At 52.4% G+C, this 57,671-nt stretch carries 51 protein-coding genes and 8 pseudogenes (1 of these 59 running past the window's edge); 36 read left to right on the top strand and 23 right to left on the bottom strand.

What is annotated here, in order from left to right:
- From CS369_RS11380 to CS369_RS11345, 7 genes and pseudogenes are all read left to right on the top strand, one after another.
- Positions 1 to 148, top strand: partial view of a cytochrome P450 gene (locus tag CS369_RS11380; RefSeq protein ID WP_196907172.1) — the end only. The gene continues 803 nt to the left of window position 1, outside the view; the window shows 148 of its 951 coding nt (coding positions 804–951); the start codon falls outside the window, past its left edge; it ends in the stop codon at positions 146 to 148.
- Positions 149 to 373: 225 nt separating this feature from the next.
- The gene (locus CS369_RS11375; RefSeq protein WP_196907171.1) at positions 374 to 1,156 is read left to right on the top strand and encodes a hypothetical protein; all 783 of its coding nucleotides are present in this window, start codon (positions 374 to 376) and stop codon (positions 1,154 to 1,156) included.
- Positions 1,153 to 1,392: a hypothetical protein gene (locus CS369_RS11370; protein ID WP_196907170.1), complete on the top strand. Its 240-nt coding sequence runs from the start codon at positions 1,153 to 1,155 to the stop codon at positions 1,390 to 1,392. The genes CS369_RS11375 and CS369_RS11370 overlap by 4 nt, the downstream gene beginning before the upstream one ends.
- A 346-nt stretch (positions 1,393 to 1,738) precedes the next feature.
- On the top strand, positions 1,739 to 2,722 hold the full coding sequence (locus tag CS369_RS11365; protein WP_196907187.1) for an autoinducer 2 ABC transporter substrate-binding protein: 984 nt from the start codon (positions 1,739 to 1,741) through the stop codon (positions 2,720 to 2,722).
- Between the two features lie 47 nt (positions 2,723 to 2,769).
- Positions 2,770 to 4,226, top strand: a pseudogene (locus CS369_RS24610) (sugar ABC transporter ATP-binding protein).
- Positions 4,219 to 5,193, top strand: coding sequence for an ABC transporter permease (locus CS369_RS11350; protein ID WP_196907168.1), 975 nt, complete (start codon positions 4,219 to 4,221; stop codon positions 5,191 to 5,193). The pseudogene CS369_RS24610 and the gene CS369_RS11350 overlap by 8 nt, the downstream one beginning before the upstream one ends.
- Positions 5,190 to 6,047: an ABC transporter permease gene (locus tag CS369_RS11345; protein ID WP_196907167.1), complete on the top strand. Its 858-nt coding sequence runs from the start codon at positions 5,190 to 5,192 to the stop codon at positions 6,045 to 6,047. The genes CS369_RS11350 and CS369_RS11345 overlap by 4 nt, the downstream gene beginning before the upstream one ends.
- Here CS369_RS11345 and CS369_RS11340 read toward each other — a convergent pair.
- Positions 5,963 to 12,355, bottom strand: a pseudogene (locus CS369_RS11340) (GH36-type glycosyl hydrolase domain-containing protein); the annotation flags it as partial. The gene CS369_RS11345 and the pseudogene CS369_RS11340 overlap by 85 nt on opposite strands.
- 289 nt (positions 12,356 to 12,644) lie before the next feature.
- Between CS369_RS11340 and CS369_RS11335 the strand changes: the two are divergent.
- Both CS369_RS11335 and CS369_RS11330 read left to right on the top strand, forming a co-directional pair.
- A complete protein-coding gene (locus CS369_RS11335) occupies positions 12,645 to 13,859 on the top strand; it encodes a multidrug effflux MFS transporter (RefSeq protein WP_196907166.1) in 1,215 nt (404 codons plus the stop codon).
- A 16-nt stretch (positions 13,860 to 13,875) separates the two neighbouring features.
- Positions 13,876 to 14,538 carry an HAD hydrolase-like protein gene (locus CS369_RS11330; RefSeq protein ID WP_196907165.1) on the top strand — a complete coding sequence of 221 codons (663 nt, stop codon included), beginning with the start codon at positions 13,876 to 13,878 and terminating at the stop codon, positions 14,536 to 14,538.
- 263 nt (positions 14,539 to 14,801) lie between these two features.
- On the opposite strand, the gene CS369_RS24605 is transcribed toward CS369_RS11330, so the two are convergent.
- Positions 14,802 to 15,269 (bottom strand): methyl-accepting chemotaxis protein, encoded by a 468-nt coding sequence (locus CS369_RS24605; protein WP_280514773.1) that lies wholly within the window; start codon positions 15,267 to 15,269, stop codon positions 14,802 to 14,804.
- Between the two features lie 6 nt (positions 15,270 to 15,275).
- The gene (locus CS369_RS11325) at positions 15,276 to 16,379 is read right to left on the bottom strand and encodes a cache domain-containing protein (protein WP_280514770.1); all 1,104 of its coding nucleotides are present in this window, start codon (positions 16,377 to 16,379) and stop codon (positions 15,276 to 15,278) included.
- 638 nt (positions 16,380 to 17,017) lie between these two features.
- On the opposite strand from CS369_RS11325, the gene CS369_RS11320 reads away from it, so the two are divergent.
- The 12 genes from CS369_RS11320 (at position 17,018) to CS369_RS11265 (ending at position 23,996) form a co-directional block, all read left to right on the top strand.
- The gene (locus CS369_RS11320; RefSeq protein ID WP_196907164.1) at positions 17,018 to 17,377 is read left to right on the top strand and encodes a PAS domain-containing protein; all 360 of its coding nucleotides are present in this window, start codon (positions 17,018 to 17,020) and stop codon (positions 17,375 to 17,377) included.
- 1 nt (position 17,378) lies between these two features.
- Entirely contained in the window at positions 17,379 to 17,519 is a 141-nt protein-coding gene (locus CS369_RS11315; RefSeq protein ID WP_196907163.1) for a hypothetical protein, read from the top strand.
- Entirely contained in the window at positions 17,520 to 18,266 is a 747-nt protein-coding gene (locus CS369_RS11310) for a PAS domain S-box protein (RefSeq protein WP_307833691.1), read from the top strand.
- 1 nt (position 18,267) lies between these two features.
- Positions 18,268 to 19,170: a bifunctional diguanylate cyclase/phosphodiesterase gene (locus CS369_RS11305; protein WP_196907161.1), complete on the top strand. Its 903-nt coding sequence runs from the start codon at positions 18,268 to 18,270 to the stop codon at positions 19,168 to 19,170.
- Positions 19,107 to 19,676 carry an EAL domain-containing protein gene (locus tag CS369_RS11300; RefSeq protein WP_196907160.1) on the top strand — a complete coding sequence of 190 codons (570 nt, stop codon included), beginning with the start codon at positions 19,107 to 19,109 and terminating at the stop codon, positions 19,674 to 19,676. Before CS369_RS11305 ends, CS369_RS11300 begins: the two co-directional genes overlap by 64 nt.
- Entirely contained in the window at positions 19,661 to 19,882 is a 222-nt protein-coding gene (locus CS369_RS11295) for a hypothetical protein (RefSeq protein WP_196907159.1), read from the top strand. The genes CS369_RS11300 and CS369_RS11295 overlap by 16 nt, the downstream gene beginning before the upstream one ends.
- Positions 19,801 to 20,448, top strand: a complete 648-nt coding sequence (locus tag CS369_RS11290; RefSeq protein WP_196907186.1) for an autotransporter domain-containing protein — start codon at positions 19,801 to 19,803, stop codon at positions 20,446 to 20,448. The genes CS369_RS11295 and CS369_RS11290 overlap by 82 nt, the downstream gene beginning before the upstream one ends.
- Before the next feature lie 182 nt (positions 20,449 to 20,630).
- The gene (locus tag CS369_RS11285) at positions 20,631 to 20,852 is read left to right on the top strand and encodes a hypothetical protein (protein ID WP_196907158.1); all 222 of its coding nucleotides are present in this window, start codon (positions 20,631 to 20,633) and stop codon (positions 20,850 to 20,852) included.
- Between the two features lie 30 nt (positions 20,853 to 20,882).
- Positions 20,883 to 21,551, top strand: coding sequence for a glutathione S-transferase C-terminal domain-containing protein (locus CS369_RS11280; RefSeq protein ID WP_196907157.1), 669 nt, complete (start codon positions 20,883 to 20,885; stop codon positions 21,549 to 21,551).
- 108 nt (positions 21,552 to 21,659) lie between these two features.
- Positions 21,660 to 22,490, top strand: coding sequence for a transporter substrate-binding domain-containing protein (locus tag CS369_RS11275; protein WP_196907156.1), 831 nt, complete (start codon positions 21,660 to 21,662; stop codon positions 22,488 to 22,490).
- Positions 22,491 to 22,507: 17 nt separating this feature from the next.
- Complete coding sequence (locus CS369_RS11270) at positions 22,508 to 23,251, top strand: amino acid ABC transporter permease (RefSeq protein ID WP_196907155.1); 744 nt, start codon at positions 22,508 to 22,510, stop codon at positions 23,249 to 23,251.
- Positions 23,238 to 23,996: an amino acid ABC transporter ATP-binding protein gene (locus CS369_RS11265; protein ID WP_196907154.1), complete on the top strand. Its 759-nt coding sequence runs from the start codon at positions 23,238 to 23,240 to the stop codon at positions 23,994 to 23,996. Before CS369_RS11270 ends, CS369_RS11265 begins: the two co-directional genes overlap by 14 nt.
- Before the next feature lie 54 nt (positions 23,997 to 24,050).
- Here CS369_RS11265 and CS369_RS11260 read toward each other — a convergent pair whose 3' ends face one another.
- The 3 genes from CS369_RS11260 to CS369_RS11250 all read right to left on the bottom strand — a co-directional run bounded on the left by CS369_RS11260 (position 24,051) and on the right by CS369_RS11250 (position 27,066).
- The gene (locus CS369_RS11260) at positions 24,051 to 24,815 is read right to left on the bottom strand and encodes an HNH endonuclease (RefSeq protein WP_196907153.1); all 765 of its coding nucleotides are present in this window, start codon (positions 24,813 to 24,815) and stop codon (positions 24,051 to 24,053) included.
- Between the two features lie 75 nt (positions 24,816 to 24,890).
- On the bottom strand, positions 24,891 to 25,955 hold the full coding sequence (locus tag CS369_RS11255; protein WP_196907152.1) for a glutathione S-transferase: 1,065 nt from the start codon (positions 25,953 to 25,955) through the stop codon (positions 24,891 to 24,893).
- A 28-nt stretch (positions 25,956 to 25,983) separates the two neighbouring features.
- Positions 25,984 to 27,066 (bottom strand): AraC family transcriptional regulator, encoded by a 1,083-nt coding sequence (locus CS369_RS11250; RefSeq protein ID WP_196907151.1) that lies wholly within the window; start codon positions 27,064 to 27,066, stop codon positions 25,984 to 25,986.
- Positions 27,067 to 27,274: 208 nt separating this feature from the next.
- Between CS369_RS11250 and CS369_RS11245 the strand changes: the two genes are divergently transcribed.
- Complete coding sequence (locus CS369_RS11245; protein ID WP_196907150.1) at positions 27,275 to 28,111, top strand: MFS transporter; 837 nt, start codon at positions 27,275 to 27,277, stop codon at positions 28,109 to 28,111.
- 31 nt (positions 28,112 to 28,142) lie between these two features.
- Positions 28,143 to 28,571 carry a hypothetical protein gene (locus CS369_RS11240; RefSeq protein ID WP_196907149.1) on the top strand — a complete coding sequence of 143 codons (429 nt, stop codon included), beginning with the start codon at positions 28,143 to 28,145 and terminating at the stop codon, positions 28,569 to 28,571.
- A gap of 182 nt (positions 28,572 to 28,753) precedes the next feature.
- Here the strand turns inward: CS369_RS11240 and CS369_RS11235 are convergent, their stop codons facing one another.
- Both CS369_RS11235 and hisC read right to left on the bottom strand, forming a co-directional pair.
- Positions 28,754 to 29,179: a GNAT family N-acetyltransferase gene (locus tag CS369_RS11235; RefSeq protein WP_196907148.1), complete on the bottom strand. Its 426-nt coding sequence runs from the start codon at positions 29,177 to 29,179 to the stop codon at positions 28,754 to 28,756.
- Positions 29,180 to 29,190: 11 nt separating this feature from the next.
- Positions 29,191 to 30,270 carry a histidinol-phosphate transaminase gene (hisC, locus tag CS369_RS11230; RefSeq protein WP_196907147.1) on the bottom strand — a complete coding sequence of 360 codons (1,080 nt, stop codon included), beginning with the start codon at positions 30,268 to 30,270 and terminating at the stop codon, positions 29,191 to 29,193.
- 264 nt (positions 30,271 to 30,534) lie between these two features.
- On the opposite strand from hisC, the gene CS369_RS11225 reads away from it, so the two are divergent.
- Together CS369_RS11225 and CS369_RS11220 are read left to right on the top strand one after the other, a co-directional pair.
- Positions 30,535 to 30,978 carry an acetyltransferase gene (locus tag CS369_RS11225; protein WP_196907146.1) on the top strand — a complete coding sequence of 148 codons (444 nt, stop codon included), beginning with the start codon at positions 30,535 to 30,537 and terminating at the stop codon, positions 30,976 to 30,978.
- Between the two features lie 235 nt (positions 30,979 to 31,213).
- Positions 31,214 to 33,110: pseudogene (locus CS369_RS11220) on the top strand (methyl-accepting chemotaxis protein).
- Between the two features lie 97 nt (positions 33,111 to 33,207).
- Here CS369_RS11220 and blc read toward each other — a convergent pair.
- From blc to CS369_RS11205, 3 genes and pseudogenes are all read right to left on the bottom strand, one after another.
- Positions 33,208 to 33,729: pseudogene (gene blc, locus CS369_RS11215) on the bottom strand (outer membrane lipoprotein Blc).
- A 178-nt stretch (positions 33,730 to 33,907) separates the two neighbouring features.
- On the bottom strand, positions 33,908 to 34,960 hold the full coding sequence (locus CS369_RS11210; protein WP_244664947.1) for a HAMP domain-containing sensor histidine kinase: 1,053 nt from the start codon (positions 34,958 to 34,960) through the stop codon (positions 33,908 to 33,910).
- A 188-nt stretch (positions 34,961 to 35,148) separates the two neighbouring features.
- On the bottom strand, positions 35,149 to 35,859 hold the full coding sequence (locus tag CS369_RS11205; protein WP_196907145.1) for a response regulator transcription factor: 711 nt from the start codon (positions 35,857 to 35,859) through the stop codon (positions 35,149 to 35,151).
- 140 nt (positions 35,860 to 35,999) lie between these two features.
- Here CS369_RS11205 and CS369_RS11200 point away from each other — a divergent pair, with 140 nt between their 5' ends.
- Positions 36,000 to 36,293 (top strand): hypothetical protein, encoded by a 294-nt coding sequence (locus CS369_RS11200; protein WP_196907144.1) that lies wholly within the window; start codon positions 36,000 to 36,002, stop codon positions 36,291 to 36,293.
- A gap of 34 nt (positions 36,294 to 36,327) precedes the next feature.
- Here the strand turns inward: CS369_RS11200 and gap are convergent, their stop codons facing one another.
- The 5 genes and pseudogenes from gap to CS369_RS11175 form a co-directional block, all read right to left on the bottom strand.
- On the bottom strand, positions 36,328 to 37,341 hold the full coding sequence (gene gap, locus CS369_RS11195) for a type I glyceraldehyde-3-phosphate dehydrogenase (RefSeq protein WP_196907143.1): 1,014 nt from the start codon (positions 37,339 to 37,341) through the stop codon (positions 36,328 to 36,330).
- 78 nt (positions 37,342 to 37,419) lie between these two features.
- Positions 37,420 to 38,397: pseudogene (locus tag CS369_RS11190) on the bottom strand (GlxA family transcriptional regulator).
- A gap of 102 nt (positions 38,398 to 38,499) precedes the next feature.
- Positions 38,500 to 39,072 (bottom strand): GNAT family N-acetyltransferase, encoded by a 573-nt coding sequence (locus CS369_RS11185; protein ID WP_196907142.1) that lies wholly within the window; start codon positions 39,070 to 39,072, stop codon positions 38,500 to 38,502.
- 140 nt (positions 39,073 to 39,212) lie between these two features.
- Entirely contained in the window at positions 39,213 to 39,779 is a 567-nt protein-coding gene (locus CS369_RS11180) for a hypothetical protein (RefSeq protein WP_244664946.1), read from the bottom strand.
- Positions 39,780 to 39,960: 181 nt separating this feature from the next.
- On the bottom strand, positions 39,961 to 40,800 hold the full coding sequence (locus tag CS369_RS11175) for an MBL fold metallo-hydrolase (RefSeq protein WP_196907141.1): 840 nt from the start codon (positions 40,798 to 40,800) through the stop codon (positions 39,961 to 39,963).
- A 155-nt stretch (positions 40,801 to 40,955) separates the two neighbouring features.
- Between CS369_RS11175 and CS369_RS11170 the strand changes: the two are divergent.
- Positions 40,956 to 41,842 (top strand): annotated as a pseudogene (locus CS369_RS11170) (LysR substrate-binding domain-containing protein).
- Between the two features lie 27 nt (positions 41,843 to 41,869).
- On the opposite strand, the gene CS369_RS11165 reads toward CS369_RS11170, so the two are convergent.
- Complete coding sequence (locus CS369_RS11165) at positions 41,870 to 42,766, bottom strand: LysR substrate-binding domain-containing protein (RefSeq protein ID WP_244664955.1); 897 nt, start codon at positions 42,764 to 42,766, stop codon at positions 41,870 to 41,872.
- A gap of 358 nt (positions 42,767 to 43,124) precedes the next feature.
- Between CS369_RS11165 and CS369_RS11160 the strand changes: the two are divergent.
- Positions 43,125 to 44,286: pseudogene (locus CS369_RS11160) on the top strand (methionine aminotransferase).
- A gap of 98 nt (positions 44,287 to 44,384) precedes the next feature.
- Positions 44,385 to 45,207 (top strand): annotated as a pseudogene (locus CS369_RS11155) (transporter substrate-binding domain-containing protein).
- Positions 45,208 to 45,454: 247 nt separating this feature from the next.
- Here the strand turns inward: CS369_RS11155 and ychF are convergent.
- A complete protein-coding gene (ychF, locus tag CS369_RS11150; RefSeq protein ID WP_196907139.1) occupies positions 45,455 to 46,546 on the bottom strand; it encodes a redox-regulated ATPase YchF in 1,092 nt (363 codons plus the stop codon).
- A 128-nt stretch (positions 46,547 to 46,674) separates the two neighbouring features.
- Complete coding sequence (gene pth, locus CS369_RS11145; protein WP_196907138.1) at positions 46,675 to 47,262, bottom strand: aminoacyl-tRNA hydrolase; 588 nt, start codon at positions 47,260 to 47,262, stop codon at positions 46,675 to 46,677.
- A gap of 364 nt (positions 47,263 to 47,626) precedes the next feature.
- On the opposite strand from pth, the gene ychH reads away from it, so the two are divergent.
- A complete protein-coding gene (ychH, locus tag CS369_RS11140) occupies positions 47,627 to 47,899 on the top strand; it encodes a stress-induced protein YchH (protein ID WP_196907137.1) in 273 nt (90 codons plus the stop codon).
- Positions 47,900 to 48,152: 253 nt separating this feature from the next.
- Here ychH and prs read toward each other — a convergent pair whose 3' ends face one another.
- The 3 genes from prs to lolB form a co-directional block, all read right to left on the bottom strand.
- Positions 48,153 to 49,100: a ribose-phosphate diphosphokinase gene (gene prs / locus CS369_RS11135; protein ID WP_195313487.1), complete on the bottom strand. Its 948-nt coding sequence runs from the start codon at positions 49,098 to 49,100 to the stop codon at positions 48,153 to 48,155.
- A gap of 153 nt (positions 49,101 to 49,253) precedes the next feature.
- Positions 49,254 to 50,129 (bottom strand): 4-(cytidine 5'-diphospho)-2-C-methyl-D-erythritol kinase, encoded by an 876-nt coding sequence (ispE, locus tag CS369_RS11130; protein ID WP_196907136.1) that lies wholly within the window; start codon positions 50,127 to 50,129, stop codon positions 49,254 to 49,256.
- 2 nt (positions 50,130 to 50,131) lie between these two features.
- On the bottom strand, positions 50,132 to 50,755 hold the full coding sequence (gene lolB, locus CS369_RS11125; RefSeq protein WP_196907135.1) for a lipoprotein insertase outer membrane protein LolB: 624 nt from the start codon (positions 50,753 to 50,755) through the stop codon (positions 50,132 to 50,134).
- 258 nt (positions 50,756 to 51,013) lie between these two features.
- On the opposite strand from lolB, the gene hemA reads away from it, so the two are divergent.
- The 6 genes from hemA to kdsA are packed head-to-tail and all read left to right on the top strand — an operon-like array spanning position 51,014 to position 56,343.
- Positions 51,014 to 52,270, top strand: a complete 1,257-nt coding sequence (gene hemA / locus CS369_RS11120; RefSeq protein WP_196907134.1) for a glutamyl-tRNA reductase — start codon at positions 51,014 to 51,016, stop codon at positions 52,268 to 52,270.
- A gap of 40 nt (positions 52,271 to 52,310) precedes the next feature.
- Positions 52,311 to 53,393, top strand: coding sequence for a peptide chain release factor 1 (gene prfA / locus CS369_RS11115; RefSeq protein WP_196907133.1), 1,083 nt, complete (start codon positions 52,311 to 52,313; stop codon positions 53,391 to 53,393).
- Positions 53,393 to 54,244 carry a peptide chain release factor N(5)-glutamine methyltransferase gene (prmC, locus tag CS369_RS11110; protein WP_196907132.1) on the top strand — a complete coding sequence of 284 codons (852 nt, stop codon included), beginning with the start codon at positions 53,393 to 53,395 and terminating at the stop codon, positions 54,242 to 54,244. Before prfA ends, prmC begins: the two co-directional genes overlap by 1 nt.
- On the top strand, positions 54,244 to 54,636 hold the full coding sequence (locus CS369_RS11105) for a SirB2 family protein (protein WP_196907131.1): 393 nt from the start codon (positions 54,244 to 54,246) through the stop codon (positions 54,634 to 54,636). The genes prmC and CS369_RS11105 overlap by 1 nt, the downstream gene beginning before the upstream one ends.
- A gap of 2 nt (positions 54,637 to 54,638) precedes the next feature.
- Positions 54,639 to 55,448, top strand: coding sequence for an invasion regulator SirB1 (gene sirB1 / locus CS369_RS11100; RefSeq protein WP_196907130.1), 810 nt, complete (start codon positions 54,639 to 54,641; stop codon positions 55,446 to 55,448).
- Between the two features lie 40 nt (positions 55,449 to 55,488).
- Positions 55,489 to 56,343, top strand: a complete 855-nt coding sequence (gene kdsA, locus CS369_RS11095) for a 3-deoxy-8-phosphooctulonate synthase (RefSeq protein WP_196907129.1) — start codon at positions 55,489 to 55,491, stop codon at positions 56,341 to 56,343.
- A 193-nt stretch (positions 56,344 to 56,536) separates the two neighbouring features.
- Here the strand turns inward: kdsA and ydgH are convergent, their stop codons facing one another.
- Positions 56,537 to 57,613 carry a DUF1471 family protein YdgH gene (gene ydgH / locus CS369_RS11090; protein ID WP_280514768.1) on the bottom strand — a complete coding sequence of 359 codons (1,077 nt, stop codon included), beginning with the start codon at positions 57,611 to 57,613 and terminating at the stop codon, positions 56,537 to 56,539.
- Between the last annotated feature and the right edge of the window lie 58 nt (positions 57,614 to 57,671).

Genomic DNA, 57,671 nt, shown 5'->3' with positions numbered 1-57,671 from the left:
GCAGTTGGCGACGCTGGAGATGCGGATTGTCTTTCGGGAATTGCTAAACCACATTCATGCCTTCGCATTAAACGGCCCCGTGGAGTGGGTCCGCAGCAACAAACATACCGGTATTCGGCGTATGCCTCTGCGTTACAAAGGGTTATAGCGGTAGATTGCGTCAATGCGCTCTTGTCATGAAGAGAAATAATAGCCGTTAAAAAATAACGGCCTATTTTTTGAATGAATATATTGTGTTAACGGTGTAAAAATCAGTATCTGTTCAACACGCTAAGTTACCCTCATGTCTATATTGATACCGCATCGATCGTACTCAACAATTATTCGATCACCTCCCTTATATGATTCAGAAGCGCATAGTCATCAGCTCGGCGTGCTTATTTCAGCGGCTATCGAGGGGACGCCTTTACATTGTGATAGAGGTGATGGTATTTCGGTCAAAGAACATCTTGATAGCGTATACCTCCGGGCAAAAAATAATTGTTGTGAAAGTCTTGAGTTATTACAAAATATCGCCCTTGGAAAAGGTGAAATTGCAACACTCGCCCTGGATTATCTCTGTCGTATCGTGTGCCAGGATGAAGACGGTACTGCCAACGTAGCCAAAAAGGCGCGTGCCCAGTGTCAATCGTTAATCACAGATTTCCCCCAGTGGATCAACAATACGTTTCTACAAGACCGGTTTACGTTGCTGTTCATTGCCTGCACTCGCCTCAAGGACGAAGGACTCTTTGCGGATAATATACCGGCTTTGGTGAAAGAAAAGATCATGCAACTCGATCATTTGCCCGTTAAACCGAAATGGTATACACCACACCAAGGAGAGTTTGATGCGCTAAATTACGCCACTTTCAACGACAACAACCGCCAACTGCGCTATGCATTGCCTCAAGATGGTGCCTGCCAGTTTTGGGCGGCCTTGATGCTACGAGATAGAAATGAAAATTGGTTGGAGGTCGATAAATCGATTATTTTGCAGGAAATAAAAACGACTGATTGGGAATCTAAAATACAGCTAGCGATAAAAAGTGCCATCGCTAGCATGGGCGAGATTTACGGTTATTTTCCTATCGCTGATGGGGAATGTGTTGATGCGATGATTTACAACAATACCATTGCTAACGGTTATTTTACGCTCTATTCGCCACGGGGGTGAGAGAGGCATTACCAGAAGCATTGAGGAAAATAAAATATCAGGAAAGTGGCAATGATTATTTATCTGATATGTCTTTTGAACAATGGGAAAGCTTTACCCACCTTATTTCTGAAAATCTGATTCAACAATTGAGTATCAACGCGCGTGACAGCACATTGCCCTATGCTGAGTGCAATGTCGAACAGGCGCATTACAATGTGATCGTTGCCGCAGATGACCGCTTTCCTCGAGCCTAGTTTCAACTATGCTTGAAGGATAAAAAGCGATTTTTTATGAATGATGTCATCACATTATTCTGTTGCTTATTATATTGATGTTAACAATGTGAGTTGCATCACATTCTGACGAGATGGGGTGTTTATCCATATAAATAGCAGGAAACTGCATTTCTCGTTGTCCGCCCCAAGATTACCCTTTCTTGGATTTTTTACTGAAAAATCACCCTACTTAGACAATAAACGTAAGCTGAAAAAATAACTTCCATCGGCAGATGACGCGGCAGCGTTATGTGGAATACCGCATCACGGGTAAGTCACTGTGGCGCAGTTCCTTGGCAAATGGTGAGTAACGAGGCTGAAAATGATGAAAAAACGTCTTCTCTGTGGCGTAGTGTCCTCCCTGCTGTTGGGCATGTCGCTTATCGCAACACCAGTCTATGCAGAACAAAAAACGGTCGTGAATATCGCAAAAGTGGATGGCATGCCCTGGTTCAACCGCATGGGCGAAGGTGTCGTTCAGGCAGGTAAAGATTTCAATGTCAACGCGACCCAGATGGAGCCAGCCAGTACCGATGCGCCGCAACAGGTCAAAATCATCGAGGATCTGATAGCCAGCAAAGTCAATGCTATTACAATCGTGCCGAATGATGCCAACGTGCTGGAACCCGTGTTCAAGAAAGCGCGTGATGGCGGCATCGTGGTGTTGACCAACGAATCACTGGGGCAGCCCAGTGCCAACTGGGATGTGGAAATCATTGATAACCAAAAATTCGCTGCGGAATACGTGGAGCAGATGGCGAAACGTATGAGAGAAAAAGGGGGCTACGTCATCTATGTGGGCAGCCTGACGGTGCCGCAGCATAACCTGTGGGCTGATTTGCTGGTGAAATACCAGAAAGAGCATTATCCCGACATGTTTGAAGTCACCAAGCGTATGTCGGTGGCGGAAAGCGTAGATGATTCGCGTCGCACTACGCTGGATTTGATGTGCGCCTATCTGGATATGAAAGCTGTGGTTTCCTTCGGTTCAAACGGCCCCATCGGTGCCGGGCGTGCGGTGCAGGAGAAACGCGCGAAAAATAAAGTGGCGGTGTACGGCATGATGATCCCGTCGCAAGCGGCTTCGCTGATCAAAAGCGGCGATATCACTGCGGGCATTACCTACGATCCTGCCAGTGCAGGCTATGCGTTAGCGGCGGTTGCGAGCACGCTGCTTAACGGTGAAGCGATCGCCGAGGGGTTCTCAGTTGAAAATCTCGGCAAAGCGGATGTAGATAACGAAAAACGTATCATTAGTTTCCATAAAGTGCTGCTGGTGACTAAAGAAAATATCGATACGCTTTATTGATTATGCTTATTCGGGGCGCCCCGCTTTCCTGTTTGCCAGGGGGTGTTATGGAACCATTCCTGTCCCTGAGCCATGTCAGTAAAACGTTTCATGGCACGCGTGCGCTCAATGATATTTTGCTCACCTTTATGCCGGGCGAAGTGCACTGCCTCGCCGGACAAAACGGCTACGGCAAGTCGACGCTCATCAAGATAATACCAGCCGGATGCCAAGGCGCGCATTGCGCTGGGCGGTAAAATCTGGCCTAAATTGACGCCAGGTGCATCAGTGGCGCAGGGCATCCAGGTGATTTATCAGAACTTATCACTGTTTCCTAATTTGAGCATTTGGAAAAACATCGTTATCAACCACTATCACCACGGCCTGCTGGTGAAACGCAAGGCGCTGCGCCAGATCGCAGAGCGCGCGCTGGCGAGCATCAACGTCAACTTACCGCTCGATGCGCAGGTGGAGTCGCTCTCGATTGCGCGCTGCCAACTGGTGGCGATCTGCCGGGCGTTAGCGCAGGATGCCAGGCTGATCATTATGGATGAACCCAACGCCTCCTTGACGCATCAGGAAGTGGAAGGGTTGCTGCACGTGGTGCGCCAACTGCGTGGTGTTTGTTAGCCACCGGTTGGAAGAGGTCATGGCGGTATCCGATCGTATCACTGTGCTAAAAGACGGCAATCTGGTGGGAACCTATCCCACCAACGAAATGAGTACGCGCCAGCTCGGCATGTTGATGACCGGGCAAGCTTTTGACTACAACATTCGCGAACCCTGGCAGGGTGATGCGGCTCGCAAGGTGCTGGAGGTGCGGCAGCTCAGCCGCGTGGGCGAGTACCGTGATATCTCGTTTTCGCTCGGCGCAGGGGAAATTGTTTCCATCATCGGACTGCTGGGCGCGGGGCGCACCGAGCTCTGCCTGAGTCTGTTTGGTATGACGCACCCTGACAGCGGAGAGATACGCATCGACGGTCAAACGGTGCAGTTGCGCAGCAACCGTGACGCACTGCGCTAAGGCATTGGCTATGTGTCGGAAGACCGTATGTCACGCGGGTTGGTGATGGCGCAGTCCATTGAGGACAACATTATCAGCACCATTTTCGATAAGGTGCGCAATGCTTGCGGGCTGATCCGCAAAAAACAGGTACAGGCGGTAGTGAACCGGCTGATCGCCTCGCTGAGTATCAAAGCCCCCGATCCACGCTTGCCGGTGAGCACGCTGTCGGGAGGCAACGCGCAGCGCATTTCCATTGCCAAATGGCTGGCCATCGATCCACGGGTACTGATTCTGGACAGTCCCACGGTCAGCGTCTATATCGCCAATAAAGCCGGGATTTATCACATCATCAGCGAACTTGCTGCGCAAGGGATCGCCATCCTGATGATCTGTGATGATCTGGATGAAGCCTGGTATCAAAGTCATCGTATCCTGGTGATGAAACAGGGGGAAATCCATCATACGTTCACCCCGGGCACCAGTAACCCCACGGGGATTGCCGGAGTTGTAAATGGCTGATTTAAAAAATTATCGGCATGAAGTCTGGCTGGCGTTGCTGATTCTGGTACTGTTTATCGGACTGGCCTGGCGTAGCGATGAATTTCTGACGCTGGGGAATTTGTACGATTTGGTCAACAACTACGCCATGTTGACTATTCTGGCCTGCGGACTGTTCATGGTGCTGATTTCCGGAGGGATTGATATCTCGTTTCCTGCCATGGCAATCATCGCGCAGTATGTGATGGTGCTGATACTGCGCGATATCGGTGGCAATTTTGTCGTGGCTTACCTGATTGCCGGCGGTGTGGGCATCCTGCTTGGCAGCGAGAATGCCATTCTGGTTAATCGGCTGCGGGTGCCTTCCATCATCATTACCATCTCCACGCTGAACATCTTTTACGGTCTGCTGCTGTGGTTTAGCAAAGGGGTGTGGCTGTACGACTTCCCCGCATGGTTTGAGTCAGGCTTTATGCTATTCAAGTACACTGATGCTGATGGTTACGACTATGGGCTGGGGTTGCCCATGCTCACCATGTTCGCGGTGCTGGCGTTGACCGCTTTTATCATGAATTTCACCACCGTTGGACGCAAGATTTATGCCTTGGGTGGAAATCGTGAATCGGCCAGTCGCCTTGGATTTAGCGTATTGCTGCTGCAATGGTTTGTTTATGGCTATATGGGACTGATGTCCGGTGTGGCGGGCGTAGTGCAATCCTGGACGGTGCGCACCGTCGCCCCGGACTCACTGCTGGGCTACGAATTGACGGTGCTGGCTGCGGTGGTGCTAGGCGGCACTAGCCTGGTGGGTGGGCGTGGCACGCTTATCGGTACCGTGCTCGGGGTGATCCTGCTGGCAGTGTTGCAGAATGGACTCAATTTGCTGGGCGTCTTTTCCTATTGGCAGACCTTGATCACCGGTATCATCATTGTGGTCAGCATCAGTGCCACTGCGTGGAGCCAGCACCAAAATCGGAGTCTGCTATGAAGATATCGCTGCGCGAGAACGTAGAAACCTACCTGATGGGCTTGCTGGTGCTGACAGTGATTGGGTTTAGCATCACCATGTTGGAGGTGTTTTGGTCGGTCAATAATTTTCAGTCCATCGCCTCGCAGATACCGGTTCTCGGTATATTAACGCTGGCGATGGCTGTCACCATGCTGTGCGGTGGCATCAAACTGTCGATTATTTCGACGGCGAATGCCTGCTCGTTAGTGATGGCATGGGTGGCGGTCAGCTACCCGCCGTCGCTGTTGACCATGGTTGCCACGCTGGCGGCGGGCGTTGGGGCGGCGGCGATGATTGGTCTGTGTAACGGCGTGTTGATTGCGGGCCTCAGTGTGTCGCCGATCCTGGCGACGCTTGGTATGATGACGTTGCTCAAGGGGATCAATATTTTGATTACCGGCGGCAGCGCCATTGCCAATTATCCCGAATGGGTGCTGTGGTTAAATCGCGCACAGTGGTTTGGTGTGCCGCTCCCGATGTGGCTGTTTGTGGTAGTTGCCATCGGGCTATGGCTGGTGCTGGAGCGCAGCACGCTGGGCAGGGCGATTTATCTTATCGGCTCCAATGAGCGCGCCACCGGGTATTCCGGCATCAATACGCGCCGGGTGCTGCTGTGGGTGTATGTGATTTCCGCAGTGTTGTGCGCCGTGGCGGCATTTTTAATGATGTCGAAACTCAATTCTGCCAAAGCCTCTTACGGGGAGTCTTATCTGTTGACCTCCATTCTGGCGGTGGTGCTTGGCGCTGGCCAGTCGTGGGGCAGTTCGGTGGCAATAGTGAGAACATCTCCGTGGCGTGTCACACCCAGCAGCGTTTCGACAATCAGGCGATAGGCCCAGCCCGCCGAACCGGTATACCAACTCCAGCCGCCGCGCCCGGTATGGGATTCGACGCTGTAGATATCCGCTGTCATCACATAGGGTTCGACTTTATAGCGCGCCGCAGTGTGCGGGGTCAGACTGTGGTTGATAGGATTGATCATCGACCAAAGCTCCCAGGCGCGCGCCCGATTGCCGCTGTGCGCAAACGCCATGATCGCCCAAATCGCACCGTGGGTGTACTGTCCGCCGTTTTCCCGCACGCCGGGCACGTAGCCTTGAATGTATCCCGGGTTTGGCCCGTTGCCATTAAATGGGGCGGGGCAGTAGTTGAATGAAGCCGGTGTTCTGATTGACCAGGTAGGTATCCAACGCCCTCATGGCCTGTGCACTGCGTTGCGGGTTACCTGCGCCTGACAGCACCGACCAGCTTTGGGCAATGGCATCGATCAGATTCATGCCATCGTTCCAGTCCCCGGCCCCCATCAGGGGCAAACCGTGGCGACCGGTGGCAAGCCCGTGCTTGATAGCGCGCACGCTGTGTTGCCATAGCGTTTCAGACTGCGCACTGACCACTGGCTGCTCGTAGGCTGACTCTTCACCGGGAAGCAGTTGCCGTCCTTCCAGATAGGGCACCGTCTGTTCCAGAATGGACAGATCGCCCGTGGTTTCCACGTAGTGGCATAGCGCCAGAGGCAACCACAGATAATCATCCGAGCAGCGGGTGCGCACCCCATTGCCCAAAGGTGGATGCCACCAGTGTTGTACATCCCCGTCAATAAACTGGCGTGAGGCACAGACTAAAAGTTGATCGCGTAGTCGCTCGGGGGCGGCATGGCTGAGTGCCAGCGTGTCCTGAAGCTGATCGCGAAAGCCGAAGGCACCGCCGGATTGGTAATAACCGCTGCGCGCCATGATGCGACACGCCAGCGTCTGGTACAGCAGCCAGCCGTTGGCTAACAGATTAACGGCGGCATCGGGCGTATTGACGATGACCTTATCAAGCATCTGGTACCAATAACGGTGTACGTCGGCCAACTCGCCCTGGGCGGCGGTTTTATTCAGGTAACGCGCGATCAGCGCTTCAGCTTCCTGCGGGTTGTTACCCATGCCGAGCGCGAACACTAGCGTTTGCCGATCGCCATCGATCAACGTGACAACGGACTGCACGGCGGCACAGGGATCGATCCCCGCTCCGGTTTTCTCCGACAGCGTGCCATGGGCTATGGCTGCCGGGCGATAACGCGATCCGTTGCGTCCGAGAAACTCACGCCGATCGACTGTAAAGGAACACTGCGCGCCGCTGACGGAGAAAAACGCCGTTTGCTCCGAACCGTTGCTGACGTAATGGTTAGTGGCCAGAATTCCGCAGCCTTTGTGCACGTTGGCCGGACGCGTCGCTACATGCAGCGCGCTGGAAAGACGAGAAACGCTAAGCACCCATTCAACGTAGCCAGTTTCGGAAAGCTTGCGTGTACCGCCTGAACGGTTGTGAAGGGTGAGCATAGCGAGTTTCACCGGGGCATCCAGCGTGACCAGTACGGTTAATTCGCTGTCAATACCGGTTTCGCGATGGGCAAATACACTATAGCCAAAGCCGTGACGCGATAGGTAAGCCCCCTGACCGCGTAGGGGGAGCGTGGTTGGCGACTATACAGCACTGCTCTCTTCATCACGCAAGTAAAAGGACTCCCCAGAGCGGTCGCTGATCGGATCGTTTTCCCACGGCGTTAACCCGTATTCATGGGCATTTTCATACCAGGTGTAGGCTTGTCCCGCTTCTGAAACGACGCTGCCGAACAGGGCGTTAGCCAGCACATTCGACCAGGGGGCGGGGGTCGTGTCACCCTCGTTCAACACGATGTGGTATTCCCGGCCATCCTCTGAGAATCCCCCGAGACCATTGAAAAATTGCAGGTTGTGCGTGTCGGGATGCCAGGGATGATAGTGCGCGCTATCTCCTGTCGCTCGAGCTATTCGCGTGGTTTGAGGAGCAACGGTACCGGACAGTTTTTGGGTCAACTGTGTCGATAGGTCACCAGCACGATCGTCGAGCAAAATATGCGCCACGCTCATCAACAGCAGGCGATCCTCGGCGGAGAGCTGTTCACCGTTGCGCACGAAGATGCCGCCCGACTTGTCGATTTGATTGCCTTCTGCGCAGGCGGTGATCAGGTTGATAATGCGGTGATGCAGTTCCTGCTGGTAGCCACCCTGACGGGTGTTGAGGATAACCATATCCACCTTCAGGCCTTTTAGCCGCCAGTAGTGGTGCATCTGAACCAATGTGGCGATCAACGTCATGCTTTCATCGCTGGTGACTGTCAACAGCACAATCGGCACGTCGCCAGAAATTCCCCATCCCCACAGATCCGATTGCCCTCGACGGTTACGCGTGATGACGTGCCCTTCGGCGCGTTATTTTCAACTCTGAATCCCACGCTGAGCCGGTTGGTAGTGACATTGTAGAGAAACGCAAAATCCATCTGGGCGTGTTGGTGCAGACGCTGTTCGATGTCTGCCATCAGGCTAAGCTGTGCGTGTACTGCGTGCACGGTGTCTGCGTCAGGCGTTCCCGAACCGGCAGGGCTGGCCTGAGCCAGCCAGGAGAACGACGGTAACCGGGCGTCGCCCCAGTCCACTGGCAACCAGCCAAGCAGTGTCGACCAGGCGTCGCACAGCGCACTCAACTGTTGATGAAGGCGTTCAACCCAGCGCTGAACCTGCTCCTCATTCGCATGGCACAGGTTGAGTAATCGACTGGCGAGGTCGCGCATGTGCACCAGTTCGCCAAATAAGGCCGTGGGTGAGAGTGAGGCAGCGCGAGTACAGTGGCGCAGCGTGGTTGGCGCATTCCGGCCCCAGAGCCTGACCAGAATCCGCCGCGTATCATCAAGACCGGCCACAACCTGTGCGGCATCAAAAACCGGCTGATCACGCAGTGAGCGCATGGCCGCGTGCAGCGTGAGCAGGTGACCGGCCATATTGTCACTGTCAACGCTGGAGATGTAGCGCAGGGCCAGCGGGGTTAGCGTGCGAGTGTCGTACCAGTTATACAAATGTCCGCGATAATGCTCCAGTTTGTCCAGCGTATCCAGGGTGGATGCGATGCGTGTCAGAGCGCCTTCCAGCGGCAGATAGCCGAAATCACGGGCAGTCAGCGTTGCCATCAGCGACAGACCAATGTTGGTGGGTGAAGAGCGATGACCGCGTGCGGCGTTTCCTGATAATTGTCCTGCGGCAGCCAGTTGTCGTCTGCGGTGACAGAGGTATCGAAAAATGCCCAGATTTTTCGGCTGTTTTGTCGCAGTCGTCTTTGCTGCCTGCTCGTCAGCACCGTTCGCTGGCGTTGTGGTTCGCGGCTCATCCAGCTCATCAGTAGCGGTGTGAGACACCAGAGCGCCCCAAGAGGCAGTGCCACCGCCAGCGACAGGGGCGCAAACTGTGCGCTAAGCAGCGGAAGTGCCAGTCCTGTCGCTACGTTGAGCCACATGGCGCGGTAAAAACGCCCTGGCGTCGTCTCGCGTTGCGCGTTGCACTGTGCAAAGGGGGTCCATTGATTAAGATTACGTCGGCTGACACCCAGTCGCCATAGGGTGATGGCGATGGCGTGTAGCGAATACCCTGCGCGGTGCGGCAGAGTGAGAATCTCGATGCCCATACGCAGTAAGCGTTGGCGTGCGCCGCGAATCACTAACCGCACATGCTGCTCGAACGGACGTCTCCGAGGCTTGCTGATGATGTCCTGAAACGTGGACAGCAGCGTGGGCAGCAGTACTGTCAACGTTAACGCTGACAGCCAATAGGCCTTGTTGGGCACGACTAACAGGGCGCAGAGTAACAGTGTTAAAAATGCAGGCGGTACCAGGCTGCGGCGCAAATTATCGAGCAGTTTCCAACGTGAAAGCAGGCTCAATGGGTTTTTACTGTGCGAGCCATCAGCACGCCTTACCTGGGGCTTCAGCCAGTTAAGTAATTGCCAGTCGTCCCGAATCCATCGTGTGCGGCGTGCCACATAGGTCAGATAATGGTTCGGGTACTGTTCATACAGCAGCACGTCGCTGACCAGTCCTGAACGGGCATAACAGCCTTCGAGCAGATCGTGGCTTAGCACCAAATCTTCCGGACATACCTGTTGCGTTGCGGCAATAAAGGTATCCACATCGTAGATACCTTTGCCAATAAAAGAGCCTTCGCCAAACAGATCCTGATAAATGTCGGATGACATCATGGTGTAGGGATCGTTACCCGCCGCACCGCTGAACAATGGGGCATAACGACCTTGCCCGTAACGGGGGATCTCCTCTGCCATTCCCGACTGCAAAATACCATAGCCTTCAACCACACGCTGGCAGGCAGGATCGTACTGCGGATGGTTTAGCGGATGTGCCAGCGTTGCAATCAGTTTGTGTGCGGTGTCGCGTGGCTGCACGGTATCGCAATCCAGCGTGATGACATATTTGATCGTGTTTACCGGGCCCGTTGCGTTACCGACAATGTGAGAAAATTGCCCTTCGGGATGGCGCAGCCAGTGGTTTAACAGGGCCAGTTTGCCGCGCTTTCGCTCATACCCCATCCATACCTCTTGTTTTGGATTCCAGGCGTGGGCGCGGTGCAGCAGATAAAAGGCCGGATCGCTGTCACGAGCATAGCGGCGGTTGAGTGCGTGGGTTTGTTCGTCTACCCATGCCAGGAGATCGTTGTGCTCCTGTGTGCCAGGGGTGGTACTGTCAACAAAATAAGTGAGCAGCGCAAAATAGAGGTGCGCACTGGTGTTCGCCAGATAGCACACTTCGAGTCGCTTGAGCAGTTTACGGATACTCTCGCGGTTGGTCAGCAGGCAGGGGATCACCACCATACTACTGAATGCGGCGGGTATCTCGCGGGAAAAATCCATGCGGGGCAACGGCGTAGGTGTGCAGCAACGCGTGGTTGCTTCACTCAGCAGGAAAGTGGCTAACTGACTGGCGACCAACATCAGCGGCACGGCCAACAGCCACAGCATCCAGCCCATGCCCTGTTCGTGGGTTTTAAGCAGTAAATGGGCGGTGAACGCCGTGGTGAGCAGGCTAAGACGAAAGCAGCGGGATCTGATTAAAACCGTCTCGTAATCGCGCCAGCCATGAAATGTCGGTTGCCAGCTGTTGCTCCAGCCGCGCTCTTCCATCGCCAATCAAGTAGTAGCCCACATGGTGAGCGGTGGTACTGGCATCCCCCTCGCGTGCCAGAGCAAGCACCTGCTGCGCAATCTCTCCCTCGCTGTGGCGGCTATGGCGGGCAAGCATCTCAATCACATGGCAATAGTGATCCCGAGTGTCAAAATGCATTTCGGGATAGACGCCCGCAGGGTCCTGTTGCAGCGTCCGGTCAACCAGACTCATTGCCTCAGTGAAATCGGCCCAGTGGGTTTCACTCAGTAACCGCAACCCGTTAATGCTGTTACTGACGAAAAGCTGCTGGGCGGCGAGTTGCTGACTAAAGCGCTGCGTTAGTGCATCAGCGGTAGTGCCGTTATTCGCCAGTTGCTGTTCTAACCACGTCAGCGGCAGCATCAGCAGATGGCCTAGCCCCTGCAAGCGGCGTACTAACTCGGCCACAAAGGCGCTGTCTAATGGCGGTTTGGCACGGGCCAAATCGGCAATCAACATCACCAATTCTGATTGGCGTTGTTCGGCACAGGCGACAAGCTTGCTCACCCAGCGCTCCGCTAACTGACGTGCCTGTTGGGTGTTTGGCACCTCAATGCTGACGCGGCGCAAATTTTCAATCAATGCCAGGCGTCGCATACCGGGCAATGCCCAGAGTTCTCCCAAGGTGAGTGGAGCCACCTCTTGATAGGCGACGATAAAATGACTGAGGCTCTCTTTGTCCCAACGCCCATCACCGTGGGCGATAATTTCGGTGGCAATGTCATAAATACGTGGGCGACGGTGGGGAGGGAGTAAAACAGGTAGCCCTTTGCCAAAATCCTTGGGTAAGTGGTGCCTCACCAGACGGATTTGCTCTTCAATCAGATAGTAATTATCCAGTAACCATTCCCCTGCGGGCGTAATGCTGGCTTTATCGGCGGCACTAAGCATCGAGCAATGCCGCGTGATGACTGCTTCATTCTCATCCAGACGCCGGGTTAAATGGTAAGACATTGATGTGGAAGATAGTTTATGGGATTGTGCCAGCGTTTTTCCGTACTGTGCCATCTGTGCACTTGAGAAAAGTGCTGCCTTCAGAGGGTCACCATCTGCGTCTGGCGTTGCAGACCACGCTGGGGACGGTTGCCGTTGCTTTGTGAAGGAGGAAAACCATTGCGTTAAACGTATTTTCATCAGATAGCTCATCAACATTAAAGTCTACACTGCGGCCAAATTGATTTTAGTATAGATTAAATATCGATTTATTGGTCTTTATGCGATATTAAACTCTGTTATTGTAACTTGCGTTGACTTTATTGACTGATTATTAGTTTGATGCAAAGTAATAGCGAAAGTGGTCATGAATTCAATTCATAACGCTATTGCACTTTTCAGGGATTAATCAGGCGCTACCCGTCAGGTAGGATGCGAGAGTACGCTGGCTCTTCTGATGGCCTTGGCGCTAACTGCTTAGTGAATAAACATGAATCAACTGCAACAACCCGTTACCCGCAAACGATTACAACAGGGCGGATGGGGGTTTATTGTCATCCTCAGCGCTTTGATGGCTTTCACTTCACTTTCTACCGATATCTATCTGCCTGCGATGCCAGTGATGGGCAGCGATCTGTACGGTAACGCTGAATTAACCATCACCGGATTTCTGGTGGGTTTTGCCATTGCGCAGTTAATTTGGGGCCCGATCAGCGATCGCATTGGGCGACGTCGGCCGCTGTTTATCTGCATGGTGCTGTTTGTGATTGGCTCTATCGGTTGCGCTCGTTCCAGTGCTATTGAGCAGATTGTATTCTGGCGTGTGTTTCAGGCGCTGGGGGCCTGTACCGGGCCGATGTTGGCGCGCGCGATGATCCGCGATCTGTTTGCCCGTACGCGTGCCGCCCATATGCTTTCCACGTTGGTGGTGGTGATGGCGATTGCGCCGATTGTTGGCCCGCTACTGGGCGGGCAGATTATTCGTGTCAGTACCTGGCCGATGATTTTCTGGCTGCTGGCAGTGATAGGCATTGCGATGTTTATTTCTTTGTTGTGGCTGCCGGAAACGTTGCCGGTAGACAAGCGCGTCAATGCTTCATTTACCGATGCGTTTCGCAACTATTTTTCTTTGTTGAAAAAACCAACCTATCGCCGATTTACCCTGTGCGTGACCTTTTATTATGTCTCGGCCTATGCGTTTATTGCGGGATCGCCATTGGTCTATATCCGTTATTACGGCATTGATCCGCAGCACTATGGCTGGCTTTTTGCGGTGAATATCATCGGGGTGATGGCCCTAAGTCTGGTCAATCGCAAATTGGTACAGCACCTTACGCTGGAAATATTAGTAAAATACGCCACGCGGATCGCGGCGTTGGCCATGCTGGTTATGGCGGCGGCCGTCAAGATACAGTGGGGCGGTAGTCTGGCTATCGTGGTGTTGGTGTTTATTTTCTTCTCCATGAACGGCATCGTGGCTGCAACCTCCACCGCCGCTGCACTGGACGCAGTGCCGACCATGACCGGTTCGGCCTCGGCGTTGATCGGCGCATTACAATACGGCAGCGGTATTATCTCATCGCTGTTGCTGGCGTGGTTAAGTGATGGTACGCCGTGGACTATGGCATGGATTATGGCGTTGTTTACCGCCGCCAGTGCAGCGATGGTGGTCGGCGTCGGTGCTAAACCGGTATCAGATGACTAATGCTAAGGGACGAGGGATGAATGTTATTTTCGATATGGATGGCACGCTGATTGATTCTGTGCCGGGCATACGCGCCAGTCTCGCCTACGCACTGGATCAGCAAGGGCACCGTTTGGCCGAAGAAACAGACATCACCGCCTTGATTGGGCCACCGATGGATCAGATTGTCGCGGCGCTGCTGGCGCCGTTTGGAGACGATCGCGTGGCGCAGACAGTGGCGATCTATCGTGAACATTATGGCCGCGTCGGATTACTTCAGGGATTGATGTACCCCGGCATTCAGCAGGTGCTTCAGACGCTGCACGCCGAGGGGCATCACCTGTTTATCGCCACCTCAAAACGACAACCCTTTGCGGAACGAATACTGGCGCGTATCGGCATCAGCGCGCTGTTTGACGAGATTCTAGGTACACCGTGGGATGGCAGCATAGACGATAAGCTATTGCTGGTCGCACATCTGCTCGGCAAGCAGGGGTTACTGCCTTCTTCATCGGTCATGGTAGGCGATCGTAAAGAAGATATTGTTAGCGCGCAGCATAACGACTTGTTGTCGAGTGGTGCACAGTGGGGCTATGGTTCGCAGCAAGAGTTGACCAGCAGCGGCGCAGATCGGTTGTGCCAATGGCCTGCGGATTTTCTTCCTGCTATTCATGCGTTAATGACGACGTCCACACGCTAGTATCGGAGCAAGGTCACGGTCTGAAATATAGCCTTAGGACTCCGGTTCAAAGGCGTGAATGCGGCTCAAGCCGTAGTGAATTTTGCCGAACACAAGTCCATTGTACGGTTATTATAGCGTTTGAGGCACGGCCTCTGCGATGATGGCTGCGCCGGATTCCATTACCGGCCCCTTGCTTAAGGCGGCGTTGAGTAAATAGCCTGTTCGTCATCAACTGAACGCCTGGCCCGAGATAAAACATCTCGCACCAGGCGGCTTTCGGTTTAGTTTAACCGTGCCAACGCGGGCAAGGTGTCCGTGCCATCGTCAACGCGGAACTGAGCCACGGTGCGCGACAATCCCTGAGCCTGATCGCTGAGCGATTTGGCGGCGGCCAGTGCTTCTTGTACCAGTGCGGCGTTTTGCTCTGTGCTTTGATCCATCTGCGCGACCGCCGGGTTGACCTGCTCGATACCTGAGCTTTGTTCTGCGCTGGCTGCGCTGATTTCGGCAACGGTGGCCGTTACGCGTTGCACGCTATCTACCACTTCGCTCATGGTGACACCGGCGCGTTTCACCAGTGTGGTGCCTTTGTCCACTTTGGATACCGAGTCATTGATCAGACTCTTGATCTCCTTGGCGGCTGACGCGGAGCGCTGTGCCAGCGTGCGCACTTCGGTGGCGACCACGGCAAAACCGCGCCCTTGCTCACCGGCGCGCGCTGCTTCAACGGCGGCGTTTAACGCTAGGATATTGGTCTAAAAGGCAATGCTGTCAATCACCCCGATAATGTCCACCACTTTACGTGATGAACCGTTGATAGAGTCCATGGTATTCACTACTTGTTTAACAACAGCACCGCCGCGAACAGCGACGTTGGAGGCTGACTGCGCCAACGTGTTGGCGTTGCGGGCATTCTCAGCGTTGTCATGCACTGTCGAGGTGAGTTGTTCCATCGCGGCAGCGGTTTCCTGCAACGCACTGGCTTGCGATTCGGTGCGTGATGAAAGGTCTTCGTTGCCTGAAGCAATTTGCATCGATGCGGTGGTAATGGAGTGGGTGCTGCTGCGTTCCTGGCTCACCAAATAGGCCAATTTGTCGCGCATAGCGCTGATGGCAAACAAAATGTTGCCGTCGTCGCCAGGACGCGTTTGCACTTCAACGGTTAGGTTACCGTCGGCGATTTCACGTACCACCTCGACCGCGTATTGCGGCTCGCCACCCAATTGACGCAGCAACGTGCGCAGCATGTTCCAGGCCAACAGCGTGGTGGCGAGTATCAATACGGCAACGAGCGCCGGCAGCAGCAGCGCATTGCGCCAGAACGTTTGCTGAATATCATCAATATAGTCGCCCGTGCCGATAATCCAGTCGAAGGGTTCGAAGCGCGTGATGCCGTAGAGTTTATCGACCAAGCCTTCGGTACCGGGGCGCATGCCCTTACCTGAGGTGAACGCCAGCGTTTGGCCCTGCTGGGCCGCCTGCTTAAGCGCATCACGATTACGCACGCCGGATTCCCGGCCGCCATTGGCATCAACAATACCGACGCGTTTCGCATCAGGGTGAACGTAGTTCACGTCATCGCTGTAGCCGAGTAAGAAGAAATAACGCGTATCTTTATGAAAACTGCCAATGGCACGTTTTGCTTCAGCCATTGCTTCGTCATGACTGATCAGACCCGCTTTTTCCCGGTTATACGCTTTTTGTGCGGAGGCTTGCGCTAACTCAACCAGCGTTGTCAGGTGGCTGGTGCGCTCTTTCATCAGCGAAGAATAGAGTGTATTCAACGCGACAGCAGATAAAATCAAAAGACCCAATAGTGTTGCGCCGCAAAGCAGCATAATCCGAGTGCGTAGTTTCATGGTGTAGTCTCTTCTCTCATTTTCAAGCAAATCAAGCGTCACACTAGGCGCTGGCATAGTGTTTCAATAAGGAAATGACGGCGTTGTTCAAGCGTGCAATCTGAAGATGTAGGAAGGGAGGGCTGGCTTACCAACCGCCCATCCTTGGCCGCCGCAGATAACATTTACAACGTGGTACCCTTACACCACCTGTCGTTTTATTAGGCAGATAAGTCCATATTATTTATTGGTTTTCCTTATTAATACCTCTATCGGCACGGTAACCTGCTTCTTTATAGAAAAATGGCCTTATGCCGGTTTAGTACCATACTTATACTGTCTATGGATAGCGTTGCTATGGCGTAGATGGATTTTATCATTATGAAATAATTGAATATTTAGCATTCTAATTAACGAAAAGTGGCAATGAATTTATTTATTTCATGGCTCGGGTTAATGCGCTTTATAACCGCTATTTGCTGTGAATACGTTATTTTTCCACATTACAAAAAATACACGACGTGCGCTTTATGCTGAATATTTGCGTATGAATGATATTTATATTTGTGCCTTATGTGGATTGCCTCCGGAATTAACTTTTTTGGCGTGGAGCCTCGGATAAGGCACGATCGCGGTTCATATAATGAGGAGCTAAAACAATGTTTGAAACACTTAACAGAGCCGAATCACTCTCTGCCGAGGCTATTGCACAGCAATTCAAAGCGTTGGATCAGGTTATGGCGATTGCGAAGTTTGATCTCGATGGCGGGTTATGTCACGCCAATCAAAACTATCTTTCGCTGTTTGGTTACCGTGACGATGAGATTTTGGGTTGGGATCACCGCCAATTTTGCTTTCCCACATTTGCCAATAGCCCTGTATATGCAGCGTTTTGGGACAGTTTGCGTCAAGGTGCGTCCCATTCCGATCTGGTTGAGCGTCAGCGCCGCGATGGAGCACAACTTTGGCTTGAAGCGACCTATATTCCGGTGCGGTGCGGTGCGGTGCGAGAGCGGTGAGGTGCAGCATATTCTGAAAATTGCCATGAATGTCAGCGCCAGAGTCCAGCTCGAGCATGACCAAAATGAACGGCTGAGGCGTTTATCGCTGGTGCCTGATGCAACGGATACTGCCGTGCTGATCAGCGACGCGCAATGGTAGATTATCTATGTCAACGTTGGTTTCGTGCATATGTTTGGTTGGACGGCAGACGAAGCCATAGGGCGAATGCCGATAGCGTTGATTTCGCCCCAACAAGATAGTGTGATGGTGGAGGAGTTGCGTGCCATTTTGCGCTCTGGCAAGTCGTTTGAGCGGGAAGAGGTTCTGGCCGGAAAACACGGTCAGCGTTATTGGGCAAAAGTGATCTCGAATCCGGTGATGAACGCAGAGGGAAGCCTATTGTACACCGTATCGACGCTGACCGATATTACAAGCGCCAAGATGCATGAGGTGCTACAGCATCAGGCGCTGGAAGCGCTGGTGGCAGAGCGTCCGCTGACGGAAGTGCTTAATCTGATGTGCCGCGAAGTGGAGCGCATCGCGCCAGATATCGCGGCCACCATTCTGGAGGTGGATAATTACGGCAAACTGCATCCGCTGGCAGGGCCCAGTATGCCCGATGCCTATTCTCAGGCGCTGGATGGCAGCTCCATAGGGCCAAAAGCCGGGGCCTGTGGCACCGCAGCGTTTCGCAACGACGTGGTGATTGTGGATGACATCGCCACGGATCCGCTCTGGGACGGTTATCGTCAGTTGATCCTGCCGCTCGGTTACATAGGCTGTTGGTCTACGCCGGTACGCAACAACCATGGGCAGGTTATTGCCACCTTCGCGCCTCTATTTTCGCACGCCGCGCAACACCAGGGCGAGAACGTTTCATCAGGGCCTAATCGACGCCTGTACTAATTTGTGTACACTGGCGCTGGTGCGTGAGCATGAACGCCAGCGCATGCGGCAATTGGCGTTCTATGATAGTTTGACGGGCATGCCCAACCGCAGCCTGCTCGAAGCCACCACCGATCAGGCTATTGCCGCCGCCACCAGCGACGACGACGAGATGGCATTTTTGTTTATCGATCTCGATCGCTTCAAACAAATTAACGATTCGCTGGGACATCCGGCGGGGGACGAACTGTTGCGACAGGTCGCCGCCCGCTTGCGCCATGAGTTGCGGGCGGTGGACATTGCTGGGCGACTTTCTGGTGATGAGTTTGTGGTGATTTTGCCGGGATGCGGTGTGGGCCAGGTGGGTGACAGAGTCGAGCAGATTCAGTCGATACTGGCTGAACCCATGGTGCTGCTGGGTACCAGCGTGTCGATATCCGCCAGCGTCGGGATCGCCATGTTTCCGGCTGACGGCCGAGATTTGGATACGCTGCTGCATCGCGCCGATATGGCGATCTATCAGGCCAAAAGTGGTGGACGTGGGCAATCTCGTTTCTACAGCAATGAAATGAATCAACTGGCACAAGAGCGTCTTGTGTTGGAAAACGCACTGCGCCAGCCATTAAAACTCAATCAGCTCTCCTTGCACTACCAGCCACAAATTGAGCTGGCAACCGGGAAACTGTACGGTGTGGAAGCGCTGGCGCGCTGGACGCACCCGGAGCTTGGCAGTATTCCGCCTACGCGTTTTATTCCTCTGGCAGAGGATTGCGGATTGATCGCCGATCTGGGCCGCTGGGCGCTGCGCGAAGCCTGCTGCCAACTGGCCGCCTGGCCGCCTGGCGTGACGAAGGGCTGCCGGTGCCCTCGGTTTCGGTCAACCTGTCGCCCACCAGTTTCCACAACCTCGATCTGCCGCACATGATTGCTTCTACGCTTGCCAGTCATGCGTTGTCGCCGGAGCATTTAACCCTAAAACTCACCGAAAACGCTCTGCTCGATACCAATCCCAACACCATGAAAACCATCGCTGAAGTGCGTGAGCAGGGGGTGCGCCTGTCGATGGATGATTTCGGCACTGGCTATTCCAGCCTCAGCTATCTGCGGCGCTTGCCCGTAACCGAGCTAAAACTGGATCGCAGTTTTGTCGCCGACTTAGAGGCGGATGAAGCCGCGCGGGCGTTGAGCCGTGCCATTCTGGGGATCGGCAGTAGCCTGTGCCTGACCGAGGTTGCGGAGGGAATTGAAACACATGCGCAAAATCGCTTTCTGCGCGAGCAGGGTTATCCGGTGGCACAAGGCTACCTGTTTGCCAAGCCAATGGCTCCCGAACAGATGGGGTGTTGGTTAACGGAGCGAAAACAGTGTGGTGCCGATGGCTCAGTCTCAATTGAGATGCATTACGCCCCGATCGCGTGGCACAGCGCCTGAGCGACGTTTCTCGCCTGATCTCGCGCTTACTGCTGGAAATCTCTGATACCGATCGGCTGTATTCTGCGATTTCGGCGGCCAATATGCAGCGCGCTATGGAAGACAGTGTGAAACGGCAACATCAATCGTTGGCCGATCTTCCCTGTGGCATGACGGTGGACCGCTGTGGGCTGCGGGAGATATTTCAAGCGGGCGCGCTTCAATAGATACCCGCCGCGATGTGCATATTCAGTCTGTGGGTGGGCCGGTGTTGCTGGATAATACACTGAGCGGTGAAACAGAAGCCCTGTTTGTCAGCACGCGTCTGATGAGCGGTTATGATTTCTCATTGGGCGCATGGCGCACTGGCCCGTTGGTCGAAATGGATTATACCCATTATCGTATCAACGGCTTTGATGACCGGGAATCGTTACGCACTGCCGTTCGCTATGAAAAACAGAACCTGAACTCGCTGGAAGCACGTCTTGGCTGGCGTGTGCGCGGTAATATCGATCTCGATTCCACATTCTCTCTGCAACCTTATGCGTCAGTCAGTTGGGTTAATGAGCTGGCCGATGGATTAAATGACCGCTTTACCGTTCATGCGCGCGATGGTGGCGGGGCGCGCAGCGTGCAAGTGACATCACCGGATAAGCATTTTGGTCGTGCCGCGCTGGGGTTGCAGTGGGTGACGGCAAAACACCTGAATGTCTACACCGAAGTGGGCAGTCGTTTTGCCCATGATGACGGCTATCAAACGCAATATACTTCAGACCTCCAGTGTATGTTCTAATAACCCCTCATTAACCTTTACCTGCGATAACAACGGTTGTCGCAGGTTTTTTTTGCTAAACATATCCGTTTTCCGCATTTAACTTTGCCTATTGTAACACGCATAATTCAAAAAAATATTTCAATTAAGCTTTTATTCTTTTTTAAGAATAAGAATCGGCACGGTATTGGCTAAAGGACTGAATGATGACTATCGCGACAGTGAGTAATATTGCTACGTCAGAAAATACCCATGAGATTGTGCAAAATGGCGCATTTGTCAGACAACAGAATAGATTCACCACACCTTTCGGTGATCAGGCGGGTGAACTTCCGGTAGAAAAGGATCGTTATCGCCTGCTGTGGACGCCTATTTGCCCCTGGGCGCACCGTGCGGTAATTGTGAGAAAACTTCTGGGATTATAAGATGTTATCAGTCTAGGAACAGCACACCCGGTGAGAACGACGCGTGGATGGGCATTTTCTCTGGATGAGGGGGACGTGGACCCGGTATTGGGCATTCATTATTTGCCAGAAATTTATGCCCAAAGTGATGCAAATTATACCGGGCGTGCCACGGTGCCTGCTGTGGTCGATGTAAAAAAGGGCATCGTGGTAAATAACGACTATTTTAAACTGACAAATTATTTGGAAGTTGCATTTAAAAAATTTCATAAAGCGAATGCCCCCGATCTCTATCCTGAGGATTTACGCACAGAGATTGACGCGCTGAATACGGTTATTTTTCATGACGTCAATAATGACGTTTATAAAGCCGGGTTTGCGTATGAAGCAGCATGGGACACGTTATTTAATCGACTGGATATTTTAGAGCAGCCGCTTGCCACTCAGCGCTATTTGTTTGGTGATCGCATTACGGATTCAGACGCCAGGTTATGCGTGACGTTGGCGCGGTTTGATGTGGCGTACTACAGCGTCTTTCGCACTAACCGTAATCGCGTGATCGATTTTCCTCATTTATGGGGCTATGCTCGCGATCTCTATCAGACGCCGGGTTTTGGCGACACCACCGATTTTCATGCCATCAAACAGGGTTACCAATTAGGTGATTTTAACGCCAACCCTTATCAAATTCTGGCAAAAGGGCCTGATGTCTCGCTCTGACACTTCCCACATCAGCGGGCCGCGCTGTAATACCAACATTGCGCATCAGATTGGGTCCTAGATAACAACACATTTCTTACCATCAGGATAATCACTATGAATTTACAGATGACAAAGCACGCGGTTGCATCGTTTTTTTTATTGGGTGCTGGTGTGGCTGTCGGCGGTTTTTATGGCATTGAGCTTGTCAACGCGTCTACGGCGGATAAACCGGTTAATATCGTTATCGCCACCTCGGCCGGCCCGCGGCCCTTTACCTATTTTGATAAGGATAATCAGCTGGTGGGCTATGATATTGATCTTGCCAGAGCGGTGTTCAGCCATCTGCCGCAATACAAGGTCTCTTTTACTACCACCGAATTTCCCTCAATACTGGCCTGGCTGGATTCCGATCGTTTTCAGGTTGGCGCGAATAACTTTGCTGAAAACAAACAGCGCAAAGAAAAATATATTTTTACCCAGCCGATATTTGAAAATCAGTTTGTGATTGCCATCAGCGAAAAAAATGACAGCATTCATTCCCTGAAGGATCTGTTGGGGAAATCCACGGAAGTCAATCCGGGAATCAACTTCACCACCGCGTTGGAAAAGTATAACCAGCAACACAAAGAGAATCCGGTCAATCTGAAATACACCGAAGCGGAACTGTTACCCGTATTGCAAAACGTGGAGAGTGGCAAAGCAGACTTCCAGTTGATTGATAAATCGATGTTGGAACAGTACATAGCAGAGTATCAGTTGAAACTGAAGGTGATACCGCTTAGCAAAGAAGAAAGCGGGCTTATCGGTGCACCTTACAGCTATTTCCTGGTCGCCAAAGGCGCGAAGGGAGAGATCCTGGCGAACGACATCAATGCGCAATTACAAAAATTGATTGCAGATGGTACGATAACCGCGATCAGTCAGAAATATTTCCACGGCGACTACGCACCAAAATAAAATAAGGTCTGCGCTGAATGCCTACTATTTTTGACATAAAATTGGTTTTTACGCAGATCCCGGCGTTGCTGGAGTATTTACCGGTAACGCTGTTGATCACCGCGTTTTCGATGATCGCCGGTGTTATTCTGGGGTTTGTGATTGCAATAATCAGAATCAAACGCGTCTGGTTGCTTAATTCCGGGGCAGGCGTGTTTGTCTCTTTTATTCGTGGAACGCCACTGATCGTCCAGCTCTACCTGACCTATTACGGCATACCTATTCTGTTAAAACATTATAATTATTACAACCAGATCGATTACAACGTTAATGATATTCCCTCGCTGCTGTTTGTGCTATTGGCCTTTTCGCTCAATGAAGCGGCGTATAACTCAGAAAGTATTCGGGCGGCGCTATTATCGGTGGATAAAAAGCAGATCGAAGCTGCCCAATCGTTGGGCATGACGCCTCTTCAGGTGTTAAGGCGCGTGACGATCCCCGAAGCCTTTGTGGTGGCACTGCCCACGTTAGGCAATGCCTTGATTGGTTTATTGAAGGGCACTTCATTGGCATTTGTCTGTTCGGTGATTGAATTAACCGCGCGCGGCAAGATCCTGGCGAGCAGCAACTATCGCTATTTCGAAGTGTATGTCTCTCTGGCGCTGATTTACTGGGCACTCACCATTATTATTGAGGCGCTGATTAAAGTGATTGAAGCCCGAATTCGGATACCTGATCAGCCACAGGTAAATAAGAGTGTGATAGCAAATGATAGACATTAAACATTTATCGAAAATCTTTCAGAACGACACCATCCTGAATGATATCTCGTTCCACCTGGAGAAAGGGGACGTGATGGCGATTATTGGTTCTTCAGGCGCAGGGAAATCAACATTGCTGCGCTGTATCAATCGCCTTGAACAGCCAGAACAAGGTGAAGTGGCCATCGCTGGCGAGGTTTTCAATCTTGCGACGTTATCGCGTCGTGAACTGGTGCATCTGCGGCAGAGCACAGCGATGGTGTTTCAGCAATTCAGCCTGTTTCAGCAAAAAACGGCGCTGGAGAATGTAATGGAAGGCTTAACCATCGTCAAAAAATACCCGAAAGACAAAGCAAAGAAGATGGCTATGGCCCAATTAAAAAAGGTTGGGCTGGCTGAACGTGCTGATTATTACCCACGCCACCTATCCGGTGGGCAGCAGCAGCGGGTAGGGATAGCGCGCGCATTGGCCATGGAGCCGCAAATTCTGTTGCTTGATGAACGGACATCGGCTCTGGACCCCGAATTGGTGACGGAGGTGCTGGATGTGATTAAACAGGCGGCGCTGGAGGGCAATACCATGATCATTGTGTCCCACGAGATGGATTTTGTGCGTCAGGTTGCCAACCGGGTGCTTTTTTTGGAAAAGGGAAAAATCATTGAGGATAGCAGCGCACAGCAGGTATTTGATAACCCGAAACACGAGCGTACCAAAGCCTTTCTGGCCCGCTACTACCGACGGCTAGAGCCTGAATACCAGATTTAAGCAACACACATCACGCGCCCTGACAACCTATGTTGGAGAGCGCGTCTCACGGACTTAGTGCGTAGCGATAAAGATATGCTGGCGGTGATACGCGAGTTGGCTGACATCGGGCGGGAAAGCGATGGGCAGCCTGAGCGCGTGTCCTTCGTATTTTGCGAAACTGTCTTCACTTACTGCACTTTTTAGCTGCTTGATGCGGGGTGAAAGCACCAGTTCAAGATGCTCGTTAAAGGTGATCAATCCGCGATCGAAGGCTTTATCATGCAAGCTGGAAAGGCACAGACCGTTACTCGGATTAAGGCGATGTTCAGCGGCATTATTCCAGGGACGGATGTGACTGGCGACCAGTCGCATCGGTTCTTCCAGACCGGTTAAACAACAACGGTTTTCGTAGGCGTCTAACACCCGTTTGCGAAACAGTTGCTGCCCGACACGCGCTTTGATGATGGTGGTTCTTTCTTTGCCGCTGAAATCTGCTGCGGGAGTCTCTTGCAACGACGTCAGCGGTTTTTCCAGCGTGGCCATTGCAGATTGGCATTGTTGCTCGAAAGCATCACTATCCAGATCCATCTCCTGCCATAATTCACGATCCGCTTTCGATGTGCCTGTCAGACCGCGACGTCCAGATTCGATAATAAAAGGGTCCAGACTGGCAATGTTCACCAGCTTCATGGCCAGTTCCGACGGTGTGCGGCCAATCAAACCGGCATAATGGATAATATCAGGATTGAGCGCATGCAATTTTCCAAAAGGGATCTGACTGTAGAGCGTAAAAGCCACCAGTAGCTGTTCCCGCGTCCAGCGATTTATGGCCGCCATAAGCGATTTCTCGGCAAGTAATTCAACATGTTATCTGTAACGTTTACTATGCCAGGCTTGGCGGCCATTGCATACCTATACGTTTGTTGAATTCACCGTGGCCGTTCTCTCAAGCCAAGACCAATAGCGCTCCGTGCCCGCACCGCCGGGTCCCGAGGCCAACGGTGAACCGGCCAATGCATCGCGCTGGTGAGGCACTTGCCAGCGCAGCAGGGCCGCATCGTCGGTAACGCTTGCGATGCGTTCGGTGCCGAAGCCGTAGCGGTAGGTGCCGTCGGCCTGTGGCAATAAACCGGTGGCGATCTTATCTGCATCATCGGCAAAGCCCGGCGTGGCAAACAAATCGCGCGCATAGGCCCACAGGTGCGGGAAATCGCTGATGGCGAACGCGGTGCCTAACTCGGGAGGCAGGCTGGGGCAGTATCCCCTGTCATACGACAGTAAGGTTTGGAATAAACGGACGTCGGAATCGGTAATCTGTGCCCCAAACAGGTAGCGCCGGGTCGTCAAACGGTGGTCGTAATCGGCGAGCCGCGCTTCAAAGATATTTTTGGCTATCCGCGCGGCCAGCAGAGAGTTGGCAAACAGGATCTTGTACGGGCCATTGTTGACATCGTCAAAAATCTGCTGGTTAAGCAGATCGATGGCGGGACGCAACGCGGTGGGGTAAAGATCCGGTGCGGTTGCGCTGTGCAAAGTTGCCCACGCCGTTTCGAGATAGTAGGGCAGGGTATGGTAGTCGTTGTTAACCACTTTCCCGGTTTTCAAATCGACAAGAGTGGGTACGGTGCCGCGTCCGGTGTAATCAGGGATGGTGCGGCGGTAGAGATCGTTGAGTCTTTTCACGCCGAGCACTGCATCAACGCCACCGGGCTGTCCGGCAAACAGCCAGCCGTCACTGTCGCGATGGGATACGTATCCCACGGAAATCGCCGCTTCCAGTCCCAACAAGCGACGTAAAATAAGAACGCGTCGTGACCAGCCGCAGCCTGCGCTGACGATCAGACGATAGCGACCCGCTTCGACCGGCAGTTGATGACTACCAGGGCCGAAACGGGTGGTGAAAGCGTTACTTTGGCGACGAAACCCGCCATCATCGGTTTGCTCGACGGTTTTTTCTGGGTATAGCACGGTAGACATAACAACTCCTAATCAGGGTAACTGGCGATCATTTCAATGAATGTAAAAACTGTTCCTGACCACTGCGGTAGTCGGATGGACTGCTGCCGCACCAGGATTTAAAGGCGCGTCGGAAGCTGCGTTCGTCCGAGAACCCTAAGCGCTCGGCGATATTCGGTGTGGTCACACCGCTGCGCAGCAGGCGACGAGCTTCGGTGAGACGCACTTCACGCGACAAAATGGAGTAGCTGGCACCTTGCTGATCGAGGACGCGGGCCAGCGTGCGGCGGCTGATGCTAAGCTGTCGTGCCATGTCGTCGGCAGAATGAATGGTGTCCAGGTGCGCCTGCAAAAACTCAAGCAGGCTGTGTTTGTCCCTGAGGCGATCCACTACTGTGGACGCCAGCCGTTCAGCCTGTGTACGCAAGGTACTGTTCAGTGCAAGAATGGGGCGGTTTAGCCACTGGAGCGAGAAATCGATCTGTGCGATGCCTTCATCAAAGAACACCGGGCAGCCGAAATAATGCTCAAGCGTGGATTTAGCAATGCCACAGGAGCGCGTAAAGCGCACGCTGTCAGCAATAGGAATGCCCGGCGTGTGGGAACGGGACACTGCAAAGCAGTTCACAAAGTGAAAATGTTCAAGCGTCGCGCGCAGCTCTGGGTCGTAAAATCTGGGAATGTGCAGCAGGCTGAGGCCCCCAGATCGATTGGATTCTGGCACCGCACTCCACGGCGTTTGGAAATGTTTGGCGCAAAAACGAATACTCTCTTCACCGTTGTTCAGTGTCATTGCTGCCAGGCTGATCGCACCAAAACTGGTGTAATTAATCTGCGCCGCATGATTGAATAAACATGCACTTCGGTCTTTATTTTTCCCCAACCACAGACGTTCAAAAATATAACGCAGTTCCTGATAGGAAATAGTGGTGGATGACCAATTTCGGCGGGTTGGGTCAATATTGCATTGCTGTTGTAATGTATCAGTTAAAATAGATTTACTGGCTGAAGAGAGTAGTAAACCTGATATTTGAAATAAAGTAAAAAACCGGTCATTCGTCCCTAACTGTTGGTGTGCCGGGACAAGGTTTCTGCTGTTCAAGGACAGCGTATCCACGCGTTGCGATTCCATTTTTCACCTGGTGCTTTGTGGTGATGTCATCATGACTAAAAATGTAATCAGGATAACCCCTCAATAGCAATGCAATAAAACAGCTAACGAAAGTCTGTTTTTATCTATCTGTGGCACGGATTGTCCTTTTGCCGTCAGTGCCTGTTATTAAACAATAGCGATAACGACCGATAGGTTATTGGAAATATTATTGGTGAGGGGCATTGCCATGGCGGTATCGCAAAAAGAATTACTGAGTGACTCGTATTATCAGGCGTTGCCTGCGGCGTCTGGCTGGCAGCAAAACAGCCATCTGTCGCTGGCGTTCATCTGGATGTTGGGCGTGGTGTGCGTCCTGGATTCAGCCATTATTTCCTCCCTGCTGACGCCCATCAAAGCCGAGTTTGGTTTTAGCGATGAGCAAATGGGGCGTTTCTCTTCCAAGTTCACCCTGGCCGGTATCATTGGTGCACCTATCATGGGCACGCTGGCAAACCGGTTCAGCCGTAAAACGGTGTTGTTGATTGGCGCAACGGTGTGGAGTGTGGCCTCGTTGTCGACGGGGCTCGTCACCGGATTTATCGGCTTGCTGTTTTGGCGCGTACTTACCGGTTTCAGTGAGGCAGCCTATAACACGGTAGCGCCGGGCTGGTTAGCCGATCTTTACCGTCCGCGCTGGCGCAACGTGGTATTTTCGTTATACATGTTGAGAAATAAAATTGGCACTGCTGCCGCGCTTGCGTTGGGTAGCCTGCTGGCCAGTGAGTATGGCTGGCGCACGGCGTTCTTTGTCGCAGGTTTGCCGGGTATTGTGCTGGTGCTGCTGTTGCTGCGCGTGAAAGAACCGACCATTGGCGCAATGGATGGCGTACAGCTGGGGAACAGAACAACCGAGAAAACCGGGATACGGGACAGCCTGGCGGTGTTTCGGTATCCGGCCTACGTGTTGCATACGGTTGCTTTGCTGCTGTTTTTTATCGCCATGTCAGTGCAAATCTGGATACTGGCTTATTTGCATCGTGTTTTTGCGCTCACCAATCCGCAGGCTTCAGGCTTTTTGGCGTAGGTGTTGCTGTATACGTTGCGAATGGGGTTGATTGGCGGTTATTTTTCCAGCCTGTTATTGCGTCAGTATCGCTGGGGGGTTTCCGCTGTTTTTAGCCAGCACCTCACTGCTCGCGGCGCTGGCGTTTTCGTTAGCCTATAGCAGCCCGGCGTTGTCACATGCACAGGCGGGGATTGCGGCAGGGATCGCTGCCTTTGGCTTTAGCGCGGGAATCTTAACTACGCTGATTCTTGAGACAGTGCCGCCGCAGTTGCGTAACAGCGCCATGGCCTATTCTATCGTGCTAACGTCCGGTCTTGCCGGTGTGATTGGCCCGAAGCTGGTTGGTCAGTTGTCCGATCGCTATACCCTGGGCGTAGCAATGTATGTTGCGCCCGTGGCGTATGCCAGTGCGGGGGCGGTATGGCTGGTGCTTGCCCTGTGGCTGGCGCGATCGCAATCAGGTACCACGACGGCATAAGTGAGGGAAAAGTTAAAAGGGCACCGGAGGTGCCCTGAAATTGATCACTGAGTCACTGTACCTCTCGTCATCCTCGGCGAAAGCCGGGGATCTCTGTGAGAATAAACGCGTTTCTTCGGAAAGAGATTCTCGCCTTCGCGGGAATGACGGTGGGAGTAGAGGCCTCTGTGGTTCGGGAGTCATCAATTCAACGTTTTGGTCACGCGAATCAATGAAAACAGCCCACCCTCGATGATGTCACCTTCGGTCTTATAGCCCAGTTGCAGATAAAACTGTCGCACGTCCCACTTGCTGGTGATAAGTACCTGGGTAAACCCCAGATCTGCCGCCCAGGCTTCCATCTCGCGGATCAGCAGGCTGCCTATGCCTTTGCCCTGATAGCCAACTGCAACGCTGATCAGCTCGAATTTTGCCTGTCCGTGATAATGACGCAGGCGGCCAGTAGCCACGGGTATTCCACCGTCCATGATCAGCAGATAGTCGCAGTTATCCCCCGGTTTTTCGTCGATCTCACCGGAAATAGCAATATCCAGACTTAACGCCACTTGAATGCGAAGGTAGTGCACGGCAGCGATCTGCCAGGGTTCTGCCACTCTGATTATTTCCATATTGTTTCCTGTCATGCTGTACGTTGCGCGGCCAGTTGATGCAGTATTGCAAATACCCGCTGGTTCTCATCGGCATTGCCGATCGTCACGCGAATCCACGAAGGAAGGCCCACTTCCCAGCCTGAGCGCAGCACGATGCCTGCGTCGAGAAACACTTCCGCGACCTCATCGCCATCACGTTCAAGGTTGATCATCAGAAAATTGGCGAAACTCGGAATATAGTCGAATCCCAGCGCCTCACAGCAGGCATAGTAATCGGCCAATCCATCGCGTACCAGTGTGACAGAACGAGCCAGAAAATCGTCATCGTCCAGTGCGGCGCTGGCGGCAATTTGGGCCAGATGGTTCACATTGGGGGGGACTTTGACTTTATGCAACAGACTGGCCGTTTCGGCGCTGGCAACCGCATAACCAATACGCAAACCCGCCAAATCGTAGGCTTTGGAAAACGTACGCAGCACAATCAGATTGGCATACTGGCGCGCCAGCGCAATACCATCAGGTACATACGCTGTCACGGCATATTCACGGTACGCTTCGTCGAGCACGACGGGAATGTCGGCAGGGAGGTTAGCGAGATACGCCTGTAATGCTCCCGTGGCAACCATAGTTCCTATCGGGTTGTGCGGGTTGCACAGCCAGATCAACCGCGTTTGCGGCGTGATAGCCTCCAACACTGCACTAAGGTCAATGGCGTGTTCGGATAAAGGCACGGCAACCACAGTGCCGCCATTCAACCGCGTGGTCAGGTTATACCAGCCGAAGGAGGGGGTCGGGATCACCACTTCATCGTCATCACTAACGAATACTGTGCTTATCAGCGACAGTATCTCAAAAATACCGCTGCCAAACACCAGACGCTGCGGGTCAATATCGTGATGTCGAGCCAGCTTTTCTCGCAGTGCATCGCAGAAGGTGGAGGGATAGCGCGAGGCGGATGTCAGCGCTGTGCCAAGAGCCTGCGCAACCAACGGGGAATAGCCAAGGCTGTTTTCATTAAGTGCCAGATTGATTAACGGGCCTTTCGCGTCTTGCAACGCTTGCGGCGGGTCAAAACGGCGAAGTGTGTCTAAAACCGGACGATAGTGCATGATTAGGGGTTCCTGCCAGATGTTTACTATGACCATAGAGGGTGTCTTTCATGTTGGCAGAGGAACCGGGGCAATAAACAGGACATTTGGTGTCAGGCCATAAACAAAAAAAACATAAATAAGAATGAATAGCGCATAAAGCATCGCGCACGTTTCCCGCTTAGGGCAGAACGCTATTCCTGCTGAAACAGCGGCGGTGAGTCCACGCCGTCCTGTGGTAATCTGTTATGAGATACGTATCCTTTTATTGAGTCGAGTTAACCCATGGTTCAGTTACGATCTTCTACGGTCGCTGATACGGCCCACATTATGGCTATATGGCGTAACGCGGTAGAGGCAACCCACTTTTTTGTTGCACCAGAACATCTTGTGGAGATCGAGGCAGAGTTGCGCACCTTTTTTCCTCAGGTGGCACTCACCCTGGCGGTGGAGTTGAGTGGTAACATTGTCGGTTTTATGTATTTACATCAGGGGCATTTGGAAGCGCTTTTTGTGGACGCTGATTACCATAGCAAATGCATTGGCCGTGCGCTGATCGGCGTTGCGTTGGCGCACTATCCACAACTGACTACCGATGTGAATGAACAAAATGTCCAGGCGTTGGCTTTCTATCAACGCCTGGGTTTTGTGCGCACCGGGCGCTCTGCCCTAGACGGGCAAGGGCGGGCTTATCCATTGCTGCATTTGCGGTATCTGTCGCCGCCCTGATTCAGTCTCTCGTTTTTCTACCACGAGAGAGATATGGGGTGTCGATAGAGATGACGGTTCAGGAATTGCCTGGAAAATCAATAATATAACAATATCAGTATTTTACACTGACAATTCCGTTCTGTGACTCGCGTTGAAAATTGCTGCTGTCCTGCTAAAGAAATCCCTGCTGACATCGTTAAAAATAACGTATCCCCTATAAAATATATGGACGTATAGCATGTGCAAAAATGGCATTTTAAAAACCACGCAGGCGCGCTTCAGCCTATTTCTTATCGGCTTTTTTGGATTATTACTCATTCTCACGTTTGTTGTTATCCGCCAATTTGTTTATCCCCAGTTGATTGAAAATGAAAGTAATCTGATCGGCCTTACTGTTGATCGCCAGGCGCGAGCGATTCACGGAACAGATGAATCGGGTGCAGGCGCAGCAGAAAACCATCACTGAACTGGTGAGTGTATTAAGCAGCGAGCAGATTGATACGCTGCTTCCCAATCTGGTTAACCAATACAATGATTTGAACGTGTTTGGTGGCGGGATTTTGCCATTGCCGGGCGTGCGTGATGCGGAGCGCGATCGCTTCAGCACTTTTTTTGCGCGCGATGCGGCAGGCCAACTGCACGTCAATACGGTGTGGAACCAGCCTGGTTCCGAAAAATATTGGGAGCAACCCTGGTATAAAGAGGGGATGAATATGGCCCAGGGCCAGTGCGCATGGGCCAAAGCCTATCAGGATGCCGCCAGCCCGCAACCGCGTACCAACTGTGCCATGGAGATAATCCGCGACGGCAAACCCTGGGGCGTTGCCACCATCGATGTCACCTTAGGCTTCTTCAACAAGCTCGCCAATGAAATGAGTACCGCCGTTGAAGGTAACGTACTGATTGTGGAAGCGGATGGGAAAGTGGTTGGCAACGGTCAACCGGATCAGGGCAGCGCGGCGTTGCTCAATCTTAAGGATCTGAAGACCCCGGTGGCGTCACCGTTGCAGGCGTTGTTATCGCGTGCCGATAACGCAGCTATCGATGGCATCTACGACGGGGATGATGGAGAGCATACACTGCTGGTTCAGCCGATTGCTGGCAGCCCGTGGTATTTGGTTGCGGATATCCCCTCCAGCCATTTGTCACGCCACACCAGCAGCATACTGACAAAACTCACCGTGGTGCAGGGAGCACTGTGCTTTCTGTTGCTGATTGTTCTGGTCAGTTTCTTCCGTATTTTCATGAAAAACTTAACGCTGTTACAGCATAATATTCAGGCGCTCTCCAGCGGTGGCGCTGATTTAACCCAACGGCTGCCAGCCAGTAAAAATCCTGAATTTAATGCGGTCGTGCAGAGCTTTAATGATTTCATCGCCTATCTGCAAGAGTTGATGCAGCAGGTGGGGCAAAGCGCGTTGGCGATGTCCTCGGCGTCGCGTCAGATTGCCAGTGGTAACGCCGATTTCTCTTCGCGTACCGAGGAACAATCATCATCGATTGTCGAAACCGCAGCGTCCGTGGAAGAACTGGGGGGAACGATACGGCAAACGGCCGACAACGCGCGTCACGCCAGTAAACTCGCGGAAGATGAGTCCGGTATCGCGCACAAAGGCGCATCAGTGGTGAATGACGTGGTCTCCACCATGACCAAGATAAACGCGTCATCCAACAAGATTGTCGAGATCATTAGCATGATCGATGGCATCGCCTTCCAGACCAATATTCTGGCTCTGAATGCCACCGTCGAGGCGGCACGAGCGGGTGAGCACGGACGTGGTTTCGCCGTGGTAGCGGGAGAAGTGCGTTCATTGGCGCAACGGAGTGCAACCTCAGCGCAGGAAATTAAAGCACTGATCGAAGAGTCGGTCACCAATATTGAACAGGGCAGTAACCTGGTGCGGCAGGCCGGTTCAACCATGGAAGAGTTGATGAGCGGCGTGAACAGTGTAACCGGTGTTATCGCTGAAATAAGTTCAGACAACGAAGAGCAAAGTAAGGGTATCGATCAAATCAACTTTGCCATCAACCAGTTGGACAATACCACGCAGCAAAATGCGGCATTGGTCGAGCAGGTTGCTGCAGCGGCGCAGTCCATGGAGGATCAATCTGTTCAATTGGAACAGGTGGTGTCGCGCTTTACCTTGTAGCTGCTGACCAATGAGGACGATAGGGAACCACCTTGAGACTGGTGACAACGTCACAAAAATGGTTCCCTTGCTCTTCGCTGAGGCACTACCGATCGTGCTACCCGCGTGGCTGCTGGTTGACCCAAACCAGATTATCCACCGCAAAGCCGAGGGTTTTCGCTATAGACAAATAGCGCTGTTTTACCTCAGCCGGGAGCTCTGGTGTGCGCGACAGTAACCATAAATAATCGCGGTTTGGTCCACTTACCAAGGCGTACTGGTAATCGTCATCCAGCGCGATCACGTTATATCCTCCATAGAAAGGACCAAAGAAGGAAACCTTGAGCGCCGCTGTTGTGGCTTTACCGGTGAAATAGGCTTTGCCTTCGCTCGATTTTCACTGTTTCTTTAGCGGATCATAGCCTTGATTCAGCACGATCAGTCCCCCGTCACTGCGCTTTCCATAGGTTGCCGTCACCTGTTCCAGACCTCGCTCAAAACGGTTTTCCAAACGCGCTATTTCATACCATTTCCCCAGATAACGTTCAGCGTCAAAATCAGCAACAGGATTTACGCCTTTGGGGGGCGAGGGCGACTGGCAGGCGACCAGCGCCAGTGACAGTGCGACACCAGTAAGGATTGGTCAAATTTTCATGCGTACTTCTTGCGTGTTTTTGAGGGAGTGAGCAAGTATAGAGGGGATATGCTGTTTTTACTGTGTACGCCGCTTAGCCATGCAGGAAAAAGAGGAAAATGCAGTGGTATTTCGACATTAAACTCACTGATCTGAAAAATAATTTTTGCCTTGGAGAAATACGTCATTCTGGACGACGCATTTCCAGCGTAAAGCGACAGCCTTTTTCTGAGCTATCGACCTGCATGTGCCAGCCCAGATGCTCCACAATGCGTTGCACAATGGATAAGCCAAGTCCTTCGCCACGTTGCTGCGCACTGTGCAGAAAACGCTTAAATTGCTGCGGATCGATGCTGAGCGGCAGACCCGGGCCGGTGTCAGAAACGATAAGCGTTGTGTCATGCAGCGTAATCCGCACTTCACCTTGCTCCTTATACTGACAGGCATTGCGCAGCAAGTTCCAGATAATACTGCGCGCCAGTTCTGCGTTGGTATGTATGTGAGGCGTTTGCGGTGCCTCCAGAATCAGCGTCACCGGTTTTTTTGCCAGCCAAGGCTGGCAGCGTGTAATAGATTCCTCGATCAACGGACGCAGCGGCATGTCCGCGCGAGCTAACGTGTGCGGATCGCGTGAGAGCAGCAGCAGGCAGGTCAGTTGGCGTTGCATTTCCTGCGTGGTGCGTACGATGCGTTCAGTGCTGGGTATCAAGTGGCTGTCGGCAGGCAATTGGTGCACGATAGTTTCCGCCGCACCGCCAATGATAGCCAGCGTAGTGCGCAATTCATGGCTGGTATCGCTGACAAAGCATCGCTCACGGTGCAGAAACTGCTTCAGTTCATCACTGTGCTGTGCAAACGCGCGCGCCAGCACGCCAATTTCGTCACTCGCATCCTGAAACGGCAAAGGCTTCTGCTTGCGTTGTACCACGTCGGCCAGGCGAGTAATGGGCATGGTAACGCGCGCCGACGTCAATCTTCCAATCCAGAACGCGCACAGAATACACAACAGAATCACCAACGGTGCGAAGCCGTCAATCAGGAATTCTAGAAATCTGTAGTAGTTGCCATCCTGTAACAGGTAGTAGCGTTGATCGTTGAGTGTAAATACCAGCAGATACCAATGATCGGGTTTTTCCAGGCGGTGGTAACCTGGGGCGTAATGCCGCAGAGCATCGGATACGGTCTGCACATCGTAAAACTGGCTGCCTTCAGGCAGGGGGAGAAATGCCTTTGACAATAGCGCTTTCTAGCCGAGGCACCTCGTCGTGCAGACTTTTCGCGATGACATACGATCTTACTTCATCATAATCAAGTTGCTCCGCGATAACCACAAATCCCATGACGGCTACCATTAGCAGTACAAATGAAATCGTAATGCGTGTCTTGAGCGTCATTTGCTGATAAAGGGATTTCATGATTCTGGGTCTACTCGCTGTGTGATAATTCCGGCGCAACCTCCCCGGGCGTATGGAGACGTAAACCGACACCATGCACCGTTTCTATCAGAGCAGATGTGAAGTTTTTGTCAATTCGCTGGCGCAGGTCATGAATGTGTGTGCGCAACGCACCACTTTCAGGCGGTTCGTCGCCCCACAGCAGGTATTCCATCTGTTGTTTTTTTACCACGTCAGGTGCAGCTCTGATCAGACACAGCAGCAATTTGTGCGTGGTGGGTGTCAGGTTGATGGTCTGGCCCTGCCGCCATGCCTGCGGTGAGCGGGTGTCTACCAGCAGGTCTTCCCATGCTAGCTTGCCTTGCACCTGTCGGCCTTGGGCACGGCGCACCAGCGCCTTGATGCGGGCGTCGAGTTCCTTGAGCGAAAAGGGTTTGACCAGATAATCGTCGGCACCCAGCGCCAGGCCTTGCACACGCTCTTCTACGGGATCGCGTGCGGTCAGCATCAGCACCGGCACGGGATTCTGAAATTCCACCCGGAGTTTGCTGCATAGCGTCATACCGTCCAATCGCGGCAGCATCAGATCCAACAAAATGGCGTCATAATCATGCTGCGTAGCCATACGCAGACCTGTGACGCCGTCACGTGCATCGTCCAACACATAACCCAGTGGTTCGAAAAAATCGTACAGATTGGCCACCAACTCAGGATTGTCTTCAATGATAAGCAGGCGCGTCATAGGTCATCGACATCCTTAAAAGATAAACGGCATTTTAACAACTTCCTGACACGCACTTTTTGATACTGCACAGACCTTTCATTGATGGGGAATTGCGCGTGTATAACTGTCAGATATCCAAGTGATTCACTCTGCTATCGTTGACCTGGGCAGTCGGGCTGTTCTTTACCGCCATTGGATTGGTTGTGCAGTGGCAAACGCCAGAGTCCAACGTGGAGATCAACAGCCTGCAAACCAAAGAAACCACACGGCCTTTTACCATTATGCGCAATATTATCGGCTATGTGAAACACGGCCTGAAACGCACCACATCACGTCTATTGCGCGCACTGGATGAGGATGCCAAACGTCCCCAAGTGCAGCCGCAGGTGCTCAGACGAGAGCGGTATTGCCGATTTGTAGCACAGGGCGTGGTCGTGTTTACGAGGCGCTGAACACCCAGTTTAACCGGGTGTTCAGTAACTGCATTTATGCGGGTTCGCGTTGGCTTATCATCAGCGCTAAATCGACAAAACGGTTTGAAAATCCCCATTCATTGTCGTACCAGGCGAGGATTTTGACCATATTGCCGCTGATAACCAGCGTCGAGAGTCCGTCAATAATGGACGAACGTGGATCGCCCTGGTAATCGCTTGAGACCAACGGTTCGTCGCTATAGCCGAGAATACCTTGCAACGGGCCGGAAGCAGCTGCTTCACGAAACGCATCGTTGACTTCCTCTACAGTTACCTCGCGCTCAAGGGGCACCGTGAGATCAACGATTGATACCACAGGCACCGGTACGCGCAGGGAATAGCCGGTCAGCCTTCCATCCAGTTCAGGGATCACTTTCCCTAGCGCTTTGGCCGCGCCACTGGAGTAGGGCACAATCGATAACGCGGCGGCGCGCGCGCCACGCAGATCCTTTTCCGGCTGATCGTGCAATGCCTGGCTGTTGGTGTAGGCTTGAGTGGTATTCATCAAGCCATGTTTAATACCAAAATGTTGGTGCAGAACCTGTGCAGCCGGTGCCAGACCGTTGGTGGTGCAACTCCCATTGCTGACGACATAGTGCTTTTGCGGATCGTATAAACCATGGTTCACGCCCATGAACACCGTCAAATCGTCATTCTTGCCCGGCGCAGAGATGATGACGTGCTTGGCTCTGCTGCTATGAATATGCACAGCCGCTTTTTCGCGTTCGGTGAAAAAAACCGTCGCTTCGATCACGATATCTACCTCAGCATCACGCCAGGGAATGCGTGCAGGATCGCGCTCGCTGAACACGGTGATAGGGTTACCATTAACGCTAAGTCGCCCATGGGCTGCTTCAACGGGGGCTGAGAGTGTGCCCAGCAGAGAGTCGTATTTCAGCAGGTGGGCCAGCGTTTTACTGTCCGTCAAATCGTTGATTGCCACAATTTGGATGTCTGGGTTGCCCAACGCAGCACGCAGTACGTTGCGCCCGATTCTGCCGAAACCATTGATACCGACCTTGACCATGATGAACTCCTTAGTGGTTGTCTCTGGAGTGACTTTAGGTCATAGGGCTTTTGGCGTAAATGACAAAAAAGAATCACATTACGCCATTTTGCGACAGTGGAAGCGCTGGCGATATTCCCCGGGGGTTAATTGCAGCTGTTTTTCAAAAATACGGCGTAGGTTAATGCTGCTGCCAAACCCCGTATTGGTGGCAATGTGCTCCAGCGTATCGGTGGTTTGTTCCAGATGTTGTCGTGCGGCGGCAAGGCGCGCTTCTGACACGTAGCGCGCCGGGGAAACTCCGGTTTCACGGGTAAATACGCGGGTAAAATTACGCGGACTCATAGCGACTTTTTCTGCCAATGCTTCGACGCAGAGATCCGCAGTAATATTATCGAGTATTCACATCTGCAAATCGCCGATCGGGCCTGCATTGCCGGTTTGGCGCAAGTTGTAACGGCTAAACTGTAATTGACTGCCACGACGATGCAGATACATCACCAAATCCTGCGCGACATCGCGGGCAAGACTGAAGCCGTAATCCTCCTCAACCAGCACCAGCGTCAGATCAAAACCAGAGCTGACACCGCCAGAGGTACAGATAGGGCCATCCTGTATATACAGCGGACCGGCTTCGACCTTTACCTCAGGGAAGGTTGCTTGCATGGTTTCCAGCAGTTTCCAGTGGGTGGTCGCCTGCCTTCCATTCAACAAGCCGCTCTGAGCAAGCAGCATCGCACCGCCACAAATCGATGCAACACGGCGCGCATGTGGAGCAGCAAGGCGCAGCCAATCCACCACGGCAGTGCCTTCCTGCTCATTTTGACCACGGCCCATCAGTATGGTGTCGAGCGGCTCTCGGGGATCGAGCTCATGCAAACGGTGATCCGCAAGCAGATTCAGCCCGGATTGACCGTGGATCACCTGATGCGGCTGTGTGGTGGCAATATTGATGTGATAACGAGGGCGCACCAACCCGTCAGTATACAGTTGGTTCGCTTGCATCAGGATGTCAGCGATACCGGCAGACTCAAACAGCATGCCGCCATCGGGAACGATAATCAGGATCTTCTTCATGTCCGAAAAATATACTTTTTGCAAAATAAGTCAACAGAGCAATAACCCTTGCTACATTTAGACATGGCTCTGACATCGCAAGATGTAACGCGCGCGATAACGCTAACAGGTAGGCAATGCCATCATATGATATTTATTGCCATTGAAATTAAAAAAGCCGACATCCTCAAAATGGTTTCGGGAGTGAAACGCATAAGATCGTGGGTTCAGCACATTCACAAAAGTGACCACAACAGGGTAATGTATAGCAAAAACCTGTCGTTGATGGGCTAAAAGTAATTCACCGATCCCTCGCCCCCGGTACTCTTCGGCAATACAAACCGGGCCGTATTGATAGGAGTGTGCCGGATCAAGTTTATGATCGTTAAAGGTATACTCATTCAGAATGCTGGCCATATAGTCAAACATTGGCCAGGGTTGAAGGAACGCCCAAGATGCCCCGAGAAGCAACCCCACCACGCGGTTGTTACTCTCATCAACGGCAATGGTGACACCGTTTTCAGCGTGGCGCAGCGTGTCAAGTTGCTCAACTGTCATGTCCGTCGTCACGAAGCCGTTATCGCATTGATCGGAAATGAGATTTTTTGCGTGATAGCGTTCAAGCAGCGCTTTCACTTGTTGAATATCAGCCAATCCCGCAGATCTAATGGTGACGTTCCCTTGGCTCATCGCCATACGTGTTTCTCCGAAAAAACGAGCGTTTCTTATTCTACGCCTTCTCGTGCTGAGGAGGCGACATACCCTTTGTCCACGATGACGTGCAGACGCAATAGTTAACAGGTTCACCCTCATAACGCGATGAACCTGCTTGCGTTTTAACGTATTACGCTGACATTTTCCAACTTCACCGAACTCTCAGGCTTATCATTAAGCTGCTCGGCAACTGGTACAAACACGTTTAGATCTTTCAGCCAGGCCGATTTGCTACTGCTTATTGGCTGACCTTTATGGGTTTGCTGATACTCAACTAAAAGATATTTCCCACTAAACTCAGGCGCAAGGCTATCCGCATTTCCTTCTGCTGTGACCTCACAACGCAACGCCCCTGAAGCAGGTACTTTTTTGTTGGAATCAATACCGTTCCATTGCGCCTTATAATGTTGACCCGCTACCAGCGGGAAACGCAAATCAGTCTGCAACTGGTCAAGCTGTGTCGTTTCACTACTGATGGACATGACAAACTTCAGTTGTAGTTGCTTCGCCAGCGTTAAGCGCTGCACCTTCCAGATACCATAATCTTCCAGTTTGCGCACATAGCCATCTGGTTGCGCATCTAATTGCACATTGACCTTACCGAGTGCGCTCACCTGTGTATAACGAACCTGTTTAAAGCGCGGCATTATGTCGAAGATTTTTAATTTGATTTTAGCGAGATACGCCATTATTTAGCATGTCGTACTGCTCATTTTTGACTGCGTTGCTATATATATACGGATGGGGTACGGGGGGAGCTATAGGGAACTACGCTATCTTCGCGGCTCCCCCCGTCGTGGTTGAATAATGCTATCAACCGCAGTGGCAGCCTATTTTCTTAGGGCAGAGTGTCATGCCATCGTTCCCCCCTCAAGTTTCGTAGGAAATATTATAGGTATTACCCGTTCGCTCAATATGGGCAAATCCGAGTTCGCCAAGGTGCATGCCAGCAATAAGGAGCTTGTCCGAACTGACAGTATCCAAAAGTTTCGAGCGCGTGTCGGCTGAAAGTATCGGATCTTGGTCGAAGGCAATTGATACGGCGGGGTGGGAAATCTGAATGAGAGGAAAATGAACAATATCTCCCCAAATCAGTAGACTACGATCTCTGGATTCAATCCGATAGCCAGAATGACCAGCAGTATGTCCCAGTAGAGGAACAGCACTAATTCCGGGAAGGATGTCGTTATTGGTAAATCTGCGCAGCCTTTTCCGATACTTATCGAACACCTTCTTGGCAAGGAGAAAGTTTCCCCGAGCATGCGCACTCGCTCTGCTGAGATTGCCATCGTCCTGCCAAAAAGCAACTTCATTCTGATGGACGGCTAACTCTGCATTGGGGAATGCCGCTTCCCCGAGCGAGTTAATCAACCCCCCGATATGATCAGGATGAGCATGAGTCAGAAGAATCGTGTCAATGTCGGAAGGCTGCACGCCTGTAAGTGCAAGATTCGCTTGCAGTGTGCCTCCCCATTGCTTAACGCCTCCTGCGCCAGCATCAATCAGGATCGTATGACCACGACCACGAATCAAGTAGCAATTAATGTGAATAGACGATGGGTCGTGAGCCCCTGCGTTTTTCTGTAACTCGGATGCAGGTATTGAATTTATATTTGAGAGTAAATCAAGGTTTGCAGAAAGGTATCCATCACTGATGGCTGTAATCGAGAAGTCGCCAATCTGCTGACATGGGAGTGTTATTTCATTCATAATTATATTCTTGCCCGACTTACGTGCCCAGGCTTCTTATGTTGATGTTTGGTCATGATAGAGACCTAAAAATAGCTTATAAATCGAATTTTTGGTATAATTCAGTGACAAAAGATCAAGATAAGTCGTCATGCAGGCACAAACCAGGAACACTCATGCGTCGGAAGCTCCCTAGCAACACTTCACTAATGGCATTCGAGACTGCTGCTCGTCATGGCAGTTTCGCTCGTGCGGCAGACGAATTGTCTCTCACTGAAGGCGCTATAAGCCGTCAGATCGGCCGCTTAGAAACATTCCTTGGCGTTAGGTTGTTCGAGCGAATCGGAAATCGCGTCAGACTCCTCCCCAACGGGGAGCGCTACGCGGGGCAAGTTCGTGAAGTGCTCGAACGATTGGATCGGGATAGTCTGTATCTGATGTGGCAGCCTCACGACAGCGCAAGTTTGGATATTGCCACCATCCCGACATTTGGGATGAGATGGCTTATTCCTCGCTTGGAACTATTTCAGCAGAAACACCCGAACATTACCGTGCACCTTGCCGAACGGATGGAACCCTTTGTTCTGCTTGGAAGCGGATTCGATGCGGCCATCCATTTCGAACATGCCGCTTGGACGGGAATGCATACGCACGCCTGTTGAATGAGACCTTGGTTCCGGTGTGTCGCCCAGACCTTGTAGAAAAAAGCCGTGGGACAGTTACGCTGGACAGTTTACCGCGCCTACACCGACGACAGAATTCCGATGCATGGCAACGTTATGCTCAGGAGACTGCAATCCCACTGACCAATCCTGCGAGTGGTGCGCGCTACGACCTGCATGCGATGTTGATCGAAGCTGCATTGGCTGGTCTCGGCGTTGCTCTAGTCCCGCGCCTTTACGTTGAAAAAGAACTTGCACAAGGCCAGTTGGTTGCTCCCTGGCCAGATGGAAAAACCATTTCCAAAACTTTCTGCCTTATTCTTCCCGCATCTATTGAATTGAGCGGTGAGCCAATACAAGCCTTTGCTCGATGGATCCTGGACGAAGCTGATCGTGGTTGAGTCGTGAGACTATTTGGTTTGATTTACTCAGGTCGCATCAGCCGTCAGGCAATCGGTAAAGGTGGCAAGAAAATCCGTTAACCATTCTGACTGCACACGACCTCCCAGCCCAGGGCGATGCACCAGATAATAAGCCGCACCGATTTTCACCGTTTCGCTAAACGGCATCACCAGCCGCTGCCGGCGGATATCTTCTGCCACCAACGTCACATCCGCCATCTCGATGCCAAAGCTCTGAATCGCAGCACTGATGGCTAAGTCCATGGTGTAGAACTGTTGATTGCGGCACATGACCTGTTCGTCAATGCGATGTGTCTTTAGCCACAGTTTCCAATCACGTTGGTCATGGGTGGGATGCAACTGTGTCAGACGCGCCAGTTGTTCCGGCAACAAGGTTGTCTGCCCGGCAAGCAACAGATGCGGTGCCAGTACCGGCGATAGTACTTCGTCGAACAATTTGCTGTAATAGTGCCGCGGTGCGCCATCCGGTGCGAATACCACCGCGACATCAAAATCTTCATGACGAAAATCTATGCCATGTTCTGTGGTGGTCGTTAGCGAGACATGGATATCCGGCCGCCGCTGTTCCAGCATCATCAGATGAGCTACCAACCAGCGCATGGCGCAGGTCGGTGCTTTCATGCGAATTGAACGACCCTCTTTCACCGGGTTTGTCACCCGAAACAGTTGCTCAAATACCTCGCGAACTTCCGGTAACAACTGACTGCCTTGCGACGTTAACCGTAAACCACGGGCATGGCGTTGAAACAACGAGAAGCCCAACCAGGGTTCCAGCGATGCGACCTGCCGACTGACGGCCCCTTGCGTGACGAAAAGTTCCTCCGCAGCCCGGGTGAAATTGAGGTGACGCGCCGTCACCACAAAAGCGTGCAATGCATTCAGCGGCGGGATGCGATTATTTATGGTCATGCACACTCTCCGTCAGACACCCATAAGAAAATCGATTACATAACTATGCAGAAAAAGCAGCGCGGCGCTAAGCCGGATTTACCGAAGGAAATGGCCTCGGTTGTCCCGGTTTAGCGGTACATCGCAGCACTCGTTACATTATTTTATTGCTTGCATTGCTATAAAACGCGAACGCGAGCCATGCGTTTTTTTCATGGCTATTATGACAACAATTCGATTGTAGTACCACCCGCAGAAACGTTTAATGCATGAATAATTATTCATCTAAAGCCAATAAACTTTAGCAGGCAAGGCTTCATTATCGTACCGCTCGTACACGAGCAGGTCTGCTATGGCATTTAACGGAGACGCCATGTCTATTCAAACCCCGGTGCAGTTCAGTTCTAAATTACCGGATGTGGGCACGACGATTTTTACTGTTATCGGCCAGTTATCCAGCCAGCACCACGCGATCAACCTTTCTCAGGGGGTGCCCAGTTTTCCATGTTCTCCCGAACTGATCGCCGGGGTAACGCGTGCCATGAGTTTGGGCCATAACCAGTACGCGCCGATGTCCGGACTGGTATCGCTCAAAGAGGTCGTCGCGGAGAAAGTCAAACGACTGTACGGCCAGCACTATGACGCCGGGCGGGAGGTTACTATTACCGCCAGTGCCAGCGAAGGGTTGTATTCGGCCATTTCCGCGCTAGTCCATCCCGGTGACGAGGTGATTTATTTTGAGCCGTCATTTGATAGCTATGCACCCATCGTCCGATTGCAAGGCGCAACACCCGTGGCGCTGAAACTCGCCGTACCGAGTTTCACCATCAATTGGGATGAAGTGCAGGCTGCCATCACGCCGCGTACCCGCATGGTCATCCTCAACTCGCCGCATAATCCGAGCGGCCAGGTGCTAGGCGCTGACGACCTGACTCAATTGGCGCGACTGACACACAACACCGATATCGTGATCCTCTCTGACGAAGTCTACGAACACGTGGTGTTTGACGGCCAGCGCCATCACAGCATGGCAACTCACAATGAACTGGCTGATCGTCTCATCGTTCGGTAAAACGTTTCATGCCACTGGCTGGCGCGTCGGTTACTGCCTGGCTCCCGCCGCATTGATGGACAAGATCCTCAAAGTCCACCAGTTTATGATGTTTTCCGCCGACACGCCGATGCAATACGCCTTTGCGGAGTATATGGCTGACCCGGCAACCTACATATCGCTCGGAACGTTCTATCAACACAAACGCGATCTCCTGGCGAGCGCCTTGCAGAACGGCCTATTTGAATTATTGCCCTCCGCCGGTTCGTTCTTCATGTTGGCAAGCTTTGCCAACTTTAGCGATGAAAGTGACAGCGACATGGTAAAACGACTGATTGTTGAGCACGGGGTAGCGACCATTCCGCTGTCAGCGTTTTACACCGACGGAACCGACAACAAACTGATTCGACTGTCGTTCTCGAAAGATGACGCAACGTTGCTGGCAGGGGCGAAAGCGCTGTGTCAGGCAGCGGAGCGCTGGTGATAAACGCGGTTGTGCGCGATGTGTATTTGATGCATGCATGATGTGATGTTGATAGCTGTTAAAGACTACTCATTGATTTACCGGAGATCGTTCCCGCTATGAAAAAATTAAATATGTTGATGTTATCACTGGGTTTACTGTCCTCCTCCGTCGTGCTGGCGCAGACCGAATTGCGTTTTGGACTGGAGGCAGAATACCCGCCGTTTGAAAGCAAAAATACCAAGGGCCAACTGGAAGGCTTCGATATCGATCTGGGTAATGCCATTTGTGAAGCGGGCAATTTCAAATGCACCTGGGTTGAAACCTCATTTGATGCTCTGATTTCCGTCGCTACAGGCCAAAAAGTTCGACGCCATCAACTTTGCGATGAACATCACCGAAAAGCGTAAGGAAGCCATTGACTTCACCGCGCCTATTTACCGCATTCCGACCCAACTGCTTGGCAAGCCCGACACCGGTCTGGCTCCGACGCCAGAAGCGCTGAAAGGCAAGAATATCGGTGTATTGCAGGGATCGATTCAGGAAGTTTACGCGAAGGCGCATTGAGAGCCGAAAGGTGTTACCGTGACCGCTTACAAGGACCAGAATCTGGCCTATGAAGATCTGGCGGCAGGCCGCTTGGACGGCACGCTGGTGATGGTCGCAGCAGGACAATCTGGTTTCCTGGATAAACCGGAAGGCAAAGGTTTTGGTTTTATTGGCAAGGCGGTGGATGACGCTACTATTCTCGGTAGCGGCATCGGTTTCGGCCTGCGTAAAAGCGACACAGAGTTAAAAGTGGAGTTGGATAAAGCGATCAAACAGGTGCAGGATGACGGCACGGTCGAGAAACTGGCGAAAAAATACTTCCCTGGTTTTGATGTGCGGGTGCGTAACCTACGCTTTGCACGGCCCTCCACTAGCGCGATAGAAAAGAACTAATAAGGCCTGCGCGATTGCGCGGGCTTTGTTGTTGGCAACGGCATTTCTAATTAACGGAGAATTCGCGTTGTGACGCTGCGAAGGGGAGGCAAATATTATCTAAAATGCCCGTACTCATTTTTGACAGCGCTGTAATGAGATGGCGTGAGACGCTATTAAAACAAAAATCCACGCAAATGCGTAGATTTTAAAGGGGTTGTCAGTGTTCATGCGATGCATTGATATCCCATGAGACAACAAAAACGATTTAGACGTTAAACAAGAAATTCATCACATCGCCATCTTTAACGATGTATTCTTTTCCTTCAGAACGCATTTTTCCTGCTTCTTTCGCGCCTTGCTCACCTTTGTAGGTGATGAAATCTTCATACGCGATGGTTTGGGCGCGGATAAAGCCTTTTTCAAAGTCGGTATGGATTTTACCTGCGGCCTGTGGGGCAGTAGCGCCGACAGGTATGGTCCAGGCGCGCACTTCTTTTACGCCTGCGGTAAAGTAGGTTTGCAGGTTAAGCAGTTCATAACCGGCGCGGATCACGCGGTTCAGGCCCGGTTCTTCGAGCCCCAGTTCCGCCATGAATTCGTCGCGATCTGCATCGTCCAGTTCGGCAATGTCTGATTCCACCGCAGCACAAACCGGGACAACCACAGAACCTTCGCTGGCAGCGATTTCACGCATCCGATCCAGGTAAGGGTTGTTTTCAAAGCCATCTTCATTGACGTTAGCGATGTACATGGTGGGCTTGAGCGTCAGGAAACTCAGGTAACGAATGGCAGCTTTCTCTTCAGCATTCAGATTCAGGGCGCGCAGCATGCCAGCTTTTTCCAACTGCGGCAGACATTTTTCCAGCGCGGCCTGTTCAATTTTGGCGTCTTTGTCGCCGCCTTTGGTTTTCTTCTGCACGCGTTGCAGTGCGCGCTCACAGGTATCGAGATCCGCCAGCGCCAGTTCGGTGTTGATGGTATCGATGTCATCAGCCGGATCGACCTTGCCCGCAACGTGGATAATGTTGTCGTTCTCGAAGCAACGCACCACGTGGCCGATCGCTTCCGTTTCGCGGATGTTTGTCAGGAATTGGTTACCCAGGCCTTCACCTTTGGACGCACCTTTTACCAGACCCGCGATATCAACAAACTCCATCGTGGTGGGGAGAATACGCTGCGGTTTAACAATCTCGGCCAGCTTATCCAAACGCGGATCGGGCATCGGCACCACGCCAGTGTTAGGCTCTATGGTGCAAAACGGAAAGTTGGCCGCTTCGATACCGGCTTTGGTCAATGCATTGAACAGCGTAGATTTGCCCACGTTAGGCAGCCCAACGATACCGCATTTGAATACCATACTTTTATCACCTTAAATAGCTTATCAATCAGATGGTTGTGGTTTGTCATCTGAACAAATAAATACGTTAGCGCTGATTATACACGGAATGGCGCATTAACTCGAACCGCCTGCGCGCGAATATCACTTCACGTAGGTTTATAGGCGTGCAGTCGATTCATCGCTTTTACCATATCGTCTTTCAGCAAAATCTCGGTGCAGCGAATGGCTTCGTCGATCGCGCCGTCGATCAGCGTCTGCTCACTGGCGGGCGGTTTGCCCAGCACAAAACCGGTAACCTTACTTTTATCGCCGGGATGGCCGATACCAATGCGCAAACGGTGAAAATTAGGGTTGTTCCCTAATTTGCTCATGATGTCTTTCAAGCCTTTGTGCCCGCCGTGTCCGCCGCCCAGTTTTAGTTTGGCAATCCCCGGTAAAAGATCCAGTTCATCGTGCGCCACCAGAATTTCATCCGGTTGGATGCGGTAAAAGGTTGCCATTGCCGCCACCGCTTTACCACTGAGGTTCATAAAGGTGGTTGGCACCAGCAGACTAACATCGTGGCCGGCCAGCGTGAGGCGCGCGGTATAGCCAAAGAATTTGGCCTCTTCCTTAAGCGATTGCCGATAAACCTCAGCTAACTGGTCAACGTACCAGGCACCGGCATTGTGGCGCGTGGCGGCGTATTCGGCTCCCGGATTCGCCAATCCGACGATCAATTTGATACTGCTCACGTTAAGTCCCAGATTTTGCGTCTCATGACGCCCGATAACAGAAGGTCAAACGCGTAGTTTACACAGGAGTAGGGCAGTGAAAAAGCCTTCAGCAGGTTGTTTGTCGCGCGTTCGACGGGCGTGCAGCAGAAAACGGTTGGAAACGATTTACTTTAGCAATAATTCAAGTTTGTTATTAATTATATTCACACTTTGTCAGCACTAAATGTAAAAAAACGTTTCTACACTTGCTTATCTGTGATCGCCTACGCAATACCTTATTGTCTACAGCGTCTATAATTACATCAGAACAAGGACGGTTACGTAGCATTTTCATTTTTCCGAACGGTCACGTATTTTACCTGACCTTTACAAGAGGTGACAGATGAAACGCAAAAATGCTGTCATGCTGGGCAACGTATTTATGGGTATCGGTATGGTGTTAATGGTCAAGGGGATCGCCTTCACCATTATCAGCCAATTACCGGAGCTGAATTTGCCCGCCTATTTTACCTATTTCAACCTGATGGCCATTTTCGCTGGTGCCATGACTTGGCTTGTTGGGGCACGTATTGGCGGCCGTGAAGCCGTCGCCGATCGCTATTGGTGGGTGAAGCATTTTGATAAACGCTGCCGCCGTCAGCAACCTCATTCCTGATAAGACCAGACGCCTGCTTGTTCGGCAGGCGCCAGGACGTTTTTTTCTGCTTGCAGAAAATACCCGCTTTGCGCGCTGATTATATTTCTCCTGTGATGTTGTTGAACCCGTAAATAATTATCGCCACTGTTCGCAGACAATATTATTGCCACGCCAAACGATATTATGTGCAATACGTGACCATATCTACGAGAAAATAAAAAACGCCACCCTAAGGTGTCGTTTTGTCGACAACAGAAATGGACGCAGTTGATTAATGTTCAAACATGGCAGAAATAGACTCTTCGTTGCTGATGCGACGAATAGCTTCTGCCAGCATGCCCGATAGTGTCAGTGTGCGCACGTTAGGCAGTGCTTTGATATTTTCCGACAGCGGAATGGTATCGCAGACGATAACTTCATCAATCACCGAATTCTTTATGTTGTCATACGCATTGCCGGAGAAAATCGGGTGAGTGGCATAAGCAAAGACGCGTTTGGCACCTCGTTCTTTTAATGCTTCTGCCGCTTTGCACAGGGTGCCACCGGTATCGATCATGTCGTCGACCAGAATGCAGTCGCGCCCTGCGACATCACCGATGATGTGCATCACTTGAGAGACGTTGGCGCGCGGACGACGTTTGTCGATGATCGCCATGTCAGTGTCGTTCAGCAGTTTAGCAATGGCACGCGCACGCACAACGCCACCTATATCCGGAGAAACCACAATCGGGTTTTCCAGATTCTGCTGCAACATGTCTTCCAGCAGAATCGGGCTGCCGAAAACGTTATCGACCGGAACGTCGAAGAAGCCTTGAATCTGTTCTGCGTGCAGGTCCACGGTCAGGACACGGTCAACCCCTACGCTTGACAGAAAATCAGCGACCACTTTGGCGGTGATCGGCACACGCGCAGAACGCACACGGCGGTCCTGACGAGCATAGCCAAAATAGGGGATAACGGCGGTAATACGTCCCGCTGACGCGCGGCGTAGAGCATCGACCATCACAACCAGCTCCATCAGGTTGTCATTGGTTGGTGCACAGGTGGACTGGATGATGAAAATGTCGCCACCACGAACGTTTTCATTGACTTGCACGCTGACTTCACCGTCGCTAAAGCGACCTACAGCGGCGTCTCCCAGGCTGGTGTATAAACGGTTGGCAATACGTTGCGCTAGTTCGGGGATAGCGTTACCAGCAAAAAGCTTCATATCAGGCACGAGAAGAACCTCAGGCTTGCGTCCAGAGAAATATTGTACCCGGTGTCTCGAGGGCGTTGCGAGGCAGCAGGTAAAATATGCATACGGGTGTATGAGTTAAGCGTTGAACTTAAGGCATAAACCCGCCATACGGGGTAAAAATGTTTTCAACGCTTAACGTTGCCCGGAAAGCACACGGTGCAGCGGCGAGGTATTCACGCCACGCGCAACAAAACCGTTCAGCGTTTCCGGGGCCTGGTCAAGCACCTGACGAGCGGCGAATTCGGTGTCGAATTCAGCAAACACACAAGCTCCCGTTCCTGTCAGGCGTGCCGGTGCGTATTCTAGCAGCCAAGAAAATCGCTGTTCAACCTCGCGAAAACGTTTTCTTACGGTAGATTCACAATCATTGACGAAGGTCTGTTTTTGTAGCTCATCTAATGTGCGTACCGGTGTGTTGCGTGGTAAGTCCGGATCGCTAAACACCAGCGGGGTCGGAACGGTGACGCCAGGATGTACCACCAGATACCATTTTTCCGGCGGCGAGGCGGGTGTCAGTATCTCACCAACGCCTTCGGCGAAAGCGGCGTGCCCGCGTACAAACACCGGTACATCTGCGCCTAGTCGTAATCCCAACTGCGCCAGCGAGTCCTCATCAAGGCCGCATTGCCACAGATGATTCAACGCAACCAACACCGTAGCAGCGTTGGAAGACCCGCCGCCCAGACCTCCGCCCATTGTCAGGCGTTTATCGATAGCGATGTCAGCACCGCTATAGGCCAGTGTGCGACCCTGCTCATGGCTGTAGGCCTGTAACAAGCGTGCCGCGCGTACGGCCAGATTGGTGTCGTCAGGCACGCCGGGCAGCGGGGTGAGTAGCTGGATAACGTCGTCGTTGCGTAATCGGATGTCGACCGTGTCGCCATAATCCAGAAACTGAAACAGCGTTTGCAGCAGGTGATACCCGTCGGCGCGCTGACCGGTGATATACAGAAACAGGTTGAGTTTGGCCGGAGATGGCCAGTGCGTCAGTTGTGCCGTATCGCTCATGCTTATTGCACCGTCCAGTTATTCATTTTCAGCTTGATGCGTTGCTCTCCTTGCGTCAGTTCCAGTGCGTTGGGTAGGGTGGGCGTGACGCCATCATCGTAACCGAGGTATTTTACTTCCCACGTCAAGCCGTTTTGTACCAGCGTTGCCGTACTGAGCCGCGCGTGCTCATCCAGCGTAAACTGCTGCGCATCTCCCGGCAGGCAAATCATCCACTGGCGCAGATTGGTCAATGGAATACGCATCCCGGTCAGTTGGGACAGCATGTACTCGGCATCTTTGCCGATATAACGTTTACCTTGCCCATCGGTGATTTGAATGCCATCGGGCTGCGCGCGTAGTTCCAGTTCTGTGCCGCCGAACGGGTTGGTAAGCAGCAGACGGTAGCGTTGCGTTGAAGACTCTTGCCAGAAAAAGTTGGCCGAAAGTTTCTTGCTATCGGAGAGATAGGCAAATGCACCGCGTGTCTGATACTGGCTCAATTGTTGTACCTGCTGCTTATGTTGTAACCAGGCCAGTGAATCCGACGTTGCGTTGGGACCAGAGGGCTTCGTCAGCGTACAGGCAGTCAGCAGTAAACTGGCTAAAGGCAGGAGCCGTAAGGCGCGGGCGGTGTGACTTAACATGTTGCATATATCCTATTAAGGGTAGATAAACCCCGTCATCATGTCGAATGGATACAGTGTGCCATGCGTTGCAGGCGATGCCCAGCGGCAATGTATGACAGAGAAAAAGGAATGCGGCACGCAATATCAACTACGCCAATAGAGGTACTTCGCACCGCGTCGCTTTTCATGCTGCGCAGCATCAAGTAGAATGCCCCTACTCGAAGACCATACTAATGTCGGCATTACTATTGACGGCATTTATTCAAGAATGACCCAATGACCCTGCTTGCGCTTGGCATCAACCACAAAACCGCCCCAGTATCACTCAGGGAACGTATCGCGTTTTCCCCTGATGCGCTGGGCGATGCTTTGCACAGCCTGCTTGCGCAGCCGTTGGTGCAGGGTGGGGTTGTGCTGTCTACCTGCAATCGTACTGAGCTGTATCTCAGTGTCGATGAGCGGGAGAACCAGCGCGAACAGGTGGTCGACTGGCTGTGCCAGTTCCACCACCTGAACCCTGATGAGCTGAAAAACAGCCTCTACTGGCATCAGGATAATGCGGCGGTTAACCACCTGATGCGTGTCGCCAGCGGATTGGATTCGTTGGTGCTGGGCGAGCCGCAAATTCTTGGGCAGGTTAAAAAAGCCTTTGCCGAATCCCAACGCGGTCACTCACTTTCCAGCGAGCTGGAACGCTTGTTCCAGCGTTCGTTCTCAGTGGCAAAACGGGTGCGCACGGAGACGGATATCGGCGCCACTGCGGTGTCGGTGGCCTTTGCTGCCTGTGTGTTGGCGCAGCAGATTTTTAAGTCACTGGTGGGTGTTACCGTGCTGCTGGTTGGTGCGGGAGAAACTATTGAACTGGTGGCGCGCCATTTACGCGAACATCATGTGAAGCGTATGGTGATTGCCAATCGCACCCGCGAACGCGCGCAAGTCCTTGCCGCTGAAGTGGGCGCTGAAGTGATCACGCTGGGCGAACGGGACGACTATCTGGCGCAGGCCGATATCGTGATCAGCTCCACCGCGAGTACGCTGCCGATTATTGGAAAAGGCATGATGGAAAGGACGCTGAAGGCGCGACGCAATCAGCCGATGCTGATGGTGGACATCGCCGTGCCGCGCGATATCGAGCCGGAAGTGGGTAAGTTACCCAACGTTTATCTGTATAGCGTGGACGATTTGCATGCCATTATTCAGCACAACATGGCGCAACGTCAGGCCGCAGCGGTGCAGGCTGAATCTATCGTGCAGCAAGAGTCTGCCGATTTTATGGCCTGGTTACGTGCGCAATCTGCGGTGGAGACCATTCGAGAATACCGTTCACAGGCAGATGCGATTCGCGCGGAAATGACGGCGAAAGCGCTTACGGCCATTCAGCAAGGTAATGACGTGGAAGCGGTGCTGGACGCGTTAACCTCGCGTCTCACTAACCGCCTCATTCATGCGCCTACCGCCGCGTTGCAGCAGGCTGCCCGTGATGGCGATCTGAACCGATTACACATTTTACGCGACAGCCTCGGGCTGGACTAGCACCCCCTCTATTCTTAGTTGACAGGAATTAACCGCACGCATGAAGCCTTCTATTGTTGCCAAACTGGAAGCGTTACAAGAACGTCACGAGGAAGTACAAGCCCTGCTGGGTGAACCGAGCGTTATCTCCGATATGGAGCACTTTCGGGCGTTATCTCGCGAATATGCCCAGTTGGCGGACATCACGCGCTGTTTTCAACGCTGGCAGCAGGTGCAAGAAGACAGTGAAACCGCAGAATTGATGCTGGACGACGCGGAAATGCGCGATATGGCGCAAGAAGAATTAAAACAGCTGAAGATTGACGGCGAAGCGCTGGAACAGCAACTTCAGGTGCTGTTATTACCGAAAGATCCAGACGATGAGCGTGGTTGCTTCCTTGAAGTGCGTGCAGGTACCGGCGGTGATGAAGCCGCGTTGTTTGCGGGCGATCTGTTTCGCATGTACAGCCGTTATGCTGAATCACGTCGCTGGCTAGTGGAAATCATGAGTGCCAGCGACGGTGAGCATGGCGGTTATAAAGAGGTGATCGCCAAAGTAAGTGGCGATGGTGTTTATGGTCAGTTGAAATTTGAGTCGGGCGGCCACCGCGTACAGCGCGTACCTGCCACAGAATCGCAGGGGCGTATTCACACCTCAGCCTGTACGGTTGCGGTGATGCCCGAGGTGCCCGAAGCGGAAACCCCCGATATCAATCCGGCGGATTTACGTATTGATACCTTCCGTTCTTCCGGTGCCGGTGGTCAGCACGTTAACACCACCGACTCGGCCATTCGTATCACCCACTTACCGACCGGGATTGTGGTTGAATGTCAGGATGAGCGTTCCCAACACAAAAACAAGGCGAAGGCCATGTCGGTGCTGGTTGCGCGTATACGCGCAGCAGAAGTGCAAAAACGTCAGCAGGAAGAAGCATCGACGCGTCGTAACCTGTTGGGCAGCGGCGACCGTTCTGATCGTATCCGCACGTATAATTTCCCGCAGGGGCGCGTGACCGATCACCGCATTAACCTGACGCTTTACCGGCTGGATGAAGCGATGGAAGGCAAGATGGATATGCTGATCCAGCCTGTGGTGCAAGAGTATCAGGCCGATCAGTTGGCTGCGCTGTCCGAGCTGGAATAATGGATTACCGCACCTGGGTGGCAACGGCGCTACAGCAGCTGATCCACAGTGAAAGCCCGAAGCGTGACGCGGAAATTCTGCTAGAACACGTCACGTGCAAAGGGCGCACGTTTTTGCTGGCGTTTGGCGAAACCTTGCTTGATGACGTGCAGCTTCAGCGCCTGTCGGCACTGCTGACCCGTCGCATCAACGGCGAGCCAGTGGCGTATTTGACGGGCGAACGTGAATTTTGGTCTCTGTCACTGGCGGTCTCCCCGGTAACGCTGATTCCACGTCCAGACACTGAGTGCCTGGTGGAACCGGCGTTGCAGTGCATGGCGCAGTTCAGTGCTCCGACGGTGCTGGATTTGGGCACCGGAACCGGGGCGATCGCGCTGGCTTTGGCGAGCGAACACCCGGACTGCACCGTAACCGGGGTTGACGTTCAGCCGGATGCGGTGACATTGGCACAACGCAACGCGGCGACATTGCAATTGTCCAATGTGCAATTTGTGCATGGCAATTGGTTTGAACCCGTCGCGCCCACGCGCTTTTCAGTGATTGTCAGCAACCCGCCTTATATCGATGCCGAAGATACCCACCTGCGTGAAGGGGATGTGCGCTTTGAACCGCTAAGCGCACTGGTGGCCGCCGAAGGTGGACTGGCTGATTTGCGTTGGATTATTCAACAGGCTCCGCAACATTTGAAAAATACGGGCTGGTTGCTGTTAGAGCACGGTTGGCAGCAAGGTGAACCAGTGAGACAGTTGCTGCAACAGCTCGGTTTTGATCAGGTTGCCACCTGCTGCGATTATGGTGGCAACGAGCGCGTGACGCTGGGGCAGTGGCTGGCGGCAGAGGGAGATGCCTGATGTCGTACCACGCCGTCGTTCTCACGGTGCACGTGCTCACCGCTGTTGTAACGCTTAGCCTGTTTGTGACTCGTTTTTATTGGCTGTGCCGCCACTCTCCCGCGTTACAACAGTGCTGGGTCAGGGTAGTGCCGCACATTAACGATACGCTACTGTTAGCGAGCGGTATTGCACTGATCGTTATCAATCGCTTTTATCCTTTCTCTGCGCAAGAAAGCTGGCTGACGGCGAAGCTGTTTGGCGTTATCATTTACATTTTACTGGGACACATCGCGTTGGGGCGGCGCCAACGCAGCCTGAGTCTGCGTTGGGTGGCGTTTATCCTTGCCTTGATGTGTTTCTTTCTGATTGCACAGGCAGCAATCACTAAACTCGCATTTCTGATGGAATAACTATGAGTTCTATTGCGGATTTTGAATTCAATCAGTCGCCGTTAAGTGAAGGGGTTATTTTAGTTTCACAGAGAGTGCGAAGTGACTTCTCCGCCCTGAATGTACGCAAGAAACTGCAACAGTTGGTTGATGAAGCGCGTAAAGCCATTCCCCGCGATCTGGATCAGGATCAACAACTGGATATGTTGTTGACGCTTTTTTACCACACCTGGGGATTTGGTGGTGCCAGTGGCGTTTACCGTTTATCCGATGCGCTGTGGTTAGATAAGGTGCTGAAATCCCGTCAGGGAATGCCGGTATCGCTGGGAATTGTGTTCCTGCATATCGCTCACGCCTTGGATCTCCCCATGATGCCGGTGATTTTTCCGACACAGTTGATCCTGCGCGCGGACTGGATGGATAACGAGATGTGGCTCATCAATCCGCTCAATGGCGATACTCTGAGCGAGCATGTGCTGGATGTGTGGCTTAAAGGTAACATTGGCCCGTCTACGCAACTGATGGATGAAGATCTGGACGAAGCGGAAAACGTGCTGATTGTACGCAAATTGCTTGATACATTAAAAGTGGCGCTGATGGAAGAGAAGCAGATGGAACTTGCGCTGCGGGCCAGTGAAGCCGTGCTGCAATTCGACCCAGAAGACCCTTATGAAATTCGCGATCGCGGCTTGATCTATGCGCAATTGGACTGTGACCATATCGCGGTGTCTGATTTAAGCTACTTCGTGGAACAGTGCCCTGAAGATCCGGTCAGTGAAATGATCAAAGTGCAAATTCACTCGATAGAGCAAAAACATATTGTATTGCACTAACGCATTTTTTTAATGTTAATCACTCCGATAAGGTAACAGCATGAAGAACAAAGTGGTCAAGGTTGGTGATATTCCTGTTGCCAACGACGCGCCTTTTGTCCTGTTTGGCGGTATGAATGTGCTTGAATCGCGCGATCTCGCCATGCGTATTTGTGAACATTACGTCACCGTAACGCAAAAACTGGGCATCCCCTACGTGTTCAAGGCCTCCTTCGACAAGGCTAACCGCTCCTCCATTCACTCTTATCGTGGGCCGGGTCTGGAAGAGGGCATGAAGATCTTCCAGGAACTGAAACAGACCTTCGGTGTGAAGGTGATAACGGATGTGCACGAAGCACAGCAGGAGCAGATCGTCGCCGATGTGGTGGATGTGATCCAGCTACCGGCGTTTTTGGCACGTCAAACCGATCTGGTTGAGGCAATGGCGAAAACCGGTGCGGTGATCAACGTGAAAAAACCGCAGTTTATCAGCCCAGGACAAATCGGCAATATCGTTGACAAGTTCAAGGAAGGTGGCAACGAGCAGGTTATTTTGTGCGATCGTGGCAGCAACTTTGGTTATGACAACCTGGTTGTGGATATGTTGGGTTTCAACGTCATGAAGCAAGTGTCTGGCGGCTGCCCGGTGATTTTTGACGTGACTCACGCGTTGCAATGTCGCGACCCTTTCGGTGCGGCCTCCGGTGGTCGTCGTGGTCAGGTCACTGAGCTGGCACGTGCAGGCATGGCGGTCGGGTTGGCGGGGTTATTTATTGAAGCGCATCCGGATCCGGCCAACGCGAAATGTGACGGTCCGTCTGCATTGCCGCTAAATAAGCTGGAGCCCTTCTTGCAGCAAATTAAAGCGATTGATGATCTGGTCAAACAGTTCCCGGAACTGGATACCAACAACTGATTATTCGCGTTTAATTATCCGCTCTAAAAGCAGATTCCCGCTCACCATAGTCATTCCCGCGAAAGCGGGAATATCGTGCACAAGAAACGCATTTATTCTCACAGAGATCCCCGGCTTTCACCGGGGGATGACGAGGGGTAAAATGACTTTTTAGGTGGGAATCCGCACTTCAGCAAAAAATTCCAGCACGCGATTATTTATACAGATCCGCGCTGATGGTCATATTGCTGCCTTTGTTAAACCACTGCTTGGTAATATGGTAGTACTTGGCACCCTTGTCGGCGGCACGTTTTGCCACGGCTTCTGATACATCTGTCGTTCCGTTGAAGTTGCCACGGAAGGTGATGGAGTCGAAGGGGGTCATCTGTGCTGCGGTGGCCTTGTTCAATTCCTGAATACTTTTGCCATCGGCCAAATTCACCGTATAGCGTCCGCCTTTAGATGTCTGCGTTTCGTAGAAATTACCCACTTTACGGCTCGGGCTGCCAGACATGGCAACGCCGGGGATTTCCACTTTCGCCGCGGCTTCACCACCTGCTGCTAGGGCTGCGCGGCCCGCGTCAGAGTCAGCGGGAATCACATCAGTGCTCTGGACCACGCGTTTCGGCGCATCGGCTTTATAGACATAAGCGGTGATTTTCTGGTTAGTGCCAGTGCTGTTGATATCGACCTGACGCACGATAAAGAAAGAGGCGGCATTCTTCTCTTCAGCGGCTTTGGCGATGGCAGCATTGATGTCAGGTTGGGTAGAGAAATACCCGCTGACCGATACGGTATCAAACGGCTCCAGATGGTAAGCATCATATTGTGGCAGTTCGCGAATGCCATCAAAGGTGCGCTGTGCCGGAGTAGCATCCGCTTTCAGTGCCTCTTTATGGTACAGATCGACATAAACCGTCTGACTGTTGCCTCGGTTTTTTTCGTTGATCGCCTGAATGTAAAACGCATCAGCGCCAGCTTTGTCGGCACGTTTTGACGCTTCAGCCACCGCGTCAAAAATGGCGTCAAAACGGCCACTAAAAGAAATTCGATCGAACGGTTTTACCGCAGCAGCCTGCTCTGGTGTCAATTCCTGTTCCGCCGGTATGCCGACCGCGGTCAGTGTCGCTTTGAGCTCCGTAACTGCATCAACCCCAGCGTGATTCGTTTCGAGGTCATCAAGGCCAGCACCACCTGGCGAGCTGACCTGCCATACAAACCTATGGTTAATGGTCCGCAGGTTGCCATCGTGGTCGGCCCGGCGGGGGAAGAAATCTACTGCGATGAACATGGTCGAGGGCTTTGTTGAATAAATCAGATTTGGTATAAGCATCCTCGTAGCAGGTTGC

It is taken from the genome of Candidatus Symbiopectobacterium sp. 'North America' (genome assembly GCF_015762685.1).
Classification (GTDB): domain Bacteria; phylum Pseudomonadota; class Gammaproteobacteria; order Enterobacterales; family Enterobacteriaceae; genus Symbiopectobacterium.
Note: the sequence above shows the minus strand (reverse complement) of the source record. Positions and strands in the feature narration are given on the sequence as shown.

Excerpts from the sequence above, each read along its gene's own strand:
- CS369_RS11225 (WP_196907146.1), top strand. The coding sequence starts at position 30,535 with ATGGTTCAGTTACGATCTTCTACGGTCGCTGATACGGCCCACATTATG.
- CS369_RS11185 (WP_196907142.1), bottom strand. The coding sequence starts at position 39,072 with ATGGCGATGAGCCAAGGGAACGTCACCATTAGATCTGCGGGATTGGCT.
- CS369_RS11265 (WP_196907154.1), top strand. The coding sequence starts at position 23,238 with ATGATAGACATTAAACATTTATCGAAAATCTTTCAGAACGACACCATC.
- ychF (WP_196907139.1), bottom strand. The coding sequence starts at position 46,546 with ATGGTATTCAAATGCGGTATCGTTGGGCTGCCTAACGTGGGCAAATCT.
- CS369_RS11205 (WP_196907145.1), bottom strand. The coding sequence starts at position 35,859 with ATGACGCGCCTGCTTATCATTGAAGACAATCCTGAGTTGGTGGCCAAT.
- ydgH (WP_280514768.1), bottom strand. The coding sequence starts at position 57,613 with ATGTTCATCGCAGTAGATTTCTTCCCCCGCCGGGCCGACCACGATGGC.
- CS369_RS11285 (WP_196907158.1), top strand. The coding sequence starts at position 20,631 with ATGATGACTATCGCGACAGTGAGTAATATTGCTACGTCAGAAAATACC.
- CS369_RS11180 (WP_244664946.1), bottom strand. The coding sequence starts at position 39,779 with ATGGCGTATCTCGCTAAAATCAAATTAAAAATCTTCGACATAATGCCG.
- CS369_RS11175 (WP_196907141.1), bottom strand. The coding sequence starts at position 40,800 with ATGAATGAAATAACACTCCCATGTCAGCAGATTGGCGACTTCTCGATT.
- CS369_RS11350 (WP_196907168.1), top strand. The coding sequence starts at position 4,219 with ATGGCTGATTTAAAAAATTATCGGCATGAAGTCTGGCTGGCGTTGCTG.
- gap (WP_196907143.1), bottom strand. The coding sequence starts at position 37,341 with ATGGTCAAGGTCGGTATCAATGGTTTCGGCAGAATCGGGCGCAACGTA.
- prfA (WP_196907133.1), top strand. The coding sequence starts at position 52,311 with ATGAAGCCTTCTATTGTTGCCAAACTGGAAGCGTTACAAGAACGTCAC.
- CS369_RS11260 (WP_196907153.1), bottom strand. The coding sequence starts at position 24,815 with ATGGCGGCCATAAATCGCTGGACGCGGGAACAGCTACTGGTGGCTTTT.
- CS369_RS11270 (WP_196907155.1), top strand. The coding sequence starts at position 22,508 with ATGCCTACTATTTTTGACATAAAATTGGTTTTTACGCAGATCCCGGCG.
- prmC (WP_196907132.1), top strand. The coding sequence starts at position 53,393 with ATGGATTACCGCACCTGGGTGGCAACGGCGCTACAGCAGCTGATCCAC.
- hisC (WP_196907147.1), bottom strand. The coding sequence starts at position 30,270 with ATGCACTATCGTCCGGTTTTAGACACACTTCGCCGTTTTGACCCGCCG.
- CS369_RS11320 (WP_196907164.1), top strand. The coding sequence starts at position 17,018 with ATGTTTGAAACACTTAACAGAGCCGAATCACTCTCTGCCGAGGCTATT.
- CS369_RS11235 (WP_196907148.1), bottom strand. The coding sequence starts at position 29,179 with ATGGAAATAATCAGAGTGGCAGAACCCTGGCAGATCGCTGCCGTGCAC.
- sirB1 (WP_196907130.1), top strand. The coding sequence starts at position 54,639 with ATGAGTTCTATTGCGGATTTTGAATTCAATCAGTCGCCGTTAAGTGAA.
- CS369_RS11365 (WP_196907187.1), top strand. The coding sequence starts at position 1,739 with ATGAAAAAACGTCTTCTCTGTGGCGTAGTGTCCTCCCTGCTGTTGGGC.
- kdsA (WP_196907129.1), top strand. The coding sequence starts at position 55,489 with ATGAAGAACAAAGTGGTCAAGGTTGGTGATATTCCTGTTGCCAACGAC.
- ispE (WP_196907136.1), bottom strand. The coding sequence starts at position 50,129 with ATGAGCGATACGGCACAACTGACGCACTGGCCATCTCCGGCCAAACTC.
- ychH (WP_196907137.1), top strand. The coding sequence starts at position 47,627 with ATGAAACGCAAAAATGCTGTCATGCTGGGCAACGTATTTATGGGTATC.
- hemA (WP_196907134.1), top strand. The coding sequence starts at position 51,014 with ATGACCCTGCTTGCGCTTGGCATCAACCACAAAACCGCCCCAGTATCA.
- CS369_RS11335 (WP_196907166.1), top strand. The coding sequence starts at position 12,645 with ATGAATCAACTGCAACAACCCGTTACCCGCAAACGATTACAACAGGGC.
- CS369_RS11250 (WP_196907151.1), bottom strand. The coding sequence starts at position 27,066 with ATGGAATCGCAACGCGTGGATACGCTGTCCTTGAACAGCAGAAACCTT.
- CS369_RS11330 (WP_196907165.1), top strand. The coding sequence starts at position 13,876 with ATGAATGTTATTTTCGATATGGATGGCACGCTGATTGATTCTGTGCCG.
- CS369_RS11325 (WP_280514770.1), bottom strand. The coding sequence starts at position 16,379 with ATGAAACTACGCACTCGGATTATGCTGCTTTGCGGCGCAACACTATTG.
- CS369_RS11245 (WP_196907150.1), top strand. The coding sequence starts at position 27,275 with ATGGCGGTATCGCAAAAAGAATTACTGAGTGACTCGTATTATCAGGCG.
- CS369_RS11275 (WP_196907156.1), top strand. The coding sequence starts at position 21,660 with ATGACAAAGCACGCGGTTGCATCGTTTTTTTTATTGGGTGCTGGTGTG.
- CS369_RS11255 (WP_196907152.1), bottom strand. The coding sequence starts at position 25,955 with ATGTCTACCGTGCTATACCCAGAAAAAACCGTCGAGCAAACCGATGAT.
- CS369_RS11105 (WP_196907131.1), top strand. The coding sequence starts at position 54,244 with ATGTCGTACCACGCCGTCGTTCTCACGGTGCACGTGCTCACCGCTGTT.
- CS369_RS11345 (WP_196907167.1), top strand. The coding sequence starts at position 5,190 with ATGAAGATATCGCTGCGCGAGAACGTAGAAACCTACCTGATGGGCTTG.
- lolB (WP_196907135.1), bottom strand. The coding sequence starts at position 50,755 with ATGTTAAGTCACACCGCCCGCGCCTTACGGCTCCTGCCTTTAGCCAGT.